The following is a 57,671-nucleotide window of genomic DNA, read 5'->3' as shown; positions in this document are numbered from 1 at the left end:
CTGACTGTCATTACTGTATACATATAACTCTGATAATTTATTGCCTGTTATTGATACACCTTTTTTATTAACGGCCTTTATTTTATCATTTATACTTCTTTTAAAACTTGTCTTATACAACTGCTTTCCAAGTATAATCTCGTACACTCTCTGCAAATCTGGAAGTGTGAATTCCTTATGCATAAGATTAAATGCAACATCACTATATTGTGTCTTATTCCTTAATCTCATAAGTCCCTCCAGGATAATCTTGGCGTGGTCAAATGCTAACGCCTCATAACTTATAAGTTCCGGAATGTAACTCTTCACGCTGATACAGCCATTTTTAAATGTCTTTTCCTTAAGCGAATATTTAATCGTAATATTTTTCTCTTTATTAGCAAATGTCAATATCTCATCATTAAATGTTATATCAAACCATAATGCTTCACTCGCATCATCTCCAGCCTGCGGCTTAATTCCATCAATTGGAATAAGTGTCATATACGCTATATCTATAACCCTCATTCTTGGATCTCTGTCCGGCTGGCTCATTGTATAGAGCTGTTCCATATATATATCTTTAAGTCCTGTTTCTTCTTCAAGCTCTCTGCACGCTGCCGTATACGCTGATTCTGTTATATTAACAAAACCTCCCGGAAGTGCATAACAATCTATATATGGATGATTATTACGCTTTATAAGAAGTACTTTAAGACATTTTAAATCCCTGCTCATGCCAAAAAGAAGCATATCAACCGTAACACTAGGTCTTTCATAGTGTCCCGGATTATATTGTTCAAGAAACTCCTTTTCTGTAAGCCCATCTTTATTTCTTCTTTCAGCTCTTGGTATATACTCATTATTATTGCTAATTTCACTCATAAAACCTATACCTCTTATTAAAAGTAGCTTTTTGATACTTTTATATATACTACTTTTGTACTAATATGTCCAGTATTTTTTACTAATCAGCCGCGTTCCTGTCTTATCCCACTCCGATTTTTTATTCATTATCTACATAACCATTCCCTGCAATAACATAAAAATAAAGCTGTCACACTAAACTCAATCTATACATTATGCGGCTGTAAGCATACTGCCTTCTGCCTGCATATTATACAAATCACCATTTAGTGTAACAGCCCAATTACCATTTAATTATAGCTTTCTTATAATTGTATCATTCTTTAATTATAATTGTTAAACATTAATATCCCAACGACTTTAAAGTACTATAATCACTAAGTTGCATATAATACTTAACATTATTATAAGTATCCTCATCATAATAGCTTACTGATAATATAACCTTATCAGTATCAAAGGTCTTATCAAATGGATTGTCAAGTGCTTTTCTTATTTCACTGATAAGAGTCATATCTGATATATTACTGCTGTCCATATAATAATAATCGCCGTCTTTTATTGAATATATATACAATGTAAAATCATCATCATTGTCCGATTTATTCAATCGTTTACTTTCAAAGTTATCAAGATACTTTTTAAGCTTATTACTTGTCTCTGATATATTCTGTGATGCTACTTTATTAACTGCATTATAATAAGCATTTAAAGTCTTAGGAAGCTTATCACCTAATAATATCTGTGCTGAGTATGGTATTCCATTTCTTGTAAACGAAATGTATATATATGGCATACCACCCCTGTATCTTGATGAAATATCATTAATACAGCTATAATACTGTGTAAATGGAATACTGTTAATTTCATTAATGAAAGTTTCATACACTTCTTTAGCTGCTTCCTGTGTAAATATGCTATCCATAAATGAAAGCTTTGCATCTTCAAATGCTGGAAGATTCTTATATTCCTTACTTATATCCTGCATATTCTCGAACTTAGAAGCAAGCTTAACAACCTCTGACTGCTTAATGAATACTTTTCTGTATCTTCCAAATATGCCGTCTTTAATATACACATTATATTTTATATATTCTTCATTTTTTCTTCCATTATTATAATAACCTGCACTGATATCCTGTATATTCTGTAAATTATCCTCAATACTGTCTGCTACAAGCTTTATAACTTCTTCATCTGTTATCTTAAGTCTCCCTAATATATCCTCAAAATAATCTTTTTCTTCTGAATAACTGTAGGATAACATATTGTCGTTTACAATTGACATCTTTACATACTTTACCTTTGAAGTATCTGGAACGTACGAAAGCATCTGCCCAATTCCTGCATTAACAATCACTCCAAATACTGCCGCAAGGACGTAAGCCAGAATAATTGAAGGCATTGCTTTTATTATTCTGTGAAGTTTCCTGCTTGATATGACTTCATATATTATTACAACAAATGCAGCCACCACAAATGGAACTACTATATATTCAAGGAAATATCCACTGTAGCCGCCACGCTTTTCCCTTATATAAAGCATAACGCCAAGAACACTTATAACAAAACCGATTGCAGTTCTTATTGCAAACTGTAACTTCCAGCCAAGTGCCGGCTTACCTGCTGTCTCACTCTTTCTCTTAGTAAACAGCACACAGCCAAGAACAATATAAATAATGGCAAGAACCAGTGTATACATATTAGATGCAATTGACAAAAGCATCTGTGAAACACTTGACGATGTACTATATATCGAGTCAAACACACCAAGCACCTGTGCTGTAAGCATATTATAAGAATTATCAAGTATCCACACAGGACATTCCATAGTAGCTGTAGCAACTGAACCTGTAACTGTGATTGCGACAAGCAGTATAATAAATCTTGGAAGAAATACTATAAGTCCTGACACACATATATTGCTGAATATATTTCCTGTTATTGAACAAGCCAGTGCAATTGCCGCACTGCAAAGAAGTGCACATATAAATTCTGCAACATATATATGAATTGTTACACCATAATCAACTATAAAATAGTTCCTAAAAATGTGGTAGCCTATAAAGCTTGCCACAAAAGCTGTCAGCATTGATACTGCCTGCCAGAATGTAACTGCAGCGAACTTACTTATAAATAATGCCTTTCTTTTGTACGGAAGTGAATGGTAGAAATCACTTGTACTTCTTTTATTAAGAAATGACCACGCATAAAGAGCAAGTATCGGTGTTATAACCAATACAACAATCAGCAGCACTCCTTGTGATGATATCGGTGACACCAATGATGTATAAGGCGATGACATATTAATAACTTCTGTGCCACTCTCTGCTGCAGCATTAGCGGCATTTATCATTTTTTTAATATTAAGTCCTTCTATGATAATTGGAAATCCTGATACAAATGCCACAACTGCTAAAGATATAAATCCAATCACCTTTAACTGTATTACTGTCTGCCAGAACAGCTTTAAACTAAATACATTTTTATTATTAGTATTGTCCATCAAGTTCCACCTCCAATGCTGTATCAAATTCATAACCTAACGCTTCCATCTCATAAGTAAATACTTCTTCTAATGTAAGCGGAAGCACATCAAGAACAAGCGGATTTAACTTACTAAGCTTCTCAACAGTTGTATCTCTGTCGCCATTAATAATCATATTGGCAACAGAACCTTCCTGTCTGTATCTTATTATGTTAAATTCATCAAATGTACTTCTTGAGAATTCATTCCTGAATGCAACCTGAATTTTAAACTGTGATGTCTTTAATTCAAGCACGTCACTGTCAAGTACAAGACCTCCTCTGTGCAGTAATGCAAGATGGTCACATATATCCTCAAGCTCCCTTAATGAATGTGAAGTCACAATAACAGTTGCATTATATTCAATAACATCATTGCATATAAGCTTTTTAACAAGATTTCTCATAACAGGGTCAAGCCCGTCAAATGTCTCATCAAAGAACATATACTTTGCCCTTGTAGACAATGCCAGTATAATAGCCGCCTGTCTTTTCATTCCTTTAGAAAAATTACCTATTGGCTTTGCTGGATTTAACTCGAAAAGCTCTGTAAGCTTATTAAATCTTTCCCAATCGAACTTTTCATATATTGATGCATACAGCTTTGCCATTTTATTCATATTCGTACCTGGCAGAAAGAATAATTCATCTGCCACAAGAACTACATTTTCCTTAATCTTAGGATTTTCATATATTGGGGCATCATCTATATATGCCTCACCCTTTTCCGGCTTATATATACCTGCAAGAACTCTTAAAAATGTTGACTTTCCTGCACCATTAGAGCCGACCATTCCGTATATACAGCCGTCACTGATGTTACAAGTAATATTATCAAGTGCAACAAAGTCTTCAAAATTCTTGCTGACTTCCTTAACCTTAATCATCACAAGCCCTCCCTTATTTATTCTATTTCTTCATATACCTTATTAACATTTTCAATAATCTCATCTTTAGAAATACCTGCTAATGCAAGCTCCCTTACAATCTGGTTTAACTTAGGAAGCTTCTCCCTTACATTAACTCCCAAAGCTTCAAGTGCGTCAGGCGATATAAATGACCCTTTACCCGGAACTGTGACTATCATCTGTCTTCTGTCCAGCTCTGAATACGCTTTCTGAATTGTATTAGGATTAGTTGACAGTTTAACTGACAGACTTCTTACAGATGGCATTTTATCTCCCTCTTTAAGAATTCCAGTCATTATCTGCTCCTCAACCTGATTTATAATCTGTTCATATACAGGCACTCGCGACATGACATCTATAACGAACATCGTATTACCAATCCTTTCTAATGTTTAATTCATATTGATTATAATTTATCTATAATTGTTATTAACTATCATAAGTCTTATAGATCTTATAATTACTACCAGTATTCTATACCAGTTATCCATTGCAATGTATTAACTGTACTATATTAATTAGTGCAGTTGTTATGATTAATATATTATATACCTTGAATTTTGTCAATATGAAATTAATTAGTATATTTGCATAACATCTTCCTCTTTGATTAACACTTAAATTATGCTACAATAATTCTAATTATGACGTGTCACAGGTAAATATGCTTTTCTTCGCTAAGAAACCGCTGTTTATGCCCCTGACACTCACATTATTAACAATTATTAATACAGGAGGATTATCTAATGAGCGAAGCATGTTCACATAACTGTTCAAGCTGCGGTTCTGACTGTAGCGAAAGAACAGCACCACAGAACTCAAGAAATGATAATAATAAAAATGTAAAGAAAGTTATAGCTGTTGTCAGTGGTAAGGGCGGTGTCGGAAAGTCACTTGTAACTTCACTTCTTGCGGTTAAAGCACGCCAGTCTGGTCTTAAAACTGCCATTCTTGATGCTGATATAACAGGACCATCTATCCCTAAATCTTTTGGTCTTTCAGGCAAGGCAACCTGCAATGAAGAAGGTACAATAATATACCCACCAGAAACCCGCACAGGTATCAAGACTATGTCACTTAACTATCTTCTTGATAACGAAACCGACCCTGTTATATGGAGAGGTCCTGTTATCGCCAGTGCTGTTAAGCAGTTCTGGGAAGAAGTAGCCTGGGAAGATACAGACTGTATGTTCATCGACTGCCCACCGGGAACTGGCGATGTTCCACTTACTGTATTCCAGACACTCCCGGTTGACGGAATTGTTGTTGTAACATCACCTCAGGATCTCGTATCTATGATTGTTGAAAAGGCTGTTAATATGGCTAAGATGATGGATATTCCTGTTATCGGAATTGTAGAGAATATGTCATATTTCAAATGTCCTGACTGTGGCAATATCCACTACATTTACGGAAAAAGCAATATTGATAAGGTTGCCGAAGATATGGGCATTAAAAATGTTGCTAAAATGCCTATAGACCCACACGTTGCTGAATATATCGATGCAGGACGTGCTGAGGAGCTTGATGCCTCTGCACTTGATACTATATTCAAAGATATTTAAGGATTATATTATGAAAAGGATAATAATGTTTAAAGGTGGAGTTGAAACACTTGAGTTCTTCTCTGTTGAAATAGCTGAATATTTAGAAAGCAAGGGATACGAAATATTCTGGTACAACCTGCTTTTATCAAAGAACAGCTTTAATGAGCTTATGCACTATTATAATAATCACTGCAATGAACAGCTCTATGCAATTACCTTTAACTTTGAGGGACTTGAGGGCGAAGAAGGGTTATATAACAATGATGGCTGGAACTTCTGGGACTATTCTGGTGTTACAGTTATTAATATCGTTGTTGACCACCCTTTATATTACAATCAGTTTCTTAAAGCTCTGCCTGAACATTATCGTCAGGTCAATATTGACCATATGCATATTGATTATATGAAACGCTTCTTTCCCGATGTTGATGTATATTTTATCCCATCTGCCGGAACCGAGCTCAATAAACACAGAAAGCTTATTAAAGATTATGATTACCTGCCAATGTGCCAACGTCCAATCGATGTAATATTTACAGGCAATTACACTCCTAAGCATATTCTAAGAAAGCAGCTTAATAATATGGAACAGGATTATATTGATTTCTATGAAAGTGCCTTAGAACGCCTTATTATGTCACCAGACCTTACTATTGATGAGCTCTCAGAAATGTGTCTTAAAGAAGAATTTCCAGAAATAACTGATGAACAGCTCGCCAACTGTATGCCGCCAATGATGTATGTTGACCTTTCTGTAAGATTTCACTACAGACAGCTTGTTATCCGTATGCTTGCAGACTCTGGAATAAAGCTTAATACATATGGTGCCGGCTATAATTATATAGAATGTAACCACCCTGAGAATATCATTATGCACGGCGATGTTAATTCCCAGAAATGCCTTGATATGATAAGCCAGTCCAAAATATCACTTAATGTAATGCCCTGGTTTAAAAATGGCATTCACGACCGTATATTTAACAGCTGTCTTAATGGTGCTGTCAGCCTCTCTGACTCATCTATATATATTGATGAATTATTCACCGACAGACAGAATATAATATTGTATGACCTTAATATGTTAAGGGATTATGAGCTTTCCGGGTATGACCTTAATATCACCAAGCCTCTTACAGACTATATTAAAGAATTATTAGCAGACGACAATAAGCTTCAGGCTATTGCTGATAACGCTTACAGCCTGTGCCATAACAGGCACGACTGGAAAAACAGAGCCTCCATTATAGAGGCCCTGTTAAGATAAGTTGACTATTTTTTTATTATATGTTAAAGTAGTATTCGCTTGCGGATGTGGCGGAACTGGCAGACGCGCTAGATTTAGGTTCTAGTATCGTACGATGTGCAGGTTCGATTCCTGTCATCCGCATTTTTTATTTTAAAATATTTATATTTTGATTATATCTTTAATTCTAATTATATTTTAGTATCCTTTGATTATCTTATGTATTACAAGATACTCTGCCACAAGCGTTACTGGTGCAAGTATTATACACCACAGCGATAACACGATACATTCCTTCATACAGATTTTCTCTATTACTTCCCTGTCTGCACCTGTATTCCTCATAACACGTATTATATCTTTATACTGTTTCATTCTCGTTACAAGAATAACCAGAGATACTGCTATATACACGAATACTGCTGCCGCCAGAGATACTCCATATAATATGTAATTGACTATTGCTTCCCTTCTGGCATCATCTTTATCATCTGAATACACATAATATGAAAATCCTGCTGGTCCAAGATATGATTGCAGATTATTGCCTGTAGAAAGATTTACCGAATCTAAGCTGTACTTTACATTAATCTGGTTGTATTTCATTGCAAGTGTAATTGTTTCTGGTAATTCTTCCATACCAAGCAGATTTCTAAGCAATTCATTCTGGCGGTCTACGGCCCGTTGTCCAAGCTTATTAGAAGCTACCATCGTATATTTGGCATACTCAGGTATATACTCTTTTAATCTTTCCTTTATTTCATCATTAACATAGACTACATTAGCAGCCCTTGTCACTGCCGCCGGTGCAAAAAGAGTATCATATTCATATTCATTTAAAATAGTATTTCCAACGATACCTTCAGCAACTGACCTGCTGACCTGAATATTTTCATCTATATTCATTATTTCCCTGCACCTTTTATCAAGCTCTTCTGTGGTTATATCAGAAGTAAGATAATCCTCATTAAATGACTTGTAATTATCATTAACCGTTATCATTCCATTATTATACATATATTCATATAAATTTTCGTAATATTCACCACCATAAGAACTGTCATAAGATGTAGAACCTTTTGGAAAGCTGCAATAATTCATAAGATTTATCTTCGTATCTTTGCCAATTGTACTATCATACCCTCCATGTATATTGGGTTCTTCAAATACAATTACCGCATCGCCATTACAGAAATCTTCATAACTAAAATCGCAATCCTTAGCATAATCTATCAGTATATTATAGATTTCATAAGATGGCTCAACATACTCAGCCGCATACAGATAATTATTATTTACTGACTTAGCCTCCTGTATATTCCAGCCTTCCCAGGTCCACATCCTTGACGTTTCAAAACAGGAATACTGCACATCTTTTATTCCGGATATTCCCTTTATATAATCTATTATGTGCTCATCTATTCCCTGATACATATAGGCATCTGCATACTTTTCAATAACCACATTGCCATATGTATAAATTATTCCACTGTCATTGTTCTGTGGTATATTTTTTGACCTCTGAAAATATTCTTCTTTTGTTACATTATCAACTTTGCCATTCTGCTCAGCTATTAATAAATAACTGCTGTCTTTACTGAATTTCTCCTTCATCTCATTGGTCCATATTGCAACAGGGTTATATATATAATTAATATTATAATAGCCTTTTTTATCAACCTTTTTAAAAGCTATTATATCTGAACTCTTTGTGATATTATTATAGTTTTTATATGTTACAGATATGTTCATAGCACATACAACTATTATTACTAGCATTAATATGCCAAATACCCTTGTAAGTATATTCTGGACTGCTCCGTGCGACTGCATAAGCCTTTTATGCGTGTAACATATATAATTATCCTTATTGATTGACTTACTGCGTATCCTTGGTTTCTTATACTTTCTAACCCTGTAAGACTGTCCCCTGCTTCTTTTACTCCATTGAATTATATTGATGACACAGCACATAATTACAGCTATTATAAATGTCAGAAATGTATTAACATACACACTATTATCTATTGAGTAGAACTCAAAACCACATTTGTGTTCAATAAATATACATACCGCTTTCCCTGCAACTATTGAAAAAATCAGACATAACAGCAATGAACTTATCAATATAACAGCATTTTCAATTATAATTATAAATGCCATCTGTACATTGCCTGCACCTATGTTCTTAACAATACTGCGTGTCCTGCTTCTTGCTTTATTATACGATATAAGCTGATATATTATTGCTGCTATGGCAAGTATCATAACAACTATGTACATATATTTATATACATAATTATCCTTCCACGGCTTATAATCATATACACTGCTGTTATATGTAATATATATAGGACTTACCTTCTGCTCAATTCCATTGTATATATCCCTATAATCCTCTTTGATGTAATCATTAATAGGATAAATAAATATACCGCCGCCATATCTGTTAATGGCTTTTCCCTCACTCTCAGTTACAATGATACCTGGAAGCTTATCACCGCCCTGCCACACATCTGTGTAACTGTTAAGTATTCCAACAAGCTTATATGTCTTAGTTAATTTATCAGAAGTTCCATTCAGATATGTATCAATAACTATATCCTGTCCAATATCACTGCCCTGTTCAAGCTTTATAAGTGTACTCCACTCAACTGCAATCTCATTATCCTTTGCTGGCATTCTTCCTTTATTAAGCTTTATATTACCTATCTCAATAAATCTGTCTGACAACGTGCCAATACTTATATCAGTCTTTCCCACCGAATTATATACATAATTATTAACCTGTGCCAGACCGGCAGTTCCAAGATACGGATGATTTTTCAAATCATTATTTTCAGCCTTGACTGAGCCCTCATACATTACATACCAGCTTCCAAAACGGCTCTTAGCTGACTGTATCTGCCATTTATACATATTGCTCTGGAATATAAGTGTTCCAGCTACAAATGTAAAAGCTATAAATATAACCACCGAAGTTCTTAATACTTCTTTCCACCTTTTACGCAGTCCTTTGAGGCAGTATTCCAGCAATTCTATGTTCATACAACCACCTCCGATGATACATTTCCATCTACAATACTCAATACCCTGTCTGCATATCCAGCCATCTGCTTATCGTGTGTTACCATAATAATAGTCTGGCGGTATTTACTTGCCGCTAATGCAAGCATTGCAGCTACATTTTCTGAACTTCCTGCATCAAGATTACCAGTTGGTTCATCAGCATATACAACAGCCGGATGATTAATCAATGCCCTTGCTATTGCCACCCTCTGCTGCTCACCCCCTGACATCTCATACGGATATTTCTCATAACAATATTCTATCTGCAACGAACTCATCAATTCCCTTACTTCGTCCCCGTCAATGTCTTTATTGTCAAGAATTAATGGCAGGACTATATTCTCATACGCTGTATATTCTGGTATAAGGCTGTAATCCTGATATATATATCCGATATTCTCACGTCTGAACTTTGATAACTGCTTATCCTTAAGTTCAGCTATATTAATGCCATCTATACATACATTACCCTCATCTGGCTTATCAAGCGTTCCTAATATTCTTAAAAGTGTCGATTTACCCGAACCACTCTTTCCTACTATCGCAGTAAATTCACCTTTCTTAATATTAATGTCGCATTTTTTCAATGCGTGTACCTCAACCGTTCCAGTATGATAGGTTCTGCATATACCCTCTGCTTTCAATATGTATTCCATCTTCACACCTCCTTATCTTTTGTTATCAGGCTTGTCCGCTGTACTTCATCACTACACAATGTCCTGCTTCCCGCCTGTCTGATTACTGAAAGTTTTTAATTTATTATTTATTGCTATGACTGTATTATATATTGCACGACTTACATACGGCTTACAATTTGCCCTTAAATTTATATAATGGCAATATTATTTTAAATTGTGCCCCGCCATACTTATCACTATTGCCTGCCCTTATATTTCCGTGGTGTGCTTCTATTATAAGTTTCGACAGGTTAAGTCCTATTCCTGCGTGGAATTCGTCCTGACTTTTCCTGCTCATAAATCTGTCAAATATCCCCGCCACATCACAATCCTGTATTCCATCACCGTTATCAGATATAGTTATCATACATACCTCTGAATTACTGCTTATATCTATATAGACCATACCGCCCTTCTTCTGGTTAATATGTTCATAACAGTTACTTATAACATTAATCAACGCCTCTAAAAGCCAGCCCTCATCTGCATACATCTTTCTATGTCTGTCTTCATTGCCATAATTAACCGACACTTTCTGCTTATCATCAACCGAACACTCCACACTCTCCTCAACTATATAATCAATAACTATCTCATCTGATGAAAGTGTGATTTTTCCTGACTCTATACGGCTTATGTCTAGTAATTTCTTAATAAACATCTTAATTTTAAATGTATTCTTCGTACAATCTGTTATCAGTCTGCATATATCTTCATTAATGCCGCATAATTCCTGTATCATCTCAAGCTTCATTGTAATTACAGACAGCGGTGTCTTAATCTGATGTGCTATATTCTCAACAAACTCCTGCATTTTCTTATATTGTATTTTATTATACTCCTGCTCTTTATTAAGCTCCTCCTTCAAAGAAACATTCTTTCCTGCAATCAGCTTAATCTGTCCCATATAATCTTTCTTGCCAATCTTATAACAGCTGATAAGACCGTATATAAGAATTACAGCAAGTATTAAAGATATTACAATATAACTTACAAGCTCTCCATTTATCCTTAATAAATATGTGTAGCCTTTAGCTGAATAACCTGCCGCAAGCATTGCATTAGAGCCTGCCTGTAACGTATACTTATTAATATTAAGATACATCAGGTTATTAACAAGCTGTACTGCCGAATTCTCATCTGACAAATAAAGAGCTCCAACAAGAGCCCTTTGTTTAATATTATAATATACAATTAACGACACTATTATAATCACACTTACAGCCATTACTCCTAACACGAAAAATGTCTGTTTTATTCTATAATTTCTTACGTTTTTCTTAACATCTTCTTCTGTAATTCTAACTATTCCCATAGCTTTCCCCCTCTTTTTATATTATCCAGCGGTATCCTACATTTCTTATTGTTTCAATATATGGAATATGCTCATCTGAGAATGTTCCAAGCTTTGCTTTTAATCTGCTCATTGTAACTGTCAGTGTGTTATATTCCACATAATTGCCGTGCATATCCCACAGTCTGTCAAAGAACACATCACGCCTTACAACCCTGCCTTTATTCTCAATCAATATCTTTATAATATCCCATTCATTTGATGATAGCTTAAGCTCTTTGCCGTCACGATAAAGCTTATACTGGTCAAAATGCACTGACAGGCTTCCTTTATTATAGACATCACCTGAATTCATATCTCTTCTTCGCAGATTGGCACTTATTCTTGATAACAGCACCGCATTATGAAATGGTTTCGTCACATAGTCATCTCCACCCATATCAAGCCCTTTTATAATAGATTCCTCATCATCGCACGAGGTAATAAATATAATCGGTGCATCGCTGTTATGTCTTATTCTTTCACAAATGTCAAACCCATCACCATCAGGAAGCTTCACATCAAGCAGATACATATCATATATATCCGTATGCTCATCAAATTCTTTAACACTTCCCGACGTTATAACGTCATAATTCTTTAAGATAAGCAGTTCCTTTAATGTCTCCCTTAATTCCCTGTCATCTTCCACAATCATTATCCTGTACACTAACCCCACCTCTTTTACTCTCACTAATTCTCTTAACATTGTAATAATTGTAATATGATTAATATTAACATATATAGCTTGCAATCAGCTTACAAAATGTTCTTTAATATTGTATCTGCATTACTTATTGTGTAATCTGTCAATCTATACGCCATAATTCTTACCCCTGTAATAACAGGAACTACAAATCCATTAGAATATAATTTCGCACATCTGTTAATAACGGTCTTATTAGTAACTTTCAATGCTCCTGCCACATCAACAGGCTTAAATTCATACATTTTATTCTCTATTAAATATGCTAATAATTCTTTATCCTTCTTATTAAGATAAGATAAATTAACTTGTTCACTCTGCTTATTGGTTTCCATTGATAACTCGCAGACCTTATTAGAATATAATTCCATCATTCTCAAAAAATACGTTATCCATATCTCTGGATGAGGTGGATTTTCGCGCCCCATATAGTACAATGCTGGCAGACCCATTTGTAATGAACTATAGTATTCATCTGAGTCATATGCAAAATATTCCTCTAATGAGCCTATACCCTGAAATCCATAACCATAATAATCTAATATATATCCTGAAAGCAGTCTCGCTGTTCTTCCATTACCATCTTCAAATGCGTGTATTGTAATTATCTGATAATGAACAATTGCCGCTATAATAAGTGGATGGTCATCAGTTGTATTAACATACTCAACAAGTTCATCTAATAATTCAGGTATCTCATTATACTCTGGTGGTATATATTCTGCTTCCTGTGTCTCAGAATCATACACAGCAAATAAATATCCCGGCGGCATTGCACCCCTTAAACCTATTTTTTCTTTAGATGCCCCTTTTTCTACAATTGACTGGACCTTTAATATAAGTTCCTTTGTAAATGGTGCTTTCTTAGCTATCTGCTCCTCAAGATAATTCAGTGCCATATAATAATTACGAACTTCCTGCTCTGGCTTTAAAAAATGCTTATGCTCATCTTTATCTATAACATCGCTTACCTGCTTTTCCGTCAACGGATTTCCCTCTATTTTATTAGAAGCATACGAACTCTTTTTCTTAGAATTCTTACGAAGTTTATTTCTCGTAATAGCTGGTATTTTTATATTATTAAGCGTAAATTTATTCTGTTCAATATTAGTTATCATTCGTACAATATCGTTATTTAAAACAGCCTTTATCACTAATAACATCATCTCCTTACATATATCCTCATAAATATATAATACAATCCCCCTCATATTTTTTCCACTAAAATTACACTATTATTACACTATTTTTCACTAAAATTACACTATTTCCCTCTAAAATTACATTATCCCCACAATACATCTACACTATCCCAAAAATTGAGCATAAAAAAATCACGGGGATATTTTCTAAGAGAAATATCACCGTGCCTCCTACGCAACACGTAAATATCGCCAACGCACAGTCGTGCGAGGCTGTTATATTACAAGCTGGGTGCTTTTGCAGCCGTCGGCACTTAGCGGCTGTCCTTTAGCCGCTTACGTGTCCGCTACGGCTACAAGCAGCGAGAGCGTGCCCAGCGGTAATATAACACCCTCGCACAACGTCCGTCTTGTCTTATATTTACCTACCTCCCCATAGTCCCCATCACCACAAGTGACATAATAGGAATCATAAGTATCGTAGATATCGGATTTAACGCCGCCGCTATATCGGTAGATACACCCAGCCTCTCGCTATATATTATTGACACAGCCGCTGATGATGCGAACATTGCCGCCGCTAATATCTGTCTCATAACTAGCGGTGCCGGAAGTACGCAATATATAAGCACAGCTGCAATAATACCAATAACATAACGCATTGAAAGCAGTGTTATCACTTCTTTTGCAGACTCTCTGCTCATATGAAGTTCTAATGACACACCTATCATTATCATTGTAAGAAATCCGTTTCCTTTTCCACAGAAATCTGCTGCCATCGTTACAAAATCCGGAAGCCTGCAATTAAGAAATGACAGTATTGTCATAATCATATATGTATCAAATGGAACTGATGTTAACAATCCTTTTAAAATTGTTAATACATAATTATCATTTTTATCTTTACTGCCTCCATTAAGTCTCATTTTGCCTATTGCATAGGTTGTTCCCAATGTATAAAAAGAATCTCCGACATCAAACATACATAGATAAGGCACACCTGCTGGATAAAAGGTTGATAAGAATGGAATTGCAATACAGGCCATATTAAATCCCGAAGCATTAACCGAATATATTGCCTTTAATTCAGGACTTTTATCAGCCGAAACTATCTGTCCTGATATCACCATAACCGTATTAACCAGAAATCCCAGCAGTATCGCTATTACATAGTATACATTTACTTCTGCCCCAGCGAAGCTGCTTATTAAAGAAGCTGGCAGAGTAATATAAAATATCAGGTTTGACAACACCTTTTTGTCTTCTTTATGAAACAGCCCTGCTCTTTTTAAAATATACGACATCACCATAGTCAGCAGATACACAAGTGCAGTCATAACAACATTTACCATACTTCACCAGCTCCTACACAAATATATTATTTACTCTGTACCCATAACCCCAGTCTCAGGAATTATGTTACCACCATCTATTATATTGGCTGTGCCTGTAACATACTCTGCATCATCACTTGCAAGACTCTAAGAATTTCTTTGCAATTCCATAGCCTATTCCGCCAGCCGCACCCGTAATAACAGCTACCCTGGTATTGGCTTTTAACCACTCCTTAGCCATATCGATAGTGACATCAAGATATTCATCATCTACAGTCTTGGCTGTGTCACTGTCACTATGAGTCGCAAGCCACGCAAGTCTTGTAATACGCCTTAATAATACGAACATCGGTATAAACTTCTTGTCTTCGTCTGATAATTTTCTTACTTTCTCATAGCCTCTTACCCACGCTCCTTCAAGCTTTGTCAGATTTCCCGAATAAGTAACAAGTGCACAGCCCATATCATACATATAAAATCCATAACCGCTGTCATCAAAATCTATTATCTGGTTGACACCATTATTATTAATCACATTATAAAAATGTAAATCTGCGTGGATAAGTCCGAATTTTTCATTGCTTCTGCCATAATGATTAAGTTTGTCCTTCATTACAGATGTACATTTTTCAAGTATCCTGTACTGCTCTTTAGTTAAAGCCTTATAATCACGCCACGAGCCCCATATTCCATCGTTATTGTCGCCAAAAAGATTGTTGATATCCCAGTAAAATCTCTTAATAACAACACTCTTATCTCTATTAATTGACTGCATATGAAGCTTCGCTGTTATTTCTCCAAGGCTTTCAAGTCCTTTTATAAGTTCGTCATCTTTAAGCTCACCAAGTGGACTTCCTTCAAGAAATGATATAACTGAAACATATACTTCTTCACCAGAAAATGTAGTTATTTTTTGAAGAAATCTGCCATCCCTGCCACGATATACGACTGGAAGTTCTACGTCCGTATCACGGTGGATTTCGTCCATCCATAATATTTCACCTTCCAGTTCTTCTATATTGTGATACCCCGGTCTGTGTATACGCAATACTACAGGAAAAGCTTCTTTAAATGTAATTTTGAATATAACATTTTCTGAATATTTCAATAACTTTACATCATAATCTTTATCAAAATCATACAGTAATAATAAATTATCTCTTACATCTTTTTCTAATGCCTGTCGCGTATCATTCATATAGCCCTCTTTTCCGCACATACATAATTCACTTAGAACTTTCCTGAAAAATCACAATGAGTATCTTAAAATATCCTGCTTTAACTAATCTTTACTTCTAACCTACTTTGAAAGTGCCTGTGCAAGACCCTTATCTATTTTTTCAAATAATTCGTCCATAAATGCATCATCACACAAAAGTCCTAACTTTAACTGCAATGTATCAGGGTGGAGTCTTGAATTGTGTGACCATACGCCGTTATCAAATAATGGCTTGCATACTGTCTTGCTTGCATCTTCACAGTCAAAATTAATACCCATAATTACACCACGCTGTGTATAACCTGTAATAAATCCATCATATTTATCAATAAGTGCATTAACTCTTTCTGTAAGAATCTTGGTATTCTTATTAATATTATCAACTGTTTCTTTTCTTGTTGATATTTCAAGAACCTTCATCGCAACAACACAGCCTAATTCTGAATTACCACAGGTAGAACCGTGCATTCTTCCTATATCAAACATCCAGCTTGCCGCTTTTTTGTTCATAACCGTTGCTGATATTGGATATATTCCACCTCCAAAGCCTTTAGCTGTTGTAATCATATCCGGAACGAAGCCCTCGTGTTCAAAGCACCACATTTTTCCGGTTCTCATAAGACCTGTCTGTGTTTCATCTGCTATATACAATGTTCCATATTTCTCGCAAAGCTTCTTAACACCTGCAAGATAGCCCTTATCTGGAATTGGGAAGCCATAAGTTGCAAGAAGTGATTCTATAATTACACACGCTACATCTTCTTTCTTAAGCTCTGCCTCCATTGCATCAAGATCATTAAGGGGAACTTGTACGAATTCTCCAGGTGCTCCCTGACAAAGAAATGGATCTTTAAATCTTGCATCTCCTGTCGATACTGAAAGACCTGTATGTCCATGATAACAGCCCTGAATTGATACAACTCTCTTTCTTTGTGTAGCATATCTTGCACTCTTTATTGCAAGGTCAACTGCTTCACCACCACAGGTTGAAAAGCATGCATAATCAAGTCCGTCAGGACAAAGGCTTGTCAACTGCTCCGCAAGCAGTGCCTTGGTTATTCCTGTAAAATGGTGATTACCTATATCCAGCTCTGTCATAGCATCTGTTAAAGCACCTATAATCTCTTTATTTCTATGTCCTAAGTTGTATGTACCACCATTAATATGTATATCTAAGAACTTTCTGCCATCCAGATCCCAGAAATAATAGCCCTCTCTTTTGCCCATAACGATAGCCATATCCCTGTCAATCCATTCCTGTGTCTTTCCAACATTCCAATGTGCCAAACTTTTCTTTAATATATCTTCCTTAGTAATATCTGGATTATTAATATAACTCATAGACTACCTCTTTTCTATAACACTTATGTTACTGCTGCCATTAACTATACTATCTTATACTGGCTGTTGGCCCTCTCAAACCTGCTCGGCGTAAGTGAAGTATTTTTCTTGAAATCCTTTATAAAATGTGCCTGGTCATAATATCCAAGCCTTTCGTATATCTCATAAGTAAGACTGTTCTGCAAATAATATATTGCCTTCTGTATTCTTATTATTTCCGCATATTTTTTCATAGAAACGCCAACAGCTTCCTTAAACACACGGTCAAGATATCTCTGGTTGTAGCCTACCTCTTCGGCTATCTTTGCAATATTTATATTGCCCTTACCCTTATGAATAATGCCTGCTATGCTTGCAATAATATTTTTCTTATCTGCAAAATGCCTGTCATACCGGAAATTATCCATAAAAATATCCACCATTTTTTCAAAATCATCTTCATTTTGAAGCATAGATGATATATTCTGTATATCATCTATATAAGCAAGGCATTTTCTGTCACATACTATGTCCGAAATATACTCTTTCATAAAATCTGGAATTACACCTGGTTCAAATTTAACTGCAAAAGTTTTCCTGCTTCCACTTATATATGCAGGGCTGACCTTAGTATGTGTTCCGCACGCATATGGAACATATCTGCCCTTTTCATATATAAACTGTATGTCTATGCAGGCATCAGGAATTGCATATATATCTTTCCTGCAATTATCAACTTTATATATCTTATTAATATAACCATCTTGTATTATGGTCTCTGTATATTTAACACCTTCTGATATAAGATAAGTCTTAACCTGCATAGTAACACCTTCTTTCTTATGTGCACTTAACTTCAGGCTTTTTATTAAGCTTCCTGTGTGCTTCCTGTATTAGTGCATTTTATATTAAAATCTGGATATTTTATCTTTATATAATCTTCAACAAGCTTTACAGCACCCTCAAATCCCACTCTTTCCGTATTTATAGTAAGATCATAGTTCACTGGGTTAGTCCAGTAGTTGCCTCCTGTATAATGTTCATAATATTCTGCACGGTATTTATCTGTCTGTGTAATTGACCTTGCCGCTGTGGCTTCATTAACACCCATTCTGTTCATAATCTCTTTAAGTGTAAATCTTCGTGGTGCTTCAATATAAAGGCTTATAACATTAGGTCTGTCCTTTAATATCCAGTCAGCACATTTTCCGACAATCACACAACTTTCTGTATCGGCAAGCTGTTCTATAATCTGTTTCTGGTACTCAAATAACTTCTCATCTGATACAAACTTCCTGTCCTCTACTTTAGGAGAACGCTGCATTGGAAGTCCTTTAAGAAATGCCGAAAATACATTCTGGCTTCTCAATTTCTCATTAACCTCTGCAAATACTTCCTCATCAAGTCCGCTCATCTGAGAGGCAAGCATAAGTATTCTGTTCTCATAACAATGTATTCCCAAATCATCTGCTATCTGCTTGGCAATTCTTTTTCCACAGCTGCCAAAGCCTCTTGCTACTGTAATAACCAAATTATCCATAATAATCCTCTTTTCTGCACGCGTTTCCTGTGCAAGTCAAGTTAGTGCCTGCTCACTTTGTTACATATATTCCACTATTACTTATATTTCGCTGTTACTTAAATTACCATTATTAAGCACCCTTCTTTACGCCGCTTTCCATATATCTTGTTAAGAATGTTCTTGTTCGTTCATTCTTAGGATTAGTAAATAATATATCCGGACTTTCGTCCTCAACAACATATCCGTTATCCATAAATATTGTTCTTGTTGATACATTTTTTGCAAATTCCATCTCGTGTGTTACAATTATCATTGTAAGTCCCTCATCTGCTAACTCTTTCATAACATTAAGGACTTCTCCTACCATCTCTGGGTCAAGTGCTGAGGTAGGTTCGTCAAATAAAAGTACCTCCGGATTCATACAAAGACCTCTTGCAATGGCAACTCTCTGTTTCTGTCCACCTGATAACTGTGCCGGCTTGGCATTGATATATGCTGCCATTCCAACCTCTCTTAAATGCTTTATAGCCCTAAGTTTAGCTTCTTCCTTGCTAAGATGAAGTATCTTCTGTACACCAAACATACAGTTCTTTAATACCGTCATATTATTAAACAGGTTAAATGACTGGAACACCATTCCAACCTGTGACCGGTATTTGGAAAGTGAGCTTTGTGTATTCTTAACCTCTTCCCCATGAAATAATATTTTGCCACCTGTAGGTGTTTCAAGGTGGTTAATACAACGTAACAATGTTGATTTGCCTGAACCTGAAGAGCCTATAATACATACAACCTCACCCTTTGATATTTCAAAATCTATCTTTTTTAATACTTCGTGGTCACCAAATGACTTTACGAGATTTTCTACTTTAATAATTGACTCTGCCATAATAACCTCCATTCCTGCCTGCTTATCACTCATTATCAAGGAATTCAGTTGCAAGCTCATAATCGCTTCGTCCCTGTAACTTCTTTTCAACAACCGCAAATATTCTGTTAAATACAAAACATAAAACAAAATAAATGATTGAAATTACGATATATGATTCAAAATATTTGTAATATGCACCACCTGCTGTCTTTGCCATAAGGAACAGCTCCGATACACCAATAACGTTTAATACTGATGTCATCTTCAAATTATTAACAAATGTATTACACATCTCAGGTATTACATTCTTTAATGCCTGTGGAACGATTATGTAAAGCATTGCCTTGAAATGTGACATTCCCATAGCGAGTGCTCCTTCCTCCTGTCCTGCATCTACTGACTTAATACCTGCTCTTACTGTTTCACCCATATAAGCTCCGGTATTAAGTGTTGTAACAAGAATACCTGCAATAATTGAAGTTATCATTATGTCATTCTGTCTTAAGCCATAGTAAATAACCATTCCCTGAACAATCATTGGGGTATCCCTGAATATTTCAACATATACAACTACAATTATCTTTAATATTCTTATCAGGATCTTCTTTACTATATTGTCTTCTTTATGTATCTGTACTGTATTGATTATTCCTACTGCAAAACCAAGAATAAATCCTAATATTGTACCTATAAGTGACACATAAAGTGTTACCCAGGTAGCTTTTAAAAATAGTGTTGAGTATTTATTAAATATAAACCAGCTCCATTGGAACAGTGTTCCATCAGCACCTGGCGTATTGGCCGCTAATGCCACTATTGAACTATACATACCTTTACCTCCCATACATTTAATTATAAAAAGGAATGTGCAAAGCACATTCCCGCACCGGGCACGGTCATTTGCGTCAAACTATATCTTCGTGCGAGTGTGCATTATAGGCACATAGTGCATTTTATGTAATAGGGGATTCTATCGGAATTTCCTGTTACATAAAAAAGCCACAGACTTCCCCTGTAAGGTCCTGCCGCCTTTGACAGGAAAGTCTGTGGACTTTTATTATTTTTATAAGGTTAAACTATTATGTAGTACTTTGTCAGATTAATTATCAACTATTACTTTAGTCTTATTTAGTTAGATGATGGCTGTAACTTAACCATTTCATCCATTAACTTATCAAATTCAGCCTTGTCATTCCAGTTAAGCTTATCAAGTGCTTCCTGAACTGTATCTCTCATTGGATCACCTTCCCTGAATACTATACAGCAGTCATTCGATGCACCCTCTGGCTCTGTGAAATCAAGATTGAGCATCTTTAAATTATTCATAGTTGAAAGTGCTGATATTGATGTTGTGTAATCAAGGATAACCATATCGGCTGTCTTATTCTGTACTGCAAGAAAACATTCTGATGATGTTTCATAGTCTGTTGCAATTACACCGCCAGGTACTTCGTCCTTGTAAGGTACATAGTTAGTTGCAATCTGTGTTGTTAACTTAGTATTCTTACCCGCAAACTGTGAAAGCTTAGTATAATTAGCATATTCACTATCTGCTCTTACAACACCAACAATCTGTCTTTTATAATAAGGTGTTGAAAAATCATATGTCTCATCTCTTTCAGGACTGTAGCATACACCAGTCATTACTGCATCATATGATCCATCCTGAAGTCCCATAAGTATTGAACTCCATTCAATCTTGTATACCTCTAATTCATAGCCCATTTCATCTGCTATTCTCTGTGCAAGCTCAACTTCATATCCATATGCATATCCATCTGCATTTTTAATCTTTACTGCCTGCTTGCCATTACCAACCTCTGGTGATTCCTGTGTCCAATTGTAAGGTGCATATGCACATTCAAATGCTACCTTCAATACTTTCTTGTCTGAATCGGAACTCTTACTTCCACAACCTGTAACTCCTAATGTCATTGAAACCACAAGTGACATTACAACCATTAACGATAATAACTTCTTCTTCATAACTTTTCTCTCCTTTCACCATTGCCATAGTAAAAAATACATACAGAAAAGGCGCCTAATTCATTGGAATTAGACGCCTTTGCCAATCTTGTATTCTGTTGACGCTATTAACATAGCAGATATATTAATATAATAATTGTAAAAATTTCACTTATGAATTATATACCACGTTCTTATGCAGATTGCAATAGATAATTTATCTATATGCAGTTATAAGAAACATTGGTGCTTCTTTGATGTCCTTTTCTTTCAATAATTTCTTACCTATGGCTTTGTCTGCACTGCAATTACTAAATCCATATTTTTCTAATAAAGCTATATCATACTCAGGTCTTTGGTGTCTTCCTATATCCATTGCTTTCGTGATATACGCATTTTCTGCTTCAAGTGCATAGGTCATTCCCTGGTGTCCGTATGGTTCTTCTTTCTTATCATCATCAATAAGCGTTGCATCCAGATTCTTCATATTGGCATAATTCGCATCATAATTTAACAGCACGCCGCCTTTTTTTAACACTCTGTGCCATTCCTTATAGGCTTTATCCACATCTGGAAGTGTCCATGTAAGATTCCTTGTTATAACAACATCGAAGCTTTCGTCTTCATATTCCAGATTCATAGCATCCATAACCTTGAAATTAACATCTGCCCCATATCTGTCAGCCAGAACTTCAGCCCTTTCTATCATATCCGGTGTTAAATCTATTCCCGTAACCTGAAGTCCTTTGCCATAAAGAAGTATCGCAAAATATCCAACACCTGTTCCAACATCAAGCACCCTTACATTCTGTCCATTATCTATAAGCGGACTTATATATTGCATAATGTTATCAACCCATTCACGGCTTAACTCACTGTCAAGCTCATTCTCCCTGACATCTGAAAAATCTGCCACACGCTTAGTCCAGTAGTCTACAACTTTTTCTTCTATATTATTTTTATCCTGTATCATAATCTATTTTCTTTCATAATCCGTTACATATTTCTTATAGGCATATTACTGCATATCCAGCTCTGCCGTTATCTCATAATAATCTGATGGGTGTGCAGTTAAACCGCTCACACCTTTCCCTGAAACAATTGACATTTTAAGATGCGATGCAAATATAAAAGCATTGTCGTCCAGTATTGTCTGTGTCATCTTTATTCCAAGCTGTTCCCTGCCTTCTGTATCAAATGTAGTACTGAGCTGTTCTTCAAGCTGTTCAAGCTGTTCATTATAATAACCACCACGGTTCTTTGACGAATTCTTAAGACAGTGTGTTGTAAAGAAATATTCAGGATCACCTGTTGGTGCACACACAAAGGCACTTGCATATATATCCCACTCACCTTTTTTAACATAATCAAGATGATTAGCCGTACAGTTAATCTTAACCTCTATTCCTATCTGCTTTAATGATGCCTGAACATTTTCTGCAAGCAAAGGAAGCTCCTGTCTGCTTGGATATGTAAGCCACCTCAATGTAAGCTTTTCTCCATTTTTTTCAACATATCCATCACCATCTGTATCCTTCCAGCCCGACTGTGCTAATAAATGTCTGGCATTATCAATATTATACTCTGCGGCTTTAACATAGCTGTCACCAAATGTATAATCTTTTGGAAATGGTCCTTCTGCCAACGTTCCATTACCTTTTAATAATACATTAGTAAAATCTTTCTTATTAATTGCCATAGCAATTGCAGCTCTTACATTACTGTCCTGCAAATTGACATTAGCATAATTCATCTGTGCAAAAAACGAACGTGAAGTTTCACTTGATGATATTGTATAATTGCTGTTATTAAACAGCGAAAGACTTGAATATGGCAGACCATAAGCCGCATTAAGTTCACCTGACTGCAATGCCATTGTAAGAGTATCACCATCACTTATCGTCTTAACAATTATTTTATCAAGCCTAGGCTCTCCATTCCAGTAATTCTGATTCTTAACAAGTGTAAGTCCTGAGTCTGTCACAATCTCCTCGGCTATATAAGGTCCTGTCGCTGATACATTACCCTCATCAGTAATTCCTGCCTGCATATCAATAATACAGCCATAAGGGTCAGAAAGATAATTAATAAGTGCTGGCACAGGCCTGGCTGTTGTTATTATGACTGTATCAGCTTCTGCCTCAACCCTCTCTATATTCAAATCCCCTGCTGCTCTTTTATGCACCGCAACAAGATGTTCTATACATTCTTTAACAGCCTCACCATCAAGCTTTCTTCCACTTGTAAATGTAATTCCATCTTTTAAATTAATCTTCCAAGTAAGCTCATCTACATTCTCATAGCTTTCAGCAAGCCATGGCTCTAATTCCATTGTATCCGAATATTTAAAAAGAGTCTCTCCAACGCCATATCTTATGCACGCCCAGCCTGAATATCCGTTATGTGGGTTGACATCTGTCTCATCATTTTCTGCGTTAAAGGTTGTATCTCCATAGTAGAATACTTTCTCTGTGGAAGCTGTACTTTTCCCACAGCCTGCAATACCTGATACAGCTGCTATTACAAGTATAATTCCTGCTAATTTTATTATATTCTGCTTTAATCTATCTATATTCATTCTGCTTTCATCTAATTTATCTATTCTGGTTCTGTTATTCTTCATTATAATTTCTTTTAATTTATATATGCATACCCTGTTGTTCTTCATTTTATTTATCTTTAATCTGTTCATAATTTATATACCTCATCTTATATATTTCTTATATTTAAAGTACCGACTTTATAAGAAGCCTTGTATATTCCTTTTCCGGCCTGTTGATAATATTATCTGTGTCTGAATACTCTATTATTTTCCCGTCCTTCATAACAGCTGTCTTACTGCATATCTGGCTTACCAGTGCAATATCGTGGCTTATGAATAATACTGTCATTTTCCTGCTTTGCTGCAACTGCTTAATAAGTGCAATTATCTGACTCTGCACTGTAACATCAAGTGCACTTGTAGCTTCATCACATATAAGAAACTCCGGCTTCACAGCCAATGCCCTCGCTATTGCCGCTCTCTGGCACTCGCCACCGCTCACCTGTCCTGGATATTTATTAACATATTCCGCTGAAAGTCCAACACTTATAAACAATTCCGACACAAGATTATCACTCTTATTATTTCTTAATGCTTCGGCAACACTTTTTCCTAATGTATATTCAGGATCAAATGAAGCCACAGGTGACTGATAAATCATCTGCATATTCTTATAAATATCCCTCATTTTACGGGCATTGAATCTACTTATATCTTCACCTTTAAAGATTACTGAACCACTGTATAACTTAACTGTATTCGTTATAATTCCAGCAAGCGTGCTTTTTCCGCAACCGCTTTCCCCAACAAGTCCTACACAGTCGCCCTCTTCTATAACCAGCTTGTCTATATCTACAGCCATTTTCACATCATACGCCTTTTTAATATTATTAAGCTCTAATATTGTACTCATCAGCACACTCCCGTCTTAACACTGGAACAGCCGATATAAGCTGTTTCGTATATTCTTGCTTTGGATAATTCATAATTATCTCTGTATCTTCGTATTCTACAATCCTGCCAGATTTCATAACAATTATTTTATCAGCAAGCTCCCTAACAACATTTATATTGTGCGACACGATAATCATTGAAGTATCTCCACTGCATTTTATGTCTTTAAAGATATCCACAACCTGCCTCTGTGCTATAACATCCAATGCACTTGTCGGCTCATCTGCAAGCAGCAAATCAGGCTTCATAAGCATAGCCATCATAATTCCAACTCTCTGGTTCATTCCACCTGATAACTCAAACGGATAACTGTTAAGAACCTTGATAGCATTTTTAATATTCATCTGTTCAAGCATATGAACTGCTTTCTCATCAATTATACGCTTTGCCTTTCTTTTATCTTTTACGGCTTCATTACTGAAAATGCTCTCATAAAGCTGGCTCTTTATTGTTCTTACCGGACACATTGCTCTCTCGGTATTCTGAAATATCATACCTATGTTACTGCCTCTTAAACTTTTCAGACACTTTTCATTACCAGTTATATCCACTCCGTTATATTCTATTACACCACCGTCTATATGCCCCTCCTTAGGAAAAAGTCCTATTATTGCTTTAATAAGTGTACTTTTTCCGCTTCCTGATTCACCTGCAATCCCTAATATCTCACCTTTTTTAAGCTGTAACGTTACATTTTCCAATACTGTGCTGTCAGAATAGCTTACAGATAAACCACTGATATTTAACTGAGTGCTGTTAACACTATCTATGTCCTTTTTATTCAATTTTTCCTTATTGTCTGCCTGTAATATCACTTAAAGTATCTCCTAACATATTAAACACAAGTACAGTAATAAATATTGCCAGACCCGGTGCTATAACAACCCATGGTGCTGTCTGCATAAAGCTCCTGCCTTGACTTACCATAAGTCCCCACTCTGCAAGCGGAGGTTCTGCTCCAAGCCCTAAGAATGACAACCCAGCAATCTCCATCATCATATTTCCAATATCAAGAACCGCTGTTACTATAATCATATCTGCAATATTAGGTATAATATGCTTTATTAATATTCTTATGGTATTAAGTCCTGACATCCTTGCCACCTGTATATATGGCTCATTCTTTATGGCAAGCACCTCTGCCCTTGCTATTCTTGCATACTTGGGCCACGATATTAGTGCAAGTGCAATAACAGCACTTACTAACCCTCCTGACATTACGCTTGCAACCGCAATTGCAAATACCAGCCCCGGAAATGCAAGAAATATATCTGACAGCCTCATTATAATGCTGTCTATAATTCCACCGTAATAACCACTTATTATTCCGGCAATACAGCCTGTTAACGTTATAATCACAACAAGTGCAAATGATGATGACAACGATATTCCTGCTCCTTTAATGACGCGTGATAACATATCACGCCCATACTGGTCAGTTCCTAACAGATGATGACTATCTGGCGGCATAAGTGCGGCTGACAAATCCTGCTCATAAGGATCATATGGAACAATCACATCTGCCAATACCGCTATAAGCACTATTAATAATGCAAATATAAGCCATATAATTAAGCTTGTATTGCTTTTATTAATTTTCCCTCTGAATATCAACCGCTGTCTGTTATTATTGACATTTTCTGTTCTTTTCTTAATCTTCATAACAATCTCCCAGACGTATCCTTGGATTGAGATAATGGTATACTATATCTGTTATAAGATTAATAACTACATATATAATTGCCATCCATATCACATATGCCTGTATAACCGGATAATCTCTCATCGTAATTGCATCTATCGCCATTTTCCCTACTCCGTCCCACATAAATATGCTCTCAACAATAGCTGTTCCACCAAGCAGTGAACCTATTGATAATGCGAGCAGTGTTATGATTGTAAGCAGGCTTGATTTAAGTACGCTTCCTGTAATTATCTTTAATCTGCCAACACCTCTTGCTATAGCACTCTGCACATAATCCTTCTGTAATTCATTAATCACAGCCGTCCTTATCTGTCTTATATATCTTGACGACATTGCTATTGCGAGGGTAACTGCTGGCAGTATCACGCTTTTAATTCCTGCATTCATTCCCATAACCGGCAGTAAATTAAGCTTCAGTGCAAATATGTATATAAGCATTATGGCGGCAAAAAAATTAGGCATTGAATTGCCTAAGAAACTTAATAACCTGATAATATAATCGATACACCGGTTCTTATTAACTGCCGCAATAATTCCAAGTGGCAATGATATTATAAGTGTCAATAATATTGAAACCACACATAAATATATAGTCGCTGGAAGCTTTGATATAAATGTTGCAAACACGGGCTTTCCTGATATATAGGAATTACCCATATTGCCTGTAATAACGCCCTTAAGCCACACAACATATCTGACAATGACTGGCTGGTCAAGCCCCAGTTCTTCTCTTAATTCATTCTTCTGTTCTTCTGATATAGCCGTTCCCCTGTTAGCCTCTAACATATCTATTGCATCTGTATTGCTTACATTTACAAGCAGAAAAGACAGCAGTGTAATGCCTATAATAATAGGAATAAGCTGTACCAGACGCTTTATTATAAACTTCTTCATAAATACCTTTTCTAATAGTCTTATATTGTCTGATTAGTATAACAATAAAAATGGAATGGCACAATTATTTTTTAATCGTGTCATTCCATTCTGTTATACCTATATTAATTAAATCTACTTAAATAATCACGCTGTATATATTACAGCTTCACTATCAGATATTTATTTCTTTAATTCCTCCCTTACAAATGCTAAGAATTGCTCGCCAATCCTACTTACTGCTTCGTCACATTTTTTGATATATCCAAATAACACTTTCCTTGTGTCATCATATAATGGAATACCATCAAAATTAGGCTGTTTGCTGAAATGGCTGCTGCTTATATTACACAGCCTGGAATATTTCAGCATATAATTCATAACATAATCACTATTAGTAATAACAGCAACGTGTTTGTTAAATTCCTCATCATCTTTTCTTATATTATCCCAATAATGATTAAGGGCAAACTCATCTTCGTAGCACTGAACAAGCATTTTATCTTTAAGATAACTCTCAACATCTTTATCCTTAGGTGCTTCATTATTGCCATAATATAAATAAGCCTCATTATCCTTAAGCTTAACAAATTGAAGATTATGCTTTTTAAGCTTATACTCAATCTGCTGCAGCTGGTTATCCATAAAGAATATAAAGCCTAATTCATCAAGCCCCGTTCCAACACGCTCAATAACGCTGTTGACACTTCCCTCCATTATATTATATCTGACATTCTCATCAGAATATTTGATGTAATAATCTGTAAAGCACCGTGCCACCCACGAACTGGGATTGCTTGATATGCTGAATTCTTCCCTGTCATCAATCTTATAAATCTGCGCAAGCTGGCGTTCCTGCTCTAATATCTTTCCAGCATATTCATACGCCTGCCTGCCACGCCTTGTAAGCTTAATGCCCCTGTTATCCCTTTCAAATACTTCAAAGCCAAGCTTCTCCTCAAGACTTCTTATAACCTTACTGACATTGGGCTGTGTTGTATACAATACTTCTGCCGCTCTACTGAAAGACGAAAGATCTGCACACACGACAAAATATTGTAATTCCTTTACCTCAAGCATATTAATCACCGCTGTATTCTTTAACTATCTTGTCCACATCAATATTTCCAGCAAGAAAATCTACCCAGAACTGCTTATCACTGGAAAATTTCAGGTTAGCATCCTTCTCAAATCTGTCTAAGAAATCTAATACCTTCTTATAATCACTGCTGTTATTATACGGAATATCCCAAAGTTCTGTCTTATTGCCGTCTTTATCAAATGAAGCACAGGAAATGCCCTGCTCTGAAAATACTGTTATATACCACGTTACATTTTCATCATCATCACTTGTGCTTGCAGTTTCCCTTGTACTCTCTGTACCAGATATTCCCGCACTTGTATTACCTGTAAGAAGTGCTTCCTGTGTCTTAGACATATTCACAGCCTTAGTTTCTTCAGGGTCACTTGGAAAAAGTCCATCTGTAAGCTCATAATCAGCCTTATCAGATGTATCATCACCTGCTACTGTCTGTGACACAAAACCATATGCCGCTGTCCTAAGTGCCGCACTTGCCGCCGCATTAGCCCTCATATCTGACCTTGCACCAGCCGCCGCTCTATCTGCCGCCTTATCCTGCATCTCCTTAAGCCTCTTTAAGTTCTCCTTGAAATCATCAACGTAGTCGTCTATTCCGTCAAGCATTTTGTCCCACTGCTTATCAGACATACTGCGCCAGTCATTCTCATCAGCATTTTCATTAGCAAGTATCTTCTGATTGTAATAATCAGTATAGCTTTCTCTGAATGTCTGTGTACTAATATCCATTTTTCTCCTTTCTGCCGCTGTTCAGTCAGTCACAGCCGCTCCACTTTCCTGTACGGTCCAAGTGGTAAGTAAAATAAATCTGCATAAAAAAACACACTTATCCAACAGCAATCAATCCATTGAATAAATGTGCTCTCCGTAGCTTAATGTATATCGGCATATGTATACATTTTCTTAATAAAACTGTACATTTTTTTCAATGAGCTTATCACCCTCATATCTTAACTTTATTGTAAAAAATCTCTGTTCATCACTAAGCAGAAGCTTTAAAAATACAGCATCACCCTCCCACGTTGGAAGCTCTAATATTTTATCTTTACTAACCCAGCAAAGGTCGCCTTCATCACATATGCTTACCTCACCGTCATAGTCATTCGCGGTAAACAGACACATAAGCTCAGGCTCACATTCATCACTTATAAATGTTATAAGCCCCCTGAAACGATATGCTGTAAGTGTAAGTCCTGTCTCTTCCTTCGCTTCCCTTAAAAGACATTCCTCTGGTGTCTCACAGCCCTCTGCGTGACCTCCAACACCAATCCACTTACCCTTATTGATATCATTTTCTTTCTTGGTTCTATGTAACATCAGATAGTTGTTATCTTTCTCAATATAACACAGAGTTGTCATCTTCATAGTTAATCTCCATATCTTGCATTATAAATATGTCTGTATTTTAAAATAGATATCTCGTCCACAATATAAAGTTCTTGATAAGCTTCATTCTCTTTTCCCTGTATGGCGTAAGCTCCACAGGTTCTACATCATATGGATTGTCGTAACTTCCATCTGCATCAGCCTTTCTTGCTATATGCTCATATGACTCCATAGCTTCATTTAACTGGCTGTTAATCTCCCTGCTGTCAATTACAAGCATAAGCTCCGTATCCAGATAGACGCTTCGCATATCCACATTAAATGAGCCAATGACCGATATATTATCATCTATAAGTATTGACTTTCCATGATAAGAATATCCGCCCTCGTACTCCCATACTTCAAGCCCGGTATTAAGTATTTTATCTTTATTAACATAATAATCTGCCGAGCCAAATGGATTACCATTATTACCAATAGAATTAGTCATCAAAGATACATTTTCTACCTTATCACATACCTCAGTAAGTCCTTCATACATATAATCGTTACATATTATATAAGGTGTATGTATCTTCACCTTAGCATCTGCCGATTTCATAAGCCTTACAAGCTGATACCACACAACCGGCTTCTTTACCTTGTAATCTATCGGATTGCTAAGAAGTGCTATGCTGTTGACCTCCACTGTCTCACTGGCATAATCTGTATTGTCTACGAACTCCTGATTATCAGCACAATATGCCTCATAACCTGCTAAAAGCTCATCTTTTGCTGTCTTAACCTTGTCCTTTGCAGCTATCTTTTCTTTATAAGAAGTCTTACTGCTTGATAAAAGAGTCTTGCTCTCCTTATAGTTCCACACGCTGTCATAATAGTCTATAAGCTGGTTGACCGAACTGTTCTCATCTGTCTTGGCACAATATACTAACACATCTCTGTCATAATTCTTATGTCCCTCATTATCTCCAAGGAAATAATTAAATGTATTACGTCCACCAAGAATATAATTCTGCCTGTCTATAACTATATATTTGTCGTGCAGTCTTCCCATTGACTTATAAGACTTTAACGGATTGACCTTGTTATATATCTTAACTGTTGCCTCTGGCATAGCCGCAAGTGCCTCAAAATACGCATTGCCCCTCATTCTAAGAAAACCTGACACTCCATCAACTATAACATTAACCGATACTCCCCTGTCTGCCGCATCAATAAGTGCACCTAATATAAGCTTTCCACTATCATCAGACCTGAAATCAAAGGTTGAAAGTATTATTTCTTCCTTTGCCTGGCTAATCATTCTTATACGTTCTTTTAACGCATCATTATTATCCTCTATTATCTTGGCTCTCTCAGGACTAGTCTGGCGTTTTAAAAGATCCGTGTTATCTAATTCCTGTTTCTCACCATCTGTAAGCTTCGGCTGCTTTTTGTAGCTTACAAGTGCAATCGTAACTATTCCTATTATCACAGCAAGAACAAAACCTATCACAGATAATATTACATACCTGACACGTATTGTATGCTTCTTAACTTTGTCCATAGTCTTTTATACAGCCTGTCTTATTAATTATCACTAATATAATCGAGCAAATATATCTAACACTTTTAATGTATACAACATATCAATATATCCGCATATCTAATATATCCAACATATCTAAATATATTATAATAATGTAATTGTAACAGGCTTCCTTTCTTCTATTATGTGCCAGGCATTTTATATCTGTGTATACATTACTTACTAAATATTTTATTAATCCTGGCTATTTTAATTCTTATTGGTATATAGATACATAACCATATTATAACAAAAATAGCAACAAAAATAATCGTAAATGTGAGTATTTTATCTACCGTAATCCAGCCATTTAAAAGATATATAACCCTTCGGTATTCGGTTGGATTTTGGAGTTGAATGGTATTTTTGATACTTTATAGTGAATTTTATTAATCTTCATAGTTTTAAATACTATATCAAGAAGTATTGTTAATAATAAAATCTTGACATCTCTGCCACGATGTATTATTATCACAATAGTTTGAGTATCAAAACATTGTGATAATGGTTCAATAATTCTTGTATACTCCAACAATATATACATAGAAATGAGGATTGGTTTAATATGAATCTTAGTACAAATAAATATAAGCTTCCCGAATTACATATTGGTAATAAAACAGCAAGAATTCCAATTATTCAAGGTGGCATGGGTGTTGGTGTCAGCTTAAGCGGTCTTGCAGGTGCAGTAGCAAAGGAGGGGGGAGTCGGAATTATTTCAACTGCCCAGATTGGTTATGATGATGATGCATTTGAATATGATCAGGCCGGCTGCAATTTAGCAGCAATAAAGAAGCATATCCGCAAAGCTAAAGAAATTGCCGGTGGTAATGGACTTGTTGGCGTAAATATTATGGTTGCACTTAAACATTATAAAGAACATGTAAAAGCAGCTGTTGCAGCAGGTGCCGATATAATTATCAGCGGTGCTGGTCTTCCGATAGATTTACCAGCACTTGTAGACAAAGCCTGTCAGACTAAGATAGCTCCTATCATATCATCAAAAAGAGCTGCACAGCTTATATTAAAAATGTGGTCACATAAGTATGACCGAACCGCTGATTTTATCGTAATAGAAGGACCAAAGGCTGGCGGACACCTCGGATTTTCTAATGAACAGCTGAACAATACAGCTTCACTTGATTTCGATAATGAAATAACTAATATTATAGAATGTAAAAAAGAATATGAAGATAAATACTCAAAAAAAATACCTGTTATTGTTGCAGGTGGAATATTCGATAAACAGGATATTATTCATGCAATTAACCTTGGAGCTGATGGAGTGCAGATAGCAAGCAGATTCGTTGCTACTAAAGAATGTGATGCATCACCTGCTTATAAACAGGCTTATATCAATGCCAGACAAGAAGATGTTCAGATTATCCAAAGTCCTGTCGGAATGCCTGGAAGAGCACTTCGCAATGCATTTATTAAACAACTTGACAATTCAAGAATTCCTATTTCCAAATGCTACAATTGTCTTGAAAAATGTAACCCTGCAAAGGTTCCATATTGTATTACAAAAGCTCTTATAAATGCTGTAAAGGGAGATGTGGATAATGGCTTAATCTTCTGTGGTGACAATGTTGGCCGGATAAATAAAATTACAACTGTACACTCACTTATGAAGGAACTTACAGAATAACTACATATGAAACAGAAAGCACCCAAGCTTTAGTTTCATATGTAGTACACTTAATATAAAATAATATGCTTATTATATAACTCTACACTACCTTGCACCACTGCCAGTTAATTGCCAGCAGGATAATCCGGCTGGCAGTCCAATTGTTCTATACTCTCTTATAAATAATAGGAACATCATATCCGAAGGTTCTCTTTCCATTCACCTCCATGCTTTCTGATACCTCAAGACAAGCTTCTGAAAAACGCTCCCATAATCTGAATATCATAACTGGTGTAAACTGGCTTACGCTTCCTCCCTCCCAGCTTCCATTATTTTCCTTATATAATGCTGGCGTAAACTTCTCAGATTTTTTAAGTTCACTATAATCTACACTCTTCATTGAGTTATAAGAAAATGTATTCTTGTCTTCTCCTGCAGGAATTTCATAAGAAGAAAGTATAACTCCAGCGTTACTATCTGTAATCAGAAATAAATGTGGTGACGCATGACGTTTTCCATCTGTTTCATAATAACTTTCCTCTACAACAAATACTCCGTTAAAATCCTCTGGAATATTTTTTATTTTATCATTGCAGACTGTGTTTATATGTTGTGCATACGGAAAGCTTTTACCAGCCTCCTTCATTTCCATAAACTGTTCTTTGTTATCAAATTCTCCAGTCATAAGCTCTACAAACTTTTTAATTTCCATCATAATGTTATGCCTCCATATGATAATATTTTGTTATATTTATAATTGTAATAATATGAACAATGAACGTAAATTCTACCGCTTAGTGATGCCTCAGAGCTGCTCCACATAATTCTAAAACAAAAGCTTAAGTCCCATAGCTATAATCCACATATATGCACAAGTTTTCGGAATCATTAAAAGTCCAACCTTTGGTTTAGTTTTGCTGAATAAGGTTACTGGTATATAGCATCCAAATGAAATAATAATTGCTGCTGCCATCCTTGTCAGATGATATCCATAAGCATTTCCTGAAATCAAATATAGAATAATTACTCCTATACCTGTAACTGCAAAGACTGAATTTCTGATAACGGATAATTTCATATTTCCCTCATCTGTACACCAATTATTCTGTGGGAACATACATATTACAATTCTAACAATTGCTGATATCCATATTATAACCTCAATTATTACTGGTATTGTAAACCCTGGAAATGTAAATTTCCAGATATACATCAAAATAATATAAAAAGCTGTCATTGTAATAGAAGATATCTGCAATCCAATTCCTAGCTGTTTCTTTATCTTATCACTACTTCCACATACTGCTCTGATAATTCTTGGCACAAGATGAAATGCATCTCCTCCGCAAAGTGTTAATGTTAATATTCCATAAAGAATAAATAACATATCCCCATTTGAATATATAAAAAATAATATTGCAGCAATAAGATCAAATATAAGATATGCTGCATCAAATATTGCTTCCATAACATCTGGAAGCTGTGGTTTATAATTGTTCTGCTTCATTACTAGTTCTGCTCCCTATACTCTTTTAAATATTTTTCTGCATTATTGCAGATCTTATCAAACACATCTATACACATATGCTTTTCTTCTTCTGTTAAGCCACTTAAAACATCCTTAGCAAACTGTTTCTGTGCGTTTATTCCTGCTTTTACAATTACCTCCGCCTTATCTAATAAAACAATCTCAATATGCTTTTTATTATCCTTACTTTGTATTCGTTCAACAAGACCTTTATTTTCAAGATTCTTTAGTGATGTTGAAACGTGGGATTTTGTTGATTTTCTAATCTTTACTATGTCTGCTGCTGTATTATGCTGTGGATTATTATGAAGAAACATAAGTATATCATATTCCATCTGCGTTAATTCATACCTGTCGCACACTTCTCCTGAAAGTAATTCATAATAGCTTGTGATTGTTTTATGCTTATCCCAGAAATACATCCTGACCTCCTTTACTATCGTTCTTTTTAGAACGATTATAGACAGATTATTCTGTTATGTCAATCATTTTTTCTTATTCAACTCACAAAATCTTTACTCTATTTTGTGTAATGATTTTTATGTAAGCATTAGTGATAAAATAAGAGCAAGTACTGAAAGGTTTTCGTTGCCTTAGCACTTGCTCTGCTTCTTTATATCAAAGTTATTATATATAGTTGTATGTTGATGATTTGCTGGTCTTTAATTTTTTCATCAATCTTATTGCACTCTTTTCGCAAGCCTGCAATCTTACTTACGCCAGATTCTTCTCACCTTCATTTTGTTTCTTTTCCGCCATTCTCATAACTTCCTTCCATGCCGGTGAGAACAGATAATAACCTATCATTGCAAACATTCCAAAGCTGAAAGAGATTGGGAAGCACAACATTACCCATGTTCCATCAAAGTATCTGCTAATAATATAGGCACTTGGAATTCTGACTGCCCAAAGCATAAGAATGTTGACAATTGTAGTATAACGCACCTTTCCAGTTCCGTTTACAATAGATATTATACAGTTAAAGATAGCATAAAACCACTGTGAAAGTAACATGACAACAACATGTCTGCTAGCATACATCAATACCATTTCATCTGACGAGAAGAAACGGATTATAGGTTTATGTATCATTATAAAAAGCAATCCAAAACTTAATGTAATCAGACCTGAACACAATGGAATTCTCCAGTGTCCCTCTTTAATTCTTGAATATTTCTTAGCACCATAATTCTGTCCTGAAAATGTAGTGGCCGCCGAAGATAATCCTGTAATTGCTATGTTAGCGCATCCTGTAATTCTTCCTGCTACTGCACCTCCAGCCATAAATATAGCACCCTGCGAGTTATTAAATGTCTGTAATGCAACATGTCCTAATGAATAAAGAGAATTGTTAAGTCCAACGGGCAAGCCAATAGCCAGAATAGCTTTCATCATTGTTCCAGAAAATCTTCTAGGCAAATATGTAAACTGTATCTCCGGAAACTTCTTTCTTATATAAACAATACTTACAATCCATGAAATGAACATAGCAATACTTGTAGAAAGTGCTGCTCCGGCTACATCCATTCCAAACCCTGCAACAAACAATAAATCAAATACTATATTAGAAACACAGGACACAACCAGAAACCATAATGAAGCCTTGCTGTCTCCAAGTCCTCTTAAAATACCAGCATTCATATTATAACCCAGATTACCAAGTGTACCTAAGAACACAACCCTCGTATATATTAATGCGGCATTCCACACATCCTGCGGCACTTTCATGAATTCCAGAATATATGGTGCTGCAAACCATCCAAGAATTCCAATCGGAATACCTACAATATATATAAGTGTTATTGAAGTTCCACATACTGAAACAACCTTTCCCGATTCCCTTGCTCCGGTATATTGTGAAATAAGAATAGACACACCTGTTCCTATTCCTAAAAAAACACATAATAATACTTCAACCGGCTGTGAACTCGTTCCTACCGCAGCTAAAGATGTATCTCCACAATATTTGCCTATTACAAGTGCATCAACCGTAGTATATAACTGCTGCAAAACATTTCCAATAATAATCGGTATCGCAAACAGTATAATATTTTTCATTATATGACCTGTAGTCATATCAATCTTTCCTTTTTGTGAATCTGCCATAGTAATCTCCATTCCTGAATCTGTCTGTATCTGTTGTTTATAATAATACTGTAATTGAATTACATTTTCTAGCGATTTATGGCATAGAGTACAGAAAAAGTGTCTAACTCACTTTCAAACAATCCCAGTATTTATGCATATAGCACAGAGCGGACGAAGTTATGAAGAAATCATGCAGTACCTGCACAGTAAATCTGAAGAGGTGTGACCAAATGTTAACGGAATACTATTTTGCAGTCAGGTATGGCGATATAATTATTCTTCTCTATCATGAAGTTATGATGTCTGTACGGGAATTATTATTTAAGAACAGCCAGAAGAAAAAGACGTTGATTTGCGAAAGAACGTGATATATGTATGACGGAAGCACAGATTCAAGGTGCCAATAACATGTAAATTTCCAGCCTGAGATGCCTTTAGGGCTATCTCGGGCTGGAAATTAAGGTTTTTCAAATTTTTTTCAAACAATTTGACAATTTATATTTCTAACACCACATAAGTCTTTATTTATTACCTATGCTGACAATCTTGTAATATGCCCTTTCTGTAATGGCGAATACGATAGCATATATTACACAGAACACAAGAACCGTTCCAAGAGTACACCACATAAACAGATTTACATTTCCAAGATTAAGCATTGAAAGAATCATCTTAATAATTCTAAATGATACAACAATATGAATTGCTGCCATTATAAGAGGAATAAAGAATACCATAAGCACCTGGCTTCTTATTGTCTTTTTAACTTCTGCTCTGCTCATGCCAACCTTCTGCATGATTTCAAATCTTGCCTTATCTTCATAGCCTTCTGATATCTGCTTGTAATAGATTATGAGTACAGTTGCCATTAAGAATAATGAACCTACAAACATTCCTATAAACAGGAAGCCTCCATACATCTGATGAAATTCCTCAGCCATCTCATATCTGTTGTCTGAAACTATCCTAACCCCTTCAAGGTCAAGGGCATCCAGTTCTCTACTCATTGCAATACTCTGTTCTTTTGTAAGATTAGTATCAAACTGAACTACATAATCGTAGGTTGCAGCTTTTCTTTTCTCAACCACGTTACCACTCTGCATTGCATCAACGATTTTCTCCAAAGTCTTCTCACTGTCTACTATGAATACATAACAAGGGACAAGCTGTTCAGTATTTTCAATTCCAAGATGTGCATTTTCTAACTTTGTAATAACCTTTGCCACCTTAAATGTACTTGTTTCATCATCGATTGACAGCCTTACATTAGCAGCTTTATAGCCATTATTTTTATAAACAATAACCTGACCTTCATTAAGCTTATAGTTACTCTTCTCCAACTTATTAAAATCATCAACCGTCATACACAAACAACCCGACAGATTATCCATATACGCACCTGACATATTAGATTGCTTTAACACCTGAAACTCACCGCTCTCACTACTAGCATTGCAAAATAATGTAATAGAAGAAACACCTGAGTAATTAGATGTGGTTGCACCATATTTTTTTGCCATCTCATCAACAACATTTTCAACCATATCAGTATCCTTCTCGCCGTAGAATGAAGCACTCAGGTTAATCTCATTAGGGCAAGCCGTATTCAGTGTATCCTCCATACCAAGATACATAGACACCGTAGTTGATACGCTGATTAAAACCATAGTTGAAAGAATACATATATTGGCCAGCCCAACTGCATTTTGCTTCATTCTGTAAAGCATTCCAGATACACTTGTAAAATGCTTTGTCTGGTAATAAAACTTTTTGTTTTTTCTAAGAAGCTTAATAAATGCAATGCTTCCTGCTGTAAACAGACAATAGGTGCCCACAATAACAAGAATAACCGCAACAAGGAAATTATTCATAGCCTGAAATGGGGTTTTTGCTGTCAGTGCAAATGTGTAGCCTGCGCCCATAGTAAGAACGCCAATTATTGTAAGAAGTATCTTTGTCTTTGGCTCCTTTTCACCAATCTGTCCACCGTGAATAAGTTCAATCGGCTTCGTAAGATGAATTCTTGCCAGGTTATAAAGTAAAATTGCAAAAAATACTAATGCCATTGTGACAAGAGTATTAACTACTGCTTCACTTGGAATCTGAAACGCCGGAATTTCGCTAGAGCCAATAAGCTTAATCAGTAAAAGAAACATCAGCTTTCCAAATAGCATACCCATAAGCATTCCAATGCCTATACTTACCACTGCTGTAAATAATGTCTCATAAAACATCATCTTTGCAATATGCCTTTTTTCCATTCCAAGAATGTTATAAAGTCCAATTTCCTTTTGTCTTCTCTTAATTAAGAAGCTGTTGGTATAAAAAAGAAATACAACTGCGAAAATCATCGTAACCCACATACCAATATTCAGGAGCACAATAACCATATCACCGTGATTCATATTTCTTACATTCTCATTATGAAGTATTGAGCCCATCATAAAATACATCATAATAGTAAGGATGCAGGTTATAATGTATGGAAAATAAGTCTGTCTGTTCTTATTTATATTAGACAGCGCCATTTTAGGATAAAATGCTTTACTCAAGGCTCTCACCTCCTGTTGCCAAAACAGTCAGTGTATCAGAAATCTTAGTGTACATTTCCTCGTCTGTCATTGATGCCTTGTATATCTGATGGAACACCTCTCCATCCTTGATAAATAACACTCTGCCCGCCTTGCTTGCAGCCTTAGTGCTATGAGTTACCATAAGTATTGTCTGACCACGTCCGTTAATCTTGCTAAACAGCTCTAAAAGCTGGTCTGTAGACTTTGAATCCAGCGCTCCTGTGGGCTCATCTGCCAGAATAATCTGAGGGTTAGTAATAAGAGCTCTCGCAACCGCTGCCCTCTGCTTCTGTCCACCTGACACCTCATATGGGAACTTTCCTAATATAGACTCAATTCCCAGCTCCTTTGCAATTGGCTTAAGCTTCTCTTGCATGCTATCATACTTCTCCCCTGACAACACCAGCGGAAGGAATATATTGTCCTGCAGTGAAAATGTATCTAACAAATTAAAATCCTGGAATACAAAGCCAAGGTTCTTTCTTCTAAATGCTGATAATTCCTTTTCTTTAATATCCACTGTATTCTTGCCATTAAGAATAACCTCACCACCTGTAGGCCTGTCGAGCGACGCCAGTATATTAAGAAGCGTAGTCTTTCCTGAACCAGACTCTCCCATAATAGCCACATACTCGCCCTGCTCAACGCTGAAATTCACGTTAGAAAGCGCCTGAACCTGATTAGAACCTAACCTTGTTGTGTATACCTTTTTCAAATTTCTTACATCTAATAATGCCATACAATCCTCCTTGTGTTTCAAACATCTAACATTTCTTACAATGCCAAGTATACGCGGAGTTTGCATTCCCTGCCATTTAAGCAGCTTACGTTTTTCTTACATTTTTGTAAGATAAATATTTAATAACGTAAATTGTATAGCTTGCACAACGTATTATATTAAAAATCATCTTACAAGAATCTATTAAACTTACTCATGTGAGATATACTTCTGCGTCATATCCAGAAGCACCTTAGTTCCCTTATCCAGTTTTGACTCTATTGCAATAGAAATCCCCAGCTTATCTGCTGCTTTCCTGCAAAGGTACAGACCGATTCCCGATGATTTTTTACTCATTCTTCCATTGTAGCCCGTGTATCCTCGCTCAAAGATTCTTGGAATATCTTCCTTAGTAATCCCTATTCCGTTATCCTCAATAACCAGAATTCTATCAGCACTATTGAAGGTTTCCTTCATATATATGCTGATTTTTCCGCCATTTCTGGTGTATTTAACCGCATTGGAAATAAGCTGCTCTATTATAAAGCCAAGCCACTTCTCATCTGTTTTTACATTTGTATCAAGGTTGTTAAGCTCAATTGATATCTTCTTACCTATGAACTGTGCCGCGAATTTTTTAACTGCCTTTCGCACAATTTTTTCAACCTGACAGTCCTCAAATACATAATCAGAGGACATATCCTCAAGCCTTAGGTAATTCATAACAGCATCCACGTAGAAATCAATATTAAAAAGCTGCCTTTTAAGCTCCTTTAAGTCAATTTTATCCGGTTCATTCTCTGCCTGAAGCAGTACATCTATTGCCGATATAGGTGTCTTAATCTGATGTGCCCAGATAGCATAGTAATCTCTTAGGTCTGCCATCGATTTCTCTCTAAGCTCATTAGCCTGATACTTCTGCGTAAGCACCTTTGTAAGAAGCTGCTGATAATCATCCTCTATTGCATCAGAAGTATCATATAATTCAACCTGAAAAATCTCATCACACAAAAGGCTGTGCTTAAGCGCCTTATGCCTTCTGTAAAATGCCATATAATCAAAAACAACTGCCACAGCCAGCATAAAGGACAGCAATTCCAATGAATATATAACAGGTGCCACTGGCACCGAATAAAGATAAAACACTACAAACTGCACAATCGCAATTACCACAAGCATCACTATAACCTTTATTCTGCTTTTTAGATATAACACCACATTTTTCATGAAATAATATATCCCACTCCTTTTTTTGTTCTAATATAATCGCTGACCCCTGCATCCTCAAGCTTTCTTCTAAGTCTGGTAACATTGACAGTAAGTGTATTATCATCAACAAATGCTTCATCCTCCCAGAGTTTTTCCATAATACTGTCACGGCTTACAACCTTACCTACATTTTCAAGAAGACACTGCAATATCCTGTATTCATTCTTAGTAAGTTCAACCTTATTATTATTATACATAAATGTCTGGTCATTTAAATTCAACACCCCGCCATTATGCTCAATTGTGCTTGTATTGTCAGTAAAATCATAGGTTCTTCTAAGAAGTGCCTGCACCTTTGCCACAACCACATTAAGGTCATAGGGCTTCGTAATAAAATCGTCACCGCCCATATTAATGGCCATAACAATATTCATATTGTCCGACATTGAAGATAGAAATATAACAGGCACCTTAGACTGAGCTCTAATCTGGGTACACCAGTGATACCCATTAAAAAAGGGCAACCCTATATCCATAAGAACAATATGGGGCTTTTCTCTTTCAAACTCCTCTAACACATTCTGAAAATCAGTAACACATACCGCCTCATATCCCCACTTGTTAAGATGAGCCGCAAGTGTATCTGCAATTACCTTTTCATCCTCTACTATTAACACCTTATACATTTTCTTCTCCATTTCCGCCTGATAAATTCTGGTCAATTCACTAAATTTCTTTGATAATAATACCCTTTTCCCTGTTTATTGTAAATAATGTAAATATTTTGATATTTTTCACTTTTTTCATTAACACCACTTGGAAATAATGAAGAATGAATTTCTTCACAAGACACCCGTTCCCCTCCTAGTCACCGGACACGAAAAGAAAAAAGGGAATGGTCTTCAACCATTCCCTTGACAATGAGCCCACCGGGGTTCGAAGCCGTGAGACCGCTTAAACACTGACTTTCTTAGGTCTCCTTTATGGCACTAGTCCAGTAGGATCCGATAGCCTGTGTAATGATTTTTATGTAATGATTAGTGATGAAATAAGTGCCGGAAAAGTGCCCAAAACTTTTTTAATTATTCTTACGTGATTTCAAGCATCATATACAAACAAATATTCTTACACAACACATATATCAACTGAGTTAATGAACACTCGACTCTAAACTAGCACCTGAAAAATCCATAGTTTTATTTCAAATATAAATATCTTTTAATCTATTCGTCCAACATAAGTTTCCCATTTTGGGCTTTGTTACGCAATCTTTCCATTTGTTCCTTTTCAATTTGTTGAATACTTTTTTCTGGTGTTGGTAAATCTTCTGGCATAGTTCCACCTATTTTTTCTATTGCGTTTCTTACTTCTTTGCCAACATTATAATGAACCGATGTTGCTTTTTCAGCACCTTGCACTTTATCTTTTCTTAATTTTTCTTCTGTTTGTGATATTCTAAACAAATTGGCAATTAACTCTGTACTTCCCATATAATCAAGAATTTTCTGCCCCACTTCCAATTGTTTTCTCGTATGAATATCATCCACATCAAGACCTCCATAAAGTCCCATATAACCCGCATTTTGAAAAATAGCAAACTCTTCATTTGTAATAACACCTGCATTATGAGCAGTTTCTGCTAACATCTGATTCCATTGCTTTATATCCCCTCTCACCACCAACCTTCTATTATCCTCATCCAATTCATTGAAATGATCAGCTACTTCTTGTCTATATGTCTGAATTGCAAAATATGTTTGTCCTAAAGCAATGACCTCTTTTCTCGGATCACCATTTTGAACTATTAAATAGCAAGCATATCTTGATAATTCATAATCCCTTGTAGATTTGTGTGTTGCACCAGCTTCCACGATTTTGCTGACCTCAGCAAAATCGTCCATAACATTATGTCCACTATTTTCACATGCAATCATTGCACGTTTTATTACTTTTTCAAAATTTCGCCACTGAACATAATCTAAAGCAACGGCTAATTCTCTCGCACTCCAATATTCACTACCATTCTCATTAATATGCTTTATATCTTCAAATCTTTTATACTCTATTGCTTTTAAATCACTCATATAAAACTCCTATAAACTAATACTCAAATTACTACTTTTCTTTATTGTCATACTTATAATACATCATATTATTGTCTATTAAAATTTTCTCTATCATTTCACATGCTTTTGAATATGATAATAAAAAAAATTCTCTATCGTTCCTTATTCGATACTGTGATAATTCTTTATAAACCAATTTTTCAGAATATGATGCATCATAAACTCTAAAAACCTTTCTAGATGAAAATGGAAAAACTATACCTGTTGCTCTGTTTTTTATATCAAATTTATTATATATGGTTGTAGGCAGGTGATTTACGGATATTCTGTGAGATGTAATCTATAAACTTGAGTTTATATATCTCCTTTTAGGCGCACTAAAGATTTTTTCGTTTCAAATCCGTCTGGATACCTCATCTTTAATTTATCGATATTTGCTTGTAAAATATCTTCAAGCGATATATCTAATGCTGTTGCAGCTTCTGCCAAATACCAAGCTACATCTCCAAGTTCCTTTGCCAAATGTTCCTTGTCCAATTCATGTCCTTGAGCCATCCATTTTTTTACTATATCAATGGCTTCTCCTGATTCGCCACATAATCCCATTACACTATTTATTAATACATCTCTTTTACTTAGTTCAGGATTTAAAGTAGTCATTGCCAATTCCTGATATTCATTAATCTTCATTCTAATATCCTCCATAATGCACAAACTTCGATTCGTTTTATCCATTTTAACATAAAACTCAACCAAGTTAAAACTCCTATTCTCAATCATTCCTCTCCCCCTGACACCAAGTGCCACAGGAGTAAACATAACTGTTCAATGTTGTTGTTCTTTCTCCTGACATGAATTTTCTCAGTTCAGTATCATTCTTCTTCATTCTTTAAATAAAATAAGAGCAAGTACTGAAAGGTTTTCGTCACCTTAGTACTTGCTCTGTTTTAAATTATTATATTAAATTTTAATTAAATAATCGTGCTATTTTTTATTATCATCCTTATTTTTATCTTTATTCTTTTTTATTTTGTGTGCTAAAACTCCTCCAACTGCTGCCAATGTTCCACCGCCTACTAACGTATTTATTACATCATTACATGCAGAATTTAAAGTTCCAGCATCTATTGCCGCCTCTTCCGTCATTGCTGATGTTGTTGATTCAATTGTTACCGCTTGCGTTGTTGGTGCTATAGTTGTAGATTCTATCGTTGCTGCCTGAGTTGTTGGTGCTGCTGTTGTTGGTTCTATCGTTGCTGACTGTGTTGTTGGTTCTGCTGTTGTTGGTTCTATCGTTGCTGCCTGAGTTGTTGGTGCTGCTGTTGCTGATTCTGTTGGTGCTGACTGTGTTGTTGGTGCTACAGTACTTGTCGAATGTGTTGCGTGATTTGAATGTGTACTATGGGAGCTATGTGAATCATGTGTTGAATGAGTTGCATGATTTGAATGTGTATTGCTATGAGTTGCGTGTGTTGAATGACTTCCATGCGCATTATTAGAAGTCCTATGGGTCGAATGTGTCCTATGCGTTGAATGAGTTCTATGTGCAGCATACACCTCATCACTAAAAAGCATCCCTAACACTAATATCATTCCACCCATTAACAATGCTTTATTTCTTGTTATACTTCCATCTTCATCCTCAAAAAAATCTTGAATAGATTTACTTATTTTAGGAAACTTTTTCTCTTCCATCCATATCACCTCATCTTATCCACGAATATAATATATCCATTTCCTGTTTGTCATTTCTATGTATTATTTCAAATAATAAATCCATAATTGCTGAGTAACTTTTACATCTAAAATCCTTTGGATTTTTAGAAAACAAATCCTTATCGCTGGCATAATTAACAACAGGACAAGTTCCACAGTATGGCTGATATACACAATTATTACATTTTGGAAGACTTTCTATTATAGAGGACTTACATAATGTTTTACATATATCGGAACCAATCATATCCATATATGAATCATTATATACATTTCCTAGCAAGAAAGAACTATCTCCCATTTCATATAACATTCTTCCTTCATCACAGGTAAATATATTGCCATCATAATAATAACTCATTTGTCCTAATGTAGCGCCACAAGGCGAACGTAATTCCATATAATTTTGAGAATAATTTTCAAGTATCTTACACAAAAAATATGCCGCATGCGTTTCAACAAAAAATGTACCATTTTTATTAAGTTCCATTATATACTGAAATGCTTCTTTATAAAAATTTATATATTCTTCTACTGTATATCCAACCTTCTTCCACGAATCATCAGCCATACCTAATGGAGTTAATGGTCTTAAAAAAATATGGTTTATGCCAATCTTTAAATACATATCTATTATCTCTTTAGGATTTTGAATACTTTTTTTAGAAGTTGTTTGAATAGCCCCAACATTTACACCTTTACTTTTTAAATATGCTATTTTATCAATAACATCATCAAAACTACCTATTTTTGATAATTTGTATGGTCTATTATAATTATGAATTTCTCTTGTTCCATCTAATGAAGTACATATACTAACATTATTATCTAACAAAAAATGTAATATATCATCATTCAGACACGTCAAATTTGTTACTATTGTGTATTCAATATGTTTATTTAAAATTTTATTTTTTTCCTTTGAATACTCAATCATACTTTTTATAACATTGAAGTTTAACAACGGCTCGCCACCTTGAAATTCAAATGTCAGGTTATCATTCTTGGAATTCATCGCAATATCAATTGCACGCTTTCCTATTTCCTCTGTCATTTTACCATTCAAATGTGAATTTCTACTATGTGCCTGACAATAAATACAGTCAAGATTGCACATATTGGTAACTGCAAATATATGTAAAGAAGTACCTCCCATACAATATGATTTCATACTTCTTATAAATCCAGAATATTTTTTTATATATTCTTCTATTGATATATTAATAATAAACCCTTTTTCAATCAAATCCTCATAATCTTCATCTTCTTTGTCGATTTTATTATTGCATAATTTATCATATGTTTCTGAATTTACATACTTATAAAATCCCATATCATTTGTAAGTAAATATTCATCCTCACTCTGTTTTTTAGCATTAAAATAACCTATCATTCATTATCACCTTTTATTGGATATACTCTTGGCTTGTAAAAATTTCTTGTAGCTGTAAAAATCCCACAACACATAGACTTCATTTTACATTTATCACATTCAACATAATACTCTGCCTTATATGATGAAATACTTTTCTTCGCTAATGACCAATATCCTCTCTCAATCATACAATAAGGAAAATTATATAAAGCAACATCAATCCCATTTATCATTAATAATTGAATTGCTTTCTTTGACTTTGAAAAAGCCTCCTCATACGATATAACCACTTTATCAGCATTAGCAGCACAATTACCTCGCATTTCAAGTCCTACAAAATGAACTACTCTTACTCTTTTAAATTTTGCAACAATGAGCTTGGCAATATCAAGTATATCATCCTCATTTAGCTTGCTAACTACAATTCTTATTTCTGTTTCAATATTAGCATTAATAATATTAGTCAACCCTCTAATTGTTTGCTCAAATCCACCTTTTGCCTGCGTTATATAATCATGTTTTGATGCTATACTTCCGTGAATAGGTATAGCTATTCTAAGATTTTTCATATTTTCCTTTTTAAACTTTTCAAAAAAACTATAATTTCCCAACGTCCTACCATTTGTTAAAAGCAATATATTGGTATTCGGCAGATGTTCTTTTACTGTTCTATATATTTCTATAAAATTATCTTCACCAATTAAAGTTGGTTCTCCTCCTGTTATTGTAAAATACCATAAATCTTCTGGCATATGTTTGATTACTGTTTCTAGCTGTTCTAATGATAATCCTGTATTATGACTTCGTTCACCATCACTTGCAGGGCACATTATGCAATTAGAATTACATTTTGGAGTTGTCGCAATACCTGCATCTCCTTCTATAACCGAATACCATCTGTAAATTATACCTGTTTCTGATATTTCTAAAACATCTCCATCACAGAATTCATCCATTATTTTTATTTCTTTAGGACTTAATTTTACTGTCTCTCCATCTGGATAAAATACAATTTTATTATTTATAAACTCTCCTACATTTTTTTGTTTATTTAGTAATTCCTTTGTGTAAATTTCTTTAGTAGAAAAAATAAATATTCTATACTTGCTTTTATATTCACTTATGTACCTAACCACAACTTATAGCCTCCTATTATCATAAATATTGCATAACCAATATTTATAAAAAAAGCAAATGGAATTTTCTTTACTATAATTAATTCATCTTTCCCATTCTTTGTTCTTGCCCATCTTTTAATACTATCTACTTCCTCATCTGTCAGTCTGGCTGCCATATCTTCTGATACTTTCATAGGCAGACCTTTTATGTTTGAGTTTAAAAATAACATTACTGATGATGCAGATAATATCATTCCTTTTTTTATATCTAAAGTCTTAATTGGTGTATAACTATACCTATCTGCCCATTCACGAAGAATAACTATAACCAAAACAATAATTACGTTTTTTAAATCAATTTTAAAATTTATTGGAGATATAAGAGAAAGAACCATAAATAAAACCAATAACAATATCAATAGACTATTTCTTAATTGTCTGCTTACTTTTACAAGAACTTCTTTCATTATCAATACAAAAAACATATTTCCAAAAACAAATATTATGTAATTTTCAATATAAAACTTTCTCAATAAATAATATAACAGCTTTTGAATATCTGCTGAAGCCAAAAATACTAATAACCAATTCATAATAAAGAATTTTACATTTATATTTTTCAAAGAAAGCTTATTATATGTTTCTTTTTTGCGAATATATGCATATATACTATCTATAATCAAATATACATATACCGATGAGTATGAAAAAACTATTACTTGGAAAATCGCCATTCTATCCTGAACATATAATATATTAGGTGTCAATATAGCCTCAACTATAAATAACTTAGAATCACCACCAGCCCATATATGTAATAAATAAAATAATAATGAACAAATACATGCTATAACTAATTGTATTATCATTATATCTATATTTTTGTAATCTAAAATTTTCAATATAACAGCTATTATTCCTATGACTAAAAGATTTTTATTAGGAATTATCCCATTTTTCTTATCACTGTAATAACTTATTAATGCAATATAACAAAATAATATTATAAGAACCACATTAATTACCATTGTCATATCAATCCTCTTTGATTATTTAAATCAATGACATAATTTTCAAATTCTTTCAATGTAATTTCGACATCATAAATACAATTTGTAAATACGCATCTTAAAAAATTTTCTTCAATATTAACAACAATATTAGATATTCCAGCAAATTCTTTAACTGCCATTTTAACAAGACCATAATTATATATTTCTTTACTAAGTTTTAACTCATTCATTATCAAACCAATCCCTCATTGAACTGTTATCATCGACATTCAAATTAATATCTGTTTGTATTTCATCATCATATATAACTGAAGATGCCATTGACCTTGCAAAAAGAAGTTCTCTAATATTTTTCGTTTGTTCAAATACTATCTCTCTATTAGCAAATTCAATAAGTTCATTCTTAAATTCACCTTCTATGGATGTATCTGCCTTCCCATCTTTCTTTTGTATACTAATAACAAACTCATCCTTATTAGAATCCAAGTGAATATAATATTCATCTGTGAATTTATAACAGGTCTTTAATAAGACTTTTTTATCATAAATATCTTTCTTAATTGAGAAAAACATATTAATTCCTTTCATTTATTTATAATTTTTATCACCAATTTATTATACTATATTACTTTTATATACTCACTTATATCTATACCTTTCACCACTTAATAAATTAATTCGCATTAATTTTTTTCTTATTATATCAAACTCTTGTATTAATTCTAATAATTTTATTAATTGAATCATAATATTTCTTTTTGTACTACTATATAGCTATCACTAGCAAGTGCTCCTAATCTTATGAAAAAATATACATCTTACAAATAAAAGTAAATAGGAATTATTATCTCCAAATCTGCCTTTTCAATACCATTTTCTCTAGTATTCTTCTGCTCAAGGCTTTGTTGCATACACTCATTCATCTATTACATATACTTTACCTTCTACATAGTTGCCATCAACAGAAAAAAACTCATATTCTGACTTATGTTTATGCACTTTCTGTGCGTCTGAAGGCATTTTCTCATTGATACCTTTCGTTACATATCTGTCCTTATCAAACATCTTATCACTCACTTCCTGTTTACGCTTTATTACTATTATAAATACTTCTCATATGGCAGAAAAACGACCTCTTTCATATCATCTGAATCAAGAACTATCTGCTCTTATATTTGGGTAATGTTATCACCATCAATAGTAGGGTAAAGTCCTATCAGTATTGCCTTGTCTCCTTTATACCCTTCTATTCTTCTCTTTATCTCATATGTCCTGTCTCCATTGAATACAACCTCTGTTGTTATCTGTTCTCTCTTAGTTTCCATTTACTGCTCCTTTCTGCAATCACGATAGAAAAATACCCAGTATGCTTCTGTTCCTATATATGCCCTTACGTGCCACTCATAATTATTGTCCATACATATCAGGTCATCAAACTCATACTCATCTTCATCCAGGTTACAATTAGCAAGACAATCTTTATATACCGCACTATCTATGCCATTATCATCTGTCAGTATGTAGAAGTTGCCACAGGCTCCATCCTCATAGCTTTCCTCAACAAGTCCTATATGATACTTGGCATTTTCTATTACCTTATTAGGTATACTTTTATCAATCCTTATGATATTCTCCAGTTCCTTTTCACTTTTGAATGTATACATATGACCTCCTGTTCTGTAAGCATTGTTTTACATTTTCACTCAGCAATTCTTAATGTATCTGTTGCAACATCATAGTAATACGGACTATCAGACAATCTTTCAACCTCGCTCACATTTTCATAGTTAACCTCTTTAATCATCTGCCTTATATATCCAACATCAACCTTATTCTTATCTGCTATCATCAGCAACACTTCGTGAATTGATGAAGGAATTACAAATACTCCATCAATCATCTTTTCCACACAGAACTTCTTTAAGACTTCTGGATATAGCATACATATTGCTCCAAACTGTCTTGTTTCATTTGACAATATAAAAAGAGTCTCAGGAATATCTTCTACAATATCCTGAGACTCTTTCATCATATCATTAAGTGTTTCTGTCATAGATTTTATATCTGGAGCATAGCATTCTTTGGTATTCTTCATTGCAATGGTATACAATTCATCTTCTGTCACTCTTAACATTGCCATCATACCATTATTGATATCTGATGATGTTATTCCCTCTGAATCTTTCTTGAAGATTATCTTATATACAATAACCAGATCCAGACCTTCTACCATTCTATGTGGCATATCCTTTAGCCGTTCCTTATTCGCTTCAGCATTGATTAGCATAGCAACTATGTTGTCCTTCTGTTTCTTAAGGCTCATTTCAAAGTCTATATCAGGAAGAGGACTGCTTTCTACATCACCAAGAAATGCTTCTAATGCTTCTCCATTCCAGTAATATATTCTTCCGATTTTCTCTCCATTCTTCCTGACAGAAATACCTTTCTTCACAGTATCATTGTTCTTTGTTACATCAACAATTCTTACCTCGTAATCATCACCAAGTCTTTGCTGTAGCTTACCAACAACAGCACTTATCTTGTCATCCATAGCAAACCTCCTGTAAATAAAATAAGAGCAAGTACTGAAAGGTTTTCGCTACCTTAGTACTTGCTCTGTTTCTTGTATCAAATTTATTATATATATTTACAGGTTGGTGATTTGCAGGTATCTTGTAAGATGAAATCTATAAACTGGAAGTTTTCATTTATTTCTTTTTGCGGCATTTGGGTTCAATACCTACTACATACGCTACCATAGCCGCAATACTAATAAGCATTGCACCCAATATAGGTATAATAATCAAACCCGAATTAAGCCCATCTAATAAAGGCAATCCAATTAACGTAAACAAAATACCATACACGCACCACAATATGCCCAAAGCACGATTATAGCCTTTCACATCTTCTATGGGCGCTACCTCGGCATTTGCCCAAAAACCGAAAGGTTTTGCTTTCTTGGAATTAAAATCATAAATGCCCATTACAATAAATAATACGCCGATTATTACCCAAATAACAAATGCTATTAATCTTCCTTCCATAATATGTATCCTTTCTTTGTAGTTCTGTAAATTCAAAGTTTCTGTTCCATATAAAACTAATTTATTGGGATTTACCAAATCGCCAAACAACGATTTGTTTTACCAATTTTAACATAAAACTCAACCTAATTGCACTAATTAAAACTAGAATTATCAATCATTCCGCTCTCCACTATCACCAAGTGCCCAAAAAGTGCCCAACTTCACCACCAACGATTCTCCCAGTATTTATGCGGCTTTGCAGACTTTTTATACTTTTTATATTAAAATCACACTTTCCCCATTCTTAGACTACGACACCTGTTTGACCCCTAGTCCACTATGGCAAAAAAAGAAGGGAACGGTATTTCAACCATTCCCTTTGCAATGAGCCCACCGGGGTTCGAACCCGGGACACCTAGATTAAAAGTCTAGTGCTCTACCAACTGAGCTATGAGCCCTTATGCTATTAACTGATGATTGGGAGTTCTATCAACCAACCCAGCTGGGCTAGCTGGATTCGAACCAGCGTAATGCAGGGATCAAAACCCTGTGCCTTACCGCTTGGCGATAGCCCATTAATTAAAGGGTGGATACAGGGATTCGAACCCTGGACCTTCAGAGCCACAATCTGACGCGCTAACCAGCTGTGCTATACCCACCATAACATAAAATAAGAGTTCTCTTAGAACTCTCTTACAAGTTAATTAACAACTTGTATCACACTTTTTAAGTGCTTAACCAATATGGTTAAAAAAAAGTGTGCCCGGGGGGATTCGAACCCTCGACCCACGGCTTAGAAGGCCGTTGCTCTATCCAGCTGAGCTACGGACACACAAAGCGGGTGATGGGAATCGAACCCACGTATCTAGCTTGGAAGGCTAGTGTTCTACCATTGAACTACACCCGCATAATATATTAAATTGTAAGTCGGGGTGACAGGATTCGAACCTGCGACCTCTTGATCCCAAATCAAGCGCTCTAGCCAAGCTGAGCCACACCCCGAAAGGTTTTATCTTGTTGTTGTTTCTTAAGTTCTTAACTCGTGTACCGCAACAACAAGATAGATTATATGCTATGATTCGCCATATGTCAACACTTTTTTGAAACTTTTTTTGAATTTTTTTAATTTTTTTGAAGCATATACTCCAAACGCCCTATTTTACTGGGTTTCCTATACATTTTTTAATTCAAAATTAAACTCATTATTGTCATTAATCTCTAAAATTATGTAAGTTGGTATACCATCAGCCTGTCTTGGATACGATATGCTGCCAGGATTAATAAGTGTTATATTATCCTCCACGATAATAACCGGCCTGTGTGTATGTCCAAACATAACTATATCCATTCCTCTGGCAACAGCTTCCTGCTCAATAACTTTCAAATCCAAAGATACATAATAATTATGTCCGTGTGTCAGCCATATTTTCTTACCGCCAAGTTCAATTTCTTTCTCGCGGTCAAGCGGTGAAAAGAAATCATTATTTCCAGCTATAAATATAGTTTCACAGCCGGCTATGCTTTTTATTACCTCTTCTTCGCCTTCAACATCACCAAGATGTATAAGCATATCCAGATGTCCCTCGTTATATATAGCCTCTGCCAGATTACCGTGTCGTCTGTGCGTATCACTTACTATCATTATCCTCTGCATATAATTCCTCCGATTTGTCTAACTCTTCTTTAATCAGAGCCAATGCCTTGCCCCTGTGGCTTATCTTATTCTTCTCCTCAGGTGCAAGTTCGCCAGACGTCTTGCCATATTCTGGAAGATATACAATCGGGTCATACCCAAAGCCATTATCTCCCTTTATCTCTTCGGCAATAAGCCCTTCCATTGTTCCTCTTTTAACTATTTCACGTCCATCTGGAAAACAGACTGCAATTGCACATACGAAGCGTCCGCTTCTGTCACTTTCCTTAACGCCCTCAAGCTTCTGTATAAGAGCTTTATTCTTTATATCATAAGAAGTATCGTGTCCCATAAATCGTGCAGAATACACGCCAGGAGCTTTATTAAGATAATCTATCTCAAGCCCTGAGTCATCTGCCATTGTTATTTGGCCTGTAAGCTTCATAATTGCTCTTGCTTTTATCAAAGCATTTTCTTCAAATGTCGTTCCGTTCTCTTCAATATCAACATCAATTCCAGCTTCTTTCATAGAAATAATGTCGTACCCCTTCAGGATTTCTTTAACTTCCTTAACTTTATCCTTGTTATTAGATGCCAAAATAATACTCTTCATAATTAACCTCTCTTTGGTGGCTTAGGACCCATAAATGAATAAAAATATGTCTTAAGCATTCCATTGTATATTTTACGGTTCTTATCTGCCTTACGTCCAAAATATTTAACTGCATCTTCATATGATGTAATCATATATGCTGACCACGAATCCAGCTTTTCAAACTGCTTTCCAAATGCTGAATATATAGCTGGAAGCGTCTCTTTGTCTTCAAGACGTTCACCATATGGCGGATTAGTTATTATGAAGCCATATTTTTTGTGATGGCTTAATTCGCTGACACTTCTTGCCTGAAAATGTATCAAATCCTCAACACCTGCATTGGCAGCGTTGCTTCTTGCTATTTTAATTACATTTTCATCAATATCAAATCCCTGAATATCTGTGTCTATACTTAAATTAATTAAGTCTTCCGCTTCTTCTACTGCGTTATCCCACAGTTCATTATTTATTATATTAGTCCAGCGTAAAGATGTAAAGCGTCTATTCATTCCTGGTGCAATATTGGCTGCTATCATTGCTGCCTCAATTGGAAATGTTCCGCTTCCGCAAAATGGATCTATAAGTATACGGTCTGATTTCCAAGGCGTAAGCATTATAAGTGCAGCCGCTAATGTCTCTGATATTGGTGCTTTTCCTGCCGCTGGTCTATAACCTCTTTTATGTAATGAATCCCCTGATGTATCAAGCGAAATAGTCACAACGTCCTTCATAAGGCTTACTCTTATAGGATAGCTGTTTCCGTCCTCCTCGAACCAATTAACGGCGTATTTGCCCTTTAAACGCTCTACAATTGCCTTTTTTACAATTGACTGTATATCTGATGAGCTAAAGAGCTTACTATTGATAGAATTAGCTTTAGTAACCCAGAACTTGCCATTCTTAGGAATGAATTCTTCCCATTCCAGTTCTTTAGTATTATCAAACAGTTCAGTAAATGTTGTTGCCTTGAATTCACCAACCTTAAGCAGCACACGCTCTGCTGTTCTTAAGAAAATGTTAGCTCTTGCAATCGCATCCGCATCTCCTATAAATGTAACCTTTCCATCTTCCACTTTGGATATATCATAGCCTAAATCGTATATTTCACGCTTTAACACTGACTCTAATCCAAAATGACACGGTGCAATCAATTCATACGTATTCTTCATATGCCTGCATTTCTCCATTCATACATTCTTTTATAGATTTTATAATAATTGTTCTATCTGGCAGTAATGCCTGACTAGCAATATTAAACCATTTTATTCTTAATATCGAACAATATATATCAATATTAAAATGCTTACCATAAATAATCAAGTAAAATAGTTAAATCACATTTTCTCTTCACTAAAATTTCATACCTTCAGATATTATGGCTTTAACTGTAAATATCTTCCGTTATATCCTCTTATTCCACCAGCCAGTGATTTCACAATATACCCATATAATGCAAGCTTATTACATACAAGCAGACTATTTGTTCCAGTTTCGCAATATAATATATATATGGCACTTTTATCCCTGTATTGGCTTTTAAAGGCTCTAATGCCCTCATACGAGCTCAGATAGTCATATGGATAATTTTCTGCTCCTTTTATATGACCACTGTCATACATTTCTTTACTCCTTATGTCAATAATATAAGAATAAGGATTATTTATATAATATTCTAACTTTCTAGGTCCTATTAATTCACAATTCATATTACACATTTCTTATATTTATTTTAATATATTTTATGCTCGATTTTCATAACTATAACCTAAATCCCTATGTATCAGGCTGTTTGCACAGCCTTTCATTGCAAACAACCATCTTTATAAGAAATGCTTTTTAATAGCAGTCTGAGCTGTCTGTAGACTTGTTATATGAATTCTTTGACGAATTCTTTGATGAGTTAGAAGAACTTTTTGATGAGTTCTTTGACGAATTAGAAGTATTTTTTGATGAATTCTTTGATGAACTCTTGTTATATGCGTTCTTTCCAGCTTCGTTATAGCTGTTAGATTCGTTTTTAGATGAATTATATGACATACCTGTGTCCTCCTTTAATTTAGTTCACTGTTTAGTATGTCTATTATTAATGGTTTTATTCACAGTTTTAAAGTTCTAATTTCCAAATAAGATTTCTTATTGCAAATAATGTTTCAGTTTTCAAAGCATACTGGCATTTGAAATTTGATTAATACTTTTATATTTAAAAATATGTAACAAACACTATTATAAAATAATAAACAAAAAGCCCTGCATCATCTGTATGCACAGATAATACAGGGTTGATAAGATGTACGTGACAAGATTCGAACTCGCGGCCTTCTGGTCCGTAGCCAGACGCTCTATCCAGCTGAGCTACACGTACTTATTGGATAAACCAAATGCCGGCAACGGGAATCGAACCCGTATGGGAGTATAAGTCCCGCAGGATTTTAAGTCCTGTGCGTCTGCCAGTTCCGCCACACCGGCCTGATAAATAAGCAGTTTATTCAATAAATGATGGGACCTACAGGGCTCGAACCTGTGACCCTCTGCTTGTAAGGCAGATGCTCTCCCAGCTGAGCTAAGATCCCATATATACAACATTATTCTATTGTAAACGACCCGGATGGGGTTCGAACCCACGACCTCCGCCGTGACAGGGCGGCGCTCTAACCAGCTGAGCCACCAGGCCATATTAAACAGAACAAAAGCAAGTGGACCTTCGGGGACTCGAACCCAGGACCGACCGGTTATGAGCCGGTTGCTCTAACCAACTGAGCTAAAGGTCCAAAGAGCCGACAGTCGGAGTCGAACCAACAACCTGCTGATTACAAATCAGCTGCTCTGCCATTGAGCCATGTCGGCAAATTAAAACCTTTTGTTCTGTTTTATGACTCCAAGGGGATTTGAACCCCTGATACCACCGTGAAAGGGTGGTGTCTTAACCGCTTGACCATGGAGCCGAAATATCTATTAAAAAAAATAAGAATGAGTGTGAGCTATCACGAATTCATTCTTACAGCTCCCCGAGTAGGGCTCGAACCTACAACAACTCGGTTAACAGCCGAGTGCTCTACCATTGAGCTATCGAGGATTACACCTGAGTT

At 35.2% G+C, this 57,671-nt stretch carries 59 protein-coding genes and 15 tRNA genes (1 of these 74 running past the window's edge); 5 read left to right on the top strand and 69 right to left on the bottom strand.

Annotated features, from left to right (window positions below):
* The 4 genes from C7390_RS13175 to C7390_RS13160 form a co-directional block, all read right to left on the bottom strand.
* Positions 1–864, bottom strand: the 5' portion of a protein-coding gene (locus tag C7390_RS13175) for an NUDIX hydrolase (RefSeq protein ID WP_116444328.1). It extends 6 nt beyond the left edge of the window; 864 of the gene's 870 nt are visible here — the first part of the coding sequence; its start codon is at positions 862–864; its stop codon lies beyond the left edge, outside the window.
* A gap of 325 nt (positions 865–1,189) precedes the next feature.
* Positions 1,190–3,352 carry a hypothetical protein gene (locus tag C7390_RS13170; RefSeq protein ID WP_318295708.1) on the bottom strand — a complete coding sequence of 721 codons (2,163 nt, stop codon included), beginning with the start codon at positions 3,350–3,352 and terminating at the stop codon, positions 1,190–1,192.
* Positions 3,339–4,259 carry an ABC transporter ATP-binding protein gene (locus C7390_RS13165; protein WP_022501335.1) on the bottom strand — a complete coding sequence of 307 codons (921 nt, stop codon included), beginning with the start codon at positions 4,257–4,259 and terminating at the stop codon, positions 3,339–3,341. The genes C7390_RS13170 and C7390_RS13165 overlap by 14 nt, the downstream gene beginning before the upstream one ends.
* A 17-nt stretch (positions 4,260–4,276) precedes the next feature.
* A complete protein-coding gene (locus tag C7390_RS13160; RefSeq protein WP_022501336.1) occupies positions 4,277–4,648 on the bottom strand; it encodes a GntR family transcriptional regulator in 372 nt (123 codons plus the stop codon).
* 378 nt (positions 4,649–5,026) lie between these two features.
* Between C7390_RS13160 and C7390_RS13155 the strand changes: the two genes are divergently transcribed.
* The 3 genes from C7390_RS13155 (at position 5,027) to C7390_RS13145 (ending at position 7,214) form a co-directional block, all read left to right on the top strand.
* Complete coding sequence (locus tag C7390_RS13155; protein ID WP_055176539.1) at positions 5,027–5,845, top strand: Mrp/NBP35 family ATP-binding protein; 819 nt, start codon at positions 5,027–5,029, stop codon at positions 5,843–5,845.
* A gap of 10 nt (positions 5,846–5,855) precedes the next feature.
* Positions 5,856–7,091 carry a glycosyltransferase gene (locus C7390_RS13150; RefSeq protein ID WP_318295707.1) on the top strand — a complete coding sequence of 412 codons (1,236 nt, stop codon included), beginning with the start codon at positions 5,856–5,858 and terminating at the stop codon, positions 7,089–7,091.
* 41 nt (positions 7,092–7,132) lie between these two features.
* Positions 7,133–7,214 (top strand) — tRNA-Leu (locus tag C7390_RS13145).
* 54 nt (positions 7,215–7,268) lie between these two features.
* Here C7390_RS13145 and C7390_RS13140 read toward each other — a convergent pair.
* The 24 genes from C7390_RS13140 to C7390_RS13945 all read right to left on the bottom strand — a co-directional run bounded on the left by C7390_RS13140 (position 7,269) and on the right by C7390_RS13945 (position 32,617).
* The gene (locus tag C7390_RS13140) at positions 7,269–10,118 is read right to left on the bottom strand and encodes an FtsX-like permease family protein (protein WP_055307202.1); all 2,850 of its coding nucleotides are present in this window, start codon (positions 10,116–10,118) and stop codon (positions 7,269–7,271) included.
* A complete protein-coding gene (locus tag C7390_RS13135) occupies positions 10,115–10,795 on the bottom strand; it encodes an ABC transporter ATP-binding protein (RefSeq protein WP_055307203.1) in 681 nt (226 codons plus the stop codon). Before C7390_RS13135 ends, C7390_RS13140 begins: the two co-directional genes overlap by 4 nt.
* A 151-nt stretch (positions 10,796–10,946) precedes the next feature.
* Entirely contained in the window at positions 10,947–12,131 is a 1,185-nt protein-coding gene (locus C7390_RS13130) for a sensor histidine kinase (protein ID WP_116444325.1), read from the bottom strand.
* Positions 12,132–12,147: 16 nt separating this feature from the next.
* Positions 12,148–12,819 (bottom strand): response regulator transcription factor, encoded by a 672-nt coding sequence (locus tag C7390_RS13125; RefSeq protein ID WP_318295706.1) that lies wholly within the window; start codon positions 12,817–12,819, stop codon positions 12,148–12,150.
* An 89-nt stretch (positions 12,820–12,908) separates the two neighbouring features.
* Entirely contained in the window at positions 12,909–14,021 is a 1,113-nt protein-coding gene (locus C7390_RS13120; RefSeq protein ID WP_318295705.1) for a Fic family protein, read from the bottom strand.
* Between the two features lie 401 nt (positions 14,022–14,422).
* Complete coding sequence (locus C7390_RS13115) at positions 14,423–15,349, bottom strand: AEC family transporter (RefSeq protein ID WP_116444324.1); 927 nt, start codon at positions 15,347–15,349, stop codon at positions 14,423–14,425.
* Positions 15,350–15,464: 115 nt separating this feature from the next.
* Positions 15,465–16,529 carry a phosphotransferase enzyme family protein gene (locus tag C7390_RS13110; protein ID WP_318295704.1) on the bottom strand — a complete coding sequence of 355 codons (1,065 nt, stop codon included), beginning with the start codon at positions 16,527–16,529 and terminating at the stop codon, positions 15,465–15,467.
* A gap of 102 nt (positions 16,530–16,631) precedes the next feature.
* The gene (locus C7390_RS13105; RefSeq protein ID WP_116444322.1) at positions 16,632–17,891 is read right to left on the bottom strand and encodes a class-III pyridoxal-phosphate-dependent aminotransferase; all 1,260 of its coding nucleotides are present in this window, start codon (positions 17,889–17,891) and stop codon (positions 16,632–16,634) included.
* A gap of 44 nt (positions 17,892–17,935) precedes the next feature.
* Complete coding sequence (locus tag C7390_RS13100; RefSeq protein WP_116444321.1) at positions 17,936–18,694, bottom strand: helix-turn-helix domain-containing protein; 759 nt, start codon at positions 18,692–18,694, stop codon at positions 17,936–17,938.
* A 44-nt stretch (positions 18,695–18,738) separates the two neighbouring features.
* Positions 18,739–19,410, bottom strand: coding sequence for a cytidylate kinase-like family protein (locus C7390_RS13095; RefSeq protein WP_090140766.1), 672 nt, complete (start codon positions 19,408–19,410; stop codon positions 18,739–18,741).
* A gap of 112 nt (positions 19,411–19,522) precedes the next feature.
* Positions 19,523–20,281, bottom strand: coding sequence for an amino acid ABC transporter ATP-binding protein (locus tag C7390_RS13090; RefSeq protein WP_022501349.1), 759 nt, complete (start codon positions 20,279–20,281; stop codon positions 19,523–19,525).
* Between the two features lie 25 nt (positions 20,282–20,306).
* Positions 20,307–21,092, bottom strand: coding sequence for an amino acid ABC transporter permease (locus tag C7390_RS13085; RefSeq protein WP_022501350.1), 786 nt, complete (start codon positions 21,090–21,092; stop codon positions 20,307–20,309).
* Between the two features lie 299 nt (positions 21,093–21,391).
* A complete protein-coding gene (locus tag C7390_RS13080) occupies positions 21,392–22,249 on the bottom strand; it encodes a transporter substrate-binding domain-containing protein (RefSeq protein WP_116444320.1) in 858 nt (285 codons plus the stop codon).
* Positions 22,250–22,445: 196 nt separating this feature from the next.
* Positions 22,446–23,201 carry a class I SAM-dependent methyltransferase gene (locus C7390_RS13075; protein WP_090140763.1) on the bottom strand — a complete coding sequence of 252 codons (756 nt, stop codon included), beginning with the start codon at positions 23,199–23,201 and terminating at the stop codon, positions 22,446–22,448.
* Positions 23,202–23,246: 45 nt separating this feature from the next.
* On the bottom strand, positions 23,247–24,920 hold the full coding sequence (locus tag C7390_RS13070) for an ABC transporter substrate-binding protein (protein ID WP_318295703.1): 1,674 nt from the start codon (positions 24,918–24,920) through the stop codon (positions 23,247–23,249).
* A gap of 34 nt (positions 24,921–24,954) precedes the next feature.
* A complete protein-coding gene (locus C7390_RS13065; protein WP_116444319.1) occupies positions 24,955–25,683 on the bottom strand; it encodes an ABC transporter ATP-binding protein in 729 nt (242 codons plus the stop codon).
* The gene (locus C7390_RS13060; RefSeq protein ID WP_318295702.1) at positions 25,661–26,539 is read right to left on the bottom strand and encodes an ABC transporter ATP-binding protein; all 879 of its coding nucleotides are present in this window, start codon (positions 26,537–26,539) and stop codon (positions 25,661–25,663) included. The genes C7390_RS13065 and C7390_RS13060 overlap by 23 nt, the downstream gene beginning before the upstream one ends.
* Positions 26,517–27,386: a nickel transporter permease gene (nikC, locus tag C7390_RS13055; RefSeq protein ID WP_022501356.1), complete on the bottom strand. Its 870-nt coding sequence runs from the start codon at positions 27,384–27,386 to the stop codon at positions 26,517–26,519. The genes C7390_RS13060 and nikC overlap by 23 nt, the downstream gene beginning before the upstream one ends.
* Complete coding sequence (nikB, locus tag C7390_RS13050) at positions 27,376–28,323, bottom strand: nickel ABC transporter permease (RefSeq protein WP_116444318.1); 948 nt, start codon at positions 28,321–28,323, stop codon at positions 27,376–27,378. The genes nikC and nikB overlap by 11 nt, the downstream gene beginning before the upstream one ends.
* A gap of 162 nt (positions 28,324–28,485) precedes the next feature.
* Positions 28,486–29,382 carry a LysR family transcriptional regulator gene (locus tag C7390_RS13045; protein ID WP_116444317.1) on the bottom strand — a complete coding sequence of 299 codons (897 nt, stop codon included), beginning with the start codon at positions 29,380–29,382 and terminating at the stop codon, positions 28,486–28,488.
* 1 nt (position 29,383) lies between these two features.
* Entirely contained in the window at positions 29,384–30,130 is a 747-nt protein-coding gene (locus tag C7390_RS13040; RefSeq protein WP_055176571.1) for a hypothetical protein, read from the bottom strand.
* 174 nt (positions 30,131–30,304) lie between these two features.
* Complete coding sequence (locus C7390_RS13035) at positions 30,305–30,766, bottom strand: NUDIX hydrolase (RefSeq protein WP_055176574.1); 462 nt, start codon at positions 30,764–30,766, stop codon at positions 30,305–30,307.
* Between the two features lie 40 nt (positions 30,767–30,806).
* Positions 30,807–32,273, bottom strand: coding sequence for a phospholipase D-like domain-containing protein (locus tag C7390_RS13030; protein WP_055176577.1), 1,467 nt, complete (start codon positions 32,271–32,273; stop codon positions 30,807–30,809).
* Positions 32,274–32,470: 197 nt separating this feature from the next.
* On the bottom strand, positions 32,471–32,617 hold the full coding sequence (locus C7390_RS13945) for a DUF3021 family protein (RefSeq protein ID WP_456362888.1): 147 nt from the start codon (positions 32,615–32,617) through the stop codon (positions 32,471–32,473).
* A gap of 242 nt (positions 32,618–32,859) precedes the next feature.
* On the opposite strand from C7390_RS13945, the gene C7390_RS13020 reads away from it, so the two are divergent.
* The gene (locus C7390_RS13020) at positions 32,860–33,942 is read left to right on the top strand and encodes an NAD(P)H-dependent flavin oxidoreductase (RefSeq protein ID WP_116444316.1); all 1,083 of its coding nucleotides are present in this window, start codon (positions 32,860–32,862) and stop codon (positions 33,940–33,942) included.
* A 148-nt stretch (positions 33,943–34,090) separates the two neighbouring features.
* On the opposite strand, the gene C7390_RS13015 is transcribed toward C7390_RS13020, so the two are convergent.
* From C7390_RS13015 to C7390_RS13000, 4 genes are all read right to left on the bottom strand, one after another.
* Positions 34,091–34,639, bottom strand: coding sequence for a hypothetical protein (locus tag C7390_RS13015; protein ID WP_116444315.1), 549 nt, complete (start codon positions 34,637–34,639; stop codon positions 34,091–34,093).
* Positions 34,640–34,750: 111 nt separating this feature from the next.
* Positions 34,751–35,431, bottom strand: a complete 681-nt coding sequence (locus C7390_RS13010) for a hypothetical protein (RefSeq protein WP_116444314.1) — start codon at positions 35,429–35,431, stop codon at positions 34,751–34,753.
* A gap of 2 nt (positions 35,432–35,433) precedes the next feature.
* Positions 35,434–35,874, bottom strand: coding sequence for a MarR family winged helix-turn-helix transcriptional regulator (locus C7390_RS13005; protein WP_055176584.1), 441 nt, complete (start codon positions 35,872–35,874; stop codon positions 35,434–35,436).
* 292 nt (positions 35,875–36,166) lie between these two features.
* Positions 36,167–37,558 carry an MATE family efflux transporter gene (locus C7390_RS13000; protein WP_022501366.1) on the bottom strand — a complete coding sequence of 464 codons (1,392 nt, stop codon included), beginning with the start codon at positions 37,556–37,558 and terminating at the stop codon, positions 36,167–36,169.
* A gap of 212 nt (positions 37,559–37,770) precedes the next feature.
* Between C7390_RS13000 and C7390_RS13815 the strand changes: the two genes are divergently transcribed.
* The gene (locus tag C7390_RS13815) at positions 37,771–37,908 is read left to right on the top strand and encodes a hypothetical protein (RefSeq protein ID WP_156333760.1); all 138 of its coding nucleotides are present in this window, start codon (positions 37,771–37,773) and stop codon (positions 37,906–37,908) included.
* A gap of 153 nt (positions 37,909–38,061) precedes the next feature.
* Here the strand turns inward: C7390_RS13815 and C7390_RS12995 are convergent, their stop codons facing one another.
* From C7390_RS12995 to C7390_RS12825, 37 genes are all read right to left on the bottom strand, one after another.
* Positions 38,062–40,092 carry an ABC transporter permease gene (locus C7390_RS12995; RefSeq protein ID WP_055176590.1) on the bottom strand — a complete coding sequence of 677 codons (2,031 nt, stop codon included), beginning with the start codon at positions 40,090–40,092 and terminating at the stop codon, positions 38,062–38,064.
* Positions 40,085–40,852 (bottom strand): ABC transporter ATP-binding protein, encoded by a 768-nt coding sequence (locus tag C7390_RS12990; protein ID WP_055176594.1) that lies wholly within the window; start codon positions 40,850–40,852, stop codon positions 40,085–40,087. Before C7390_RS12990 ends, C7390_RS12995 begins: the two co-directional genes overlap by 8 nt.
* Before the next feature lie 189 nt (positions 40,853–41,041).
* Positions 41,042–42,058, bottom strand: coding sequence for a sensor histidine kinase (locus C7390_RS12985; protein ID WP_055176597.1), 1,017 nt, complete (start codon positions 42,056–42,058; stop codon positions 41,042–41,044).
* Positions 42,055–42,726, bottom strand: a complete 672-nt coding sequence (locus C7390_RS12980; RefSeq protein ID WP_055176599.1) for a response regulator transcription factor — start codon at positions 42,724–42,726, stop codon at positions 42,055–42,057. The genes C7390_RS12985 and C7390_RS12980 overlap by 4 nt, the downstream gene beginning before the upstream one ends.
* Before the next feature lie 537 nt (positions 42,727–43,263).
* Entirely contained in the window at positions 43,264–44,124 is an 861-nt protein-coding gene (dinD, locus tag C7390_RS12975) for a DNA damage-inducible protein D (RefSeq protein WP_055176603.1), read from the bottom strand.
* A gap of 31 nt (positions 44,125–44,155) precedes the next feature.
* Positions 44,156–44,365 carry a GIY-YIG nuclease family protein gene (locus tag C7390_RS13940; protein WP_444292339.1) on the bottom strand — a complete coding sequence of 70 codons (210 nt, stop codon included), beginning with the start codon at positions 44,363–44,365 and terminating at the stop codon, positions 44,156–44,158.
* 95 nt (positions 44,366–44,460) lie between these two features.
* Positions 44,461–44,796 carry a nucleoside triphosphate pyrophosphohydrolase family protein gene (locus tag C7390_RS12965; protein ID WP_055176724.1) on the bottom strand — a complete coding sequence of 112 codons (336 nt, stop codon included), beginning with the start codon at positions 44,794–44,796 and terminating at the stop codon, positions 44,461–44,463.
* A gap of 294 nt (positions 44,797–45,090) precedes the next feature.
* On the bottom strand, positions 45,091–45,801 hold the full coding sequence (gene hxsA3, locus C7390_RS12960) for a His-Xaa-Ser repeat protein HxsA3 (RefSeq protein ID WP_116927932.1): 711 nt from the start codon (positions 45,799–45,801) through the stop codon (positions 45,091–45,093).
* A 10-nt stretch (positions 45,802–45,811) separates the two neighbouring features.
* Positions 45,812–47,215 carry a His-Xaa-Ser system radical SAM maturase HxsB gene (gene hxsB, locus C7390_RS12955; protein WP_090140752.1) on the bottom strand — a complete coding sequence of 468 codons (1,404 nt, stop codon included), beginning with the start codon at positions 47,213–47,215 and terminating at the stop codon, positions 45,812–45,814.
* Positions 47,212–48,333 (bottom strand): His-Xaa-Ser system radical SAM maturase HxsC, encoded by a 1,122-nt coding sequence (gene hxsC / locus C7390_RS12950; RefSeq protein WP_116444311.1) that lies wholly within the window; start codon positions 48,331–48,333, stop codon positions 47,212–47,214. The genes hxsB and hxsC overlap by 4 nt, the downstream gene beginning before the upstream one ends.
* Entirely contained in the window at positions 48,318–49,349 is a 1,032-nt protein-coding gene (locus C7390_RS12945; RefSeq protein WP_090140750.1) for an A24 family peptidase, read from the bottom strand. The genes hxsC and C7390_RS12945 overlap by 16 nt, the downstream gene beginning before the upstream one ends.
* Entirely contained in the window at positions 49,346–49,558 is a 213-nt protein-coding gene (locus C7390_RS12940; protein WP_090140748.1) for an HxsD-like protein, read from the bottom strand. Before C7390_RS12940 ends, C7390_RS12945 begins: the two co-directional genes overlap by 4 nt.
* Positions 49,551–49,901, bottom strand: a complete 351-nt coding sequence (gene hxsD, locus C7390_RS12935; RefSeq protein ID WP_318255885.1) for a His-Xaa-Ser system protein HxsD — start codon at positions 49,899–49,901, stop codon at positions 49,551–49,553. Before hxsD ends, C7390_RS12940 begins: the two co-directional genes overlap by 8 nt.
* A 342-nt stretch (positions 49,902–50,243) precedes the next feature.
* On the bottom strand, positions 50,244–50,393 hold the full coding sequence (locus tag C7390_RS13810; protein WP_318295701.1) for a hypothetical protein: 150 nt from the start codon (positions 50,391–50,393) through the stop codon (positions 50,244–50,246).
* A 104-nt stretch (positions 50,394–50,497) separates the two neighbouring features.
* Complete coding sequence (locus C7390_RS13805; RefSeq protein ID WP_318255883.1) at positions 50,498–50,653, bottom strand: hypothetical protein; 156 nt, start codon at positions 50,651–50,653, stop codon at positions 50,498–50,500.
* A complete protein-coding gene (locus tag C7390_RS12930; RefSeq protein ID WP_090140744.1) occupies positions 50,654–50,992 on the bottom strand; it encodes a hypothetical protein in 339 nt (112 codons plus the stop codon).
* Between the two features lie 35 nt (positions 50,993–51,027).
* Positions 51,028–51,879 (bottom strand): DUF5688 family protein, encoded by an 852-nt coding sequence (locus C7390_RS12925; protein ID WP_116444310.1) that lies wholly within the window; start codon positions 51,877–51,879, stop codon positions 51,028–51,030.
* Between the two features lie 157 nt (positions 51,880–52,036).
* Positions 52,037–52,375, bottom strand: coding sequence for a hypothetical protein (locus C7390_RS12920; RefSeq protein WP_055176606.1), 339 nt, complete (start codon positions 52,373–52,375; stop codon positions 52,037–52,039).
* A 367-nt stretch (positions 52,376–52,742) separates the two neighbouring features.
* Positions 52,743–52,815: transfer RNA gene (locus tag C7390_RS12915), tRNA-Lys, on the bottom strand.
* A gap of 44 nt (positions 52,816–52,859) precedes the next feature.
* Positions 52,860–52,932 (bottom strand) — tRNA-Gln (locus C7390_RS12910).
* Positions 52,933–52,942: 10 nt separating this feature from the next.
* Positions 52,943–53,016 (bottom strand) — tRNA-His (locus tag C7390_RS12905).
* A gap of 99 nt (positions 53,017–53,115) precedes the next feature.
* Positions 53,116–53,189, bottom strand: a tRNA-Arg gene (locus tag C7390_RS12900).
* 4 nt (positions 53,190–53,193) lie between these two features.
* A tRNA-Gly gene (locus C7390_RS12895) sits at positions 53,194–53,264 on the bottom strand.
* 20 nt (positions 53,265–53,284) lie between these two features.
* Positions 53,285–53,359, bottom strand: a tRNA-Pro gene (locus C7390_RS12890).
* A gap of 169 nt (positions 53,360–53,528) precedes the next feature.
* Positions 53,529–54,011 carry a metallophosphoesterase family protein gene (locus C7390_RS12885; RefSeq protein WP_022501620.1) on the bottom strand — a complete coding sequence of 161 codons (483 nt, stop codon included), beginning with the start codon at positions 54,009–54,011 and terminating at the stop codon, positions 53,529–53,531.
* Positions 53,986–54,603 (bottom strand): XTP/dITP diphosphatase, encoded by a 618-nt coding sequence (locus tag C7390_RS12880; protein ID WP_318256000.1) that lies wholly within the window; start codon positions 54,601–54,603, stop codon positions 53,986–53,988. The genes C7390_RS12885 and C7390_RS12880 overlap by 26 nt, the downstream gene beginning before the upstream one ends.
* 2 nt (positions 54,604–54,605) lie before the next feature.
* Positions 54,606–55,754 (bottom strand): THUMP domain-containing class I SAM-dependent RNA methyltransferase, encoded by a 1,149-nt coding sequence (locus tag C7390_RS12875; protein ID WP_116444309.1) that lies wholly within the window; start codon positions 55,752–55,754, stop codon positions 54,606–54,608.
* Positions 55,755–55,958: 204 nt separating this feature from the next.
* Positions 55,959–56,291, bottom strand: a complete 333-nt coding sequence (locus C7390_RS12870) for a rhodanese-like domain-containing protein (RefSeq protein WP_055176612.1) — start codon at positions 56,289–56,291, stop codon at positions 55,959–55,961.
* A gap of 130 nt (positions 56,292–56,421) precedes the next feature.
* Positions 56,422–56,622 carry a hypothetical protein gene (locus tag C7390_RS12865; RefSeq protein ID WP_116444307.1) on the bottom strand — a complete coding sequence of 67 codons (201 nt, stop codon included), beginning with the start codon at positions 56,620–56,622 and terminating at the stop codon, positions 56,422–56,424.
* Between the two features lie 251 nt (positions 56,623–56,873).
* A tRNA-Arg gene (locus C7390_RS12860) sits at positions 56,874–56,947 on the bottom strand.
* 17 nt (positions 56,948–56,964) lie between these two features.
* Positions 56,965–57,051, bottom strand: a tRNA-Leu gene (locus tag C7390_RS12855).
* Between the two features lie 31 nt (positions 57,052–57,082).
* Positions 57,083–57,155, bottom strand: a tRNA-Val gene (locus C7390_RS12850).
* A gap of 27 nt (positions 57,156–57,182) precedes the next feature.
* Positions 57,183–57,256 (bottom strand) — tRNA-Asp (locus C7390_RS12845).
* A gap of 23 nt (positions 57,257–57,279) precedes the next feature.
* Positions 57,280–57,353, bottom strand: a tRNA-Ile gene (locus tag C7390_RS12840).
* Between the two features lie 4 nt (positions 57,354–57,357).
* Positions 57,358–57,429, bottom strand: a tRNA-Thr gene (locus tag C7390_RS12835).
* A gap of 26 nt (positions 57,430–57,455) precedes the next feature.
* Positions 57,456–57,527: transfer RNA gene (locus C7390_RS12830), tRNA-Glu, on the bottom strand.
* A gap of 59 nt (positions 57,528–57,586) precedes the next feature.
* Positions 57,587–57,658, bottom strand: a tRNA-Asn gene (locus C7390_RS12825).
* Positions 57,659–57,671: the final 13 nt, after the last annotated feature.

The sequence above is a fragment of the Bacteroides galacturonicus genome, assembly GCF_003096855.1.
GTDB lineage: Bacteria > Bacillota > Clostridia > Lachnospirales > Lachnospiraceae > Lachnospira > Lachnospira rogosae.
This window is presented reverse-complemented; position numbering and strand designations above follow the sequence as displayed.

Coding starts and splice junctions, on each gene's coding strand:
- C7390_RS13170 (WP_318295708.1), bottom strand. CDS start 3,352: ATGGACAATACTAATAATAAAAATGTATTTAGTTTAAAGCTGTTCTGG.
- C7390_RS13165 (WP_022501335.1), bottom strand. CDS start 4,259: ATGATTAAGGTTAAGGAAGTCAGCAAGAATTTTGAAGACTTTGTTGCA.
- C7390_RS13160 (WP_022501336.1), bottom strand. CDS start 4,648: ATGTTCGTTATAGATGTCATGTCGCGAGTGCCTGTATATGAACAGATT.
- C7390_RS13155 (WP_055176539.1), top strand. CDS start 5,027: ATGAGCGAAGCATGTTCACATAACTGTTCAAGCTGCGGTTCTGACTGT.
- C7390_RS13150 (WP_318295707.1), top strand. CDS start 5,856: ATGAAAAGGATAATAATGTTTAAAGGTGGAGTTGAAACACTTGAGTTC.
- C7390_RS13140 (WP_055307202.1), bottom strand. CDS start 10,118: ATGAACATAGAATTGCTGGAATACTGCCTCAAAGGACTGCGTAAAAGG.
- C7390_RS13135 (WP_055307203.1), bottom strand. CDS start 10,795: ATGGAATACATATTGAAAGCAGAGGGTATATGCAGAACCTATCATACT.
- C7390_RS13130 (WP_116444325.1), bottom strand. CDS start 12,131: ATGGGAATAGTTAGAATTACAGAAGAAGATGTTAAGAAAAACGTAAGA.
- C7390_RS13120 (WP_318295705.1), bottom strand. CDS start 14,021: ATGATGTTATTAGTGATAAAGGCTGTTTTAAATAACGATATTGTACGA.
- C7390_RS13115 (WP_116444324.1), bottom strand. CDS start 15,349: ATGGTAAATGTTGTTATGACTGCACTTGTGTATCTGCTGACTATGGTG.
- C7390_RS13110 (WP_318295704.1), bottom strand. CDS start 16,529: ATGAATGATACGCGACAGGCATTAGAAAAAGATGTAAGAGATAATTTA.
- C7390_RS13105 (WP_116444322.1), bottom strand. CDS start 17,891: ATGAGTTATATTAATAATCCAGATATTACTAAGGAAGATATATTAAAG.
- C7390_RS13100 (WP_116444321.1), bottom strand. CDS start 18,694: ATGCAGGTTAAGACTTATCTTATATCAGAAGGTGTTAAATATACAGAG.
- C7390_RS13095 (WP_090140766.1), bottom strand. CDS start 19,410: ATGGATAATTTGGTTATTACAGTAGCAAGAGGCTTTGGCAGCTGTGGA.
- C7390_RS13090 (WP_022501349.1), bottom strand. CDS start 20,281: ATGGCAGAGTCAATTATTAAAGTAGAAAATCTCGTAAAGTCATTTGGT.
- C7390_RS13085 (WP_022501350.1), bottom strand. CDS start 21,092: ATGTATAGTTCAATAGTGGCATTAGCGGCCAATACGCCAGGTGCTGAT.
- C7390_RS13080 (WP_116444320.1), bottom strand. CDS start 22,249: ATGAAGAAGAAGTTATTATCGTTAATGGTTGTAATGTCACTTGTGGTT.
- C7390_RS13075 (WP_090140763.1), bottom strand. CDS start 23,201: ATGATACAGGATAAAAATAATATAGAAGAAAAAGTTGTAGACTACTGG.
- C7390_RS13070 (WP_318295703.1), bottom strand. CDS start 24,920: ATGAACAGATTAAAGATAAATAAAATGAAGAACAACAGGGTATGCATA.
- C7390_RS13065 (WP_116444319.1), bottom strand. CDS start 25,683: ATGAGTACAATATTAGAGCTTAATAATATTAAAAAGGCGTATGATGTG.
- nikC (WP_022501356.1), bottom strand. CDS start 27,386: ATGAAGATTAAGAAAAGAACAGAAAATGTCAATAATAACAGACAGCGG.
- nikB (WP_116444318.1), bottom strand. CDS start 28,323: ATGAAGAAGTTTATAATAAAGCGTCTGGTACAGCTTATTCCTATTATT.
- C7390_RS13045 (WP_116444317.1), bottom strand. CDS start 29,382: ATGCTTGAGGTAAAGGAATTACAATATTTTGTCGTGTGTGCAGATCTT.
- C7390_RS13040 (WP_055176571.1), bottom strand. CDS start 30,130: ATGGATATTAGTACACAGACATTCAGAGAAAGCTATACTGATTATTAC.
- C7390_RS13035 (WP_055176574.1), bottom strand. CDS start 30,766: ATGAAGATGACAACTCTGTGTTATATTGAGAAAGATAACAACTATCTG.
- C7390_RS13030 (WP_055176577.1), bottom strand. CDS start 32,273: ATGGACAAAGTTAAGAAGCATACAATACGTGTCAGGTATGTAATATTA.
- C7390_RS13020 (WP_116444316.1), top strand. CDS start 32,860: ATGAATCTTAGTACAAATAAATATAAGCTTCCCGAATTACATATTGGT.
- C7390_RS13015 (WP_116444315.1), bottom strand. CDS start 34,639: ATGATGGAAATTAAAAAGTTTGTAGAGCTTATGACTGGAGAATTTGAT.
- C7390_RS13010 (WP_116444314.1), bottom strand. CDS start 35,431: ATGAAGCAGAACAATTATAAACCACAGCTTCCAGATGTTATGGAAGCA.
- C7390_RS13005 (WP_055176584.1), bottom strand. CDS start 35,874: ATGTATTTCTGGGATAAGCATAAAACAATCACAAGCTATTATGAATTA.
- C7390_RS13000 (WP_022501366.1), bottom strand. CDS start 37,558: ATGGCAGATTCACAAAAAGGAAAGATTGATATGACTACAGGTCATATA.
- C7390_RS13815 (WP_156333760.1), top strand. CDS start 37,771: ATGTTAACGGAATACTATTTTGCAGTCAGGTATGGCGATATAATTATT.
- C7390_RS12990 (WP_055176594.1), bottom strand. CDS start 40,852: ATGGCATTATTAGATGTAAGAAATTTGAAAAAGGTATACACAACAAGG.
- C7390_RS12985 (WP_055176597.1), bottom strand. CDS start 42,058: ATGAAAAATGTGGTGTTATATCTAAAAAGCAGAATAAAGGTTATAGTG.
- C7390_RS12980 (WP_055176599.1), bottom strand. CDS start 42,726: ATGTATAAGGTGTTAATAGTAGAGGATGAAAAGGTAATTGCAGATACA.
- dinD (WP_055176603.1), bottom strand. CDS start 44,124: ATGAGTGATTTAAAAGCAATAGAGTATAAAAGATTTGAAGATATAAAG.
- C7390_RS12965 (WP_055176724.1), bottom strand. CDS start 44,796: ATGAAGATTAATGAATATCAGGAATTGGCAATGACTACTTTAAATCCT.
- hxsA3 (WP_116927932.1), bottom strand. CDS start 45,801: ATGGAAGAGAAAAAGTTTCCTAAAATAAGTAAATCTATTCAAGATTTT.
- hxsB (WP_090140752.1), bottom strand. CDS start 47,215: ATGATAGGTTATTTTAATGCTAAAAAACAGAGTGAGGATGAATATTTA.
- C7390_RS12945 (WP_090140750.1), bottom strand. CDS start 49,349: ATGACAATGGTAATTAATGTGGTTCTTATAATATTATTTTGTTATATT.
- C7390_RS12940 (WP_090140748.1), bottom strand. CDS start 49,558: ATGAATGAGTTAAAACTTAGTAAAGAAATATATAATTATGGTCTTGTT.
- hxsD (WP_318255885.1), bottom strand. CDS start 49,901: ATGTTTTTCTCAATTAAGAAAGATATTTATGATAAAAAAGTCTTATTA.
- C7390_RS13810 (WP_318295701.1), bottom strand. CDS start 50,393: ATGTTTGATAAGGACAGATATGTAACGAAAGGTATCAATGAGAAAATG.
- C7390_RS13805 (WP_318255883.1), bottom strand. CDS start 50,653: ATGGAAACTAAGAGAGAACAGATAACAACAGAGGTTGTATTCAATGGA.
- C7390_RS12930 (WP_090140744.1), bottom strand. CDS start 50,992: ATGTATACATTCAAAAGTGAAAAGGAACTGGAGAATATCATAAGGATT.
- C7390_RS12925 (WP_116444310.1), bottom strand. CDS start 51,879: ATGGATGACAAGATAAGTGCTGTTGTTGGTAAGCTACAGCAAAGACTT.
- C7390_RS12920 (WP_055176606.1), bottom strand. CDS start 52,375: ATGGAAGGAAGATTAATAGCATTTGTTATTTGGGTAATAATCGGCGTA.
- C7390_RS12885 (WP_022501620.1), bottom strand. CDS start 54,011: ATGCAGAGGATAATGATAGTAAGTGATACGCACAGACGACACGGTAAT.
- C7390_RS12880 (WP_318256000.1), bottom strand. CDS start 54,603: ATGAAGAGTATTATTTTGGCATCTAATAACAAGGATAAAGTTAAGGAA.
- C7390_RS12875 (WP_116444309.1), bottom strand. CDS start 55,754: ATGAAGAATACGTATGAATTGATTGCACCGTGTCATTTTGGATTAGAG.
- C7390_RS12870 (WP_055176612.1), bottom strand. CDS start 56,291: ATGAATTGTGAATTAATAGGACCTAGAAAGTTAGAATATTATATAAAT.
- C7390_RS12865 (WP_116444307.1), bottom strand. CDS start 56,622: ATGTCATATAATTCATCTAAAAACGAATCTAACAGCTATAACGAAGCT.